The following is a 57671-nucleotide window of genomic DNA, read 5'->3' on the forward strand; positions in this document are numbered from 1 at the left end:
CCAGCTCAGAAAAGCGGCGTTGAAAGCCGCCGCGTCCAGGTGCTCGAACACGCGCCGGAACGTCTCAGCCGTGGGTACGCCGTTGGGCAGGTCCAGGTGGCGGGCCAGCACGGCCTGTTTTTGCTGGCCGAAAACGGCCATTTCTTCCACGTCATCGGCCCCGCTGAGCACGGCCAACACACTGATAACTAAAATAGAAAGCAATGGATGACGAAAGTTGCCGCCCGGCCGCCGGTAGTCCGGCACCTGGGCTAAATGAGTGAGCAGCGACATGCGGGCAAAGGCCCAAATTTACGCCCAATGCTAAATGTGTTTAGTCTGCATCCGCAGTGGTGTATTCGCCTACCAACTTTAAGTCATCGATGGCAATATGACAAGTAGCCTCTCCAGCAATGGTTAGAACAATTTGTCCGCTTTCAATAAGTGCCAAGCCCTAATTAAACGAACAATGAAGCCGGTGTAATCACTTGGTTACGAGAACAAAAGCTAATAGCTATTAGCTAAAAGATAGTGGCTTGGCACTTAGTAACCTTAGTTAAGCTCTGCTCCAGGTCATTCGACTTCATAGTATCAAAACCAAAATTGAGAAGGTCGCTTGGGAAGGACACCGTTTAACTGTGGCTAGACCTTGGTTTTGAATCGAAAAGAATTAAGTTATGCCCCCGCATACAGCGCCTCCAACGCCCCGCGCAGCACCGGGTACTCAAACGCGAAGCCCTGCGCTAGCACCTTGGCCGCGCTCACGTTCTGCGAGGCCAGCACGATGTCGCTCATCTCGCCCATGGCCAGCTTCAGGCCAAATGCCGGCACCTTGGGCAAAATCAGGGGTCGGTGCAGCACTTCGGCCAGCACTTCGGTGAAGGCCTGGTTGGTGGCGGGGTGGGGGGCCACGGCGTTATAGGTGCCCTGCCAGGCCGGGTTTTCCAACATGGCGATGAACAAGCGGCACAAGTCATCGAGGTGAATCCAGGACATATACTGCTTGCCGCTGCCCAAGGCCGCGCCCGCGCCCAGCTTCACGGGCCGGGCAATCTGGGGCAGGGCCCCGCCCGCCGTGCTCAGTACCACGCCAATGCGCGGAATGACCGTGCGGATGCCCAGCGCCGCGATGGGCGCGGCCGCCAGTTCCCACTGCTGCGATACGTCGGCCAGAAAGTCGTGGGTGGGCAGGGCCGGGGGCGTTTCTTCGGTCACCAGCCGGTCGCCGGCATCGCCGTAAATGCCCACCGCCGAGGCCGAAATAACGGCCCGCACGTGGTGGCCGGGCTTGGCTAGCTCGCGAGTGAGCAGGGCTAGACCGCCCAAGCGACTGGTCATAATGTCGCGCTTGCGCTCATTGGTCCACTTGCCATCGGCCACGCTGGCTCCGGCCAGGCTCACGATGTAGTCGGCGTAGGGCACGGCCGCTTCGTCAATCGTGCCCGTTCGCGGGTCCCAGCGGAAGCCCTGGAAATGGCTGCTCTTGGCAGGTTCCCGGCTCAGCAAAGCCACTTCGTAGCCGCTGTCAATTAGCATTTCAGCCAGTCGGGTACCAATAAGGCCGGTACCGCCCGTGATGAGAACCTTCATTTTTAACGCTTAATGGTTAACAGTCAGTGGTTTGTAGCTTTCAACAGGCCGCCAGTTAGTGGTATCAACCAGCAACGTTAACCATTAACCACTAATCACGGGCCGCTACTACTTCCCTATTTGCCGCAGAAACTCCCGCCGCAGGGCTTCGTCGGTGGCAAAGCGGCCGCTGTATTCACTCGTTAGGGTCGAGCTGCTGGTATCATTCACGCCGCGGCTCATGACGCACAGATGGTCGGCTTCGATGAGGACGGCCACGTTGTCAGTACCCAGGCTTTGCTTTAGCTCCTCGGTAATTTGGCGCGTGAGGCGCTCCTGCACCTGCGGGCGGCGGGCGTAGTGCTGCACTACCCGATTGAGCTTGCTCAAGCCCACCACGTGGCTGCCCGGTAGGTACGCCACGTGCGCCTTGCCAATAATGGGCACAAAGTGGTGCTCGCAGCACGAAAACAGCGTAATGTCTCGCTCCACCAGCAGCTGGTGGTAGTCGTAGCGGTTGTCAAACATCCGCACTTCCGGTCGGTTTTTCGGGTCGAGGCCCTTGAACCATTCCTGCACGTACATTTTGGCTACCCGGCGCGGGGTGCCCGCCAGGCTGTCGTCGGTCAGGTCGAGGCCAAGCTCGCGCATGATGGCCTCAAAATGGCCACTGATGGCTGTAATCTTGGCTTCGTCGTCGTGCGCAAAGGCATCGTCGCGAAGTGGGGTGCGCAGGCCCGCGGGCAGGTACGCGTCGGGTGCCGGGGCCGGCCCGGAAGGGTTATCCATGGTATTCTACAAAGTTACGGTCCGTCTCATAGAGCGTGACCGACAGGGCCAGGTCTGCCGCCAGGTGCTGGCGGAGGCGCTGCCAAATTACAACGGCGATGTTTTCGGCCGTGGGGTTGAGGGTCCGGAATTCTTCCGTATCCAGGTTGAGGTTTTGGTGGTCGTAACGGGTCAGCACTTCACGCTTGATGAGGTCGCTTAGGCGCTTGGTATCGTACACGTAGCCCGTCTCGGGGTCAACGGTGCCGGTCAGGCGTACGGTTAGGTTGTAGTTGTGCCCGTGGTAGTTGGGGTTGTTGCACTTGCCAAATACCCGTTGGTTCTGCTCGTCGCTCCAAGCAGAATTGTGAAGGCGGTGGGCAGCGTTGAAATGCTCGTTGCGGCAGATAGTGACTTGCATAGGCGCCTACAACCCCCACTAGGTAAGCTTTGTTGCGGACGCGTGGGAAGCAACGCTAAGATTTTCTTTAATCGGTCACTATGCTATAATTTGCAAAGCATAAGTATGATTTAATCAATAAAAAAACCAATATCTTAAAAAAACCAATGCTTTACGTGAGTTGCATCGAATAAAGGGCCTAAATTTGAAAAGCCGGATAACGGTACTATCGCCAACGACCTTTCGACCGACCATTTTTAAAGCTCTAACAAGCTACTATTTACCATGAAACGAAGCCTACTCATCCTACTCCTTGTATGCCTGGCTACGCTAGGCGGTTATGCCCAAAAATCCCCTGTGGATGAGGCAGATATGACTATTAATAATATTCCCCGCAAAGGTCAGCGCGTCAGCATGCAGCTTGATAACCGTCGGGTAGAAGCGGCCTGGCTCAAGCAGCTGAGCGAGAAGTTTGGCAGCAAGGTGAAGAACACTAAGGGCATCCTGACGATGGACGGCGTGATTATCGAAGAAATTGCACCTAACCCTATTCGGGTCATCAGCAAGGTAGACGCCTCGCCCACCGGCACTGCCGTGTGGTGGAGCATTGACCTGGGCAGTGCTTACCTGGGCAAAGACGCCACGCCCGTACAGTGGAAGTCGGCCGAGAAGTACCTGAAGGACTTCGCCCGCATGATGTATCGCGAAGACTTGGTGTCGCAGATTTCCGAAGCCGAGCGTGCGCTGATTGCTTCGCAGAACAACAATGCGGCTGTTATCGAGAAGCAGAACAGCATCAAGAAGGACATTGATAAGAACAAGCTCCGCAAAACTGAAATTCAGCAGCAGCTGGCCGGCAACGCCGCCGAACTGCAGCAGCTCAACAACCTTATCGACCTGAACCTGAAAGAGCAAGAATCTTCGCGGGGCGACATCGTCAACATGCGCATCTCCCTCGAATCAGTGAAGGAGCGAATGAACAAGATTGAATAATTAGCCCAACGGCACACTTTTCGTTGGTGGCCAAGAGCCCTGTCGGTATCGGCAGGGCTTTTTGTTTGGGCAATTGGCCCAACCCCACGGGCCGGAACTACGTTGAGAAAAGCAGCGGCACTCTTTCTGCCGCGTACCTCAATACCCTTCCCCATGGAAAAGACCGAAGTTCAAAACCAAGTCCACTTAGATAGCGCCATTCACCTCCTCGCCGGCGACCTCACGCAGGAAGCCGACCGTGCCGGCCTCGACAACCATTTTCAGCGCTGGATTGAAGACCTGAAAGCTGCCAGCAACCCCGCCTTTCACCAACTCGTGGTCGACATGCAGGCCCTAAAAGCGCACTTTGGCAGCGGCACGCTCGATGTAGACATTATCGCCCCCCTGTTGGCCCGCTTGGGTACCAACACCACCCAGGCCGCTAATTTCGCCGAAGGCAACACCGCACCGCGCGTAGCCAAGCTGGGCGAGGTGCTCAGCGCCGTAGCACAGCAGATGAAAGGCGGCACGGCCACGCCCGATGGCACTGTACCGCAGGATATGTCGTCGCACAACTAGGTTTTAGGAATGCATGGGCCGGATTCGCCCGGCCCCGTAACCAAAAAGAGCCAGTCCCACATGTGGGACCGGCTCTTTTGCTATGCACAGCAGCCTTTCGGCTGCGGCAATCCTTATGCTACGGTAGTCTTGGCCTTGTTCTTGGCTACCGGGTTCAGGCGACGCTCCTTGATACGGGAAGCTTTGCCCGACAGACCGCGGAGGTAGAACAGACGGGCACGACGTACTTTACCGCGACGCACAACCTCGATTTTCTCGATGTTAGGCGACAGCAGGGGGAAGATACGCTCAGTGCCGATTTGGTTAGAAATCTTGCGAACCGTGAAAGTTTCGCCGTTGGAGTTCGGATTACGACGCTGCAGTACCACGCCCTGGAACTGCTGGATACGCTCCTTGTTGCCCTCGCGGATTTTCACGTGCACGTTCACGGTGTCGCCAGCGGCGAACTGGGGGAAGCTGGCGCGGCGCTCATGCGATTCGGCCTGGATAAAGTCAAGTAGTACGCTCATGGCTGAGAAAATTGCGAAAGACGGCGCCGCCGTCGGGATTGTTATTTTACGAAACGGAGCGCAAAGATAGCGCTTTCCGGTGAGGTTAGCAAGTGGTTTTCAGAACAAGCTTCCGCTTGCGCCCTGATTTGCTGCGAATTCAGGGTCAGAACAAGCGGAAGCGTGTTTTACGAGAGTAAATCGGGCCGGCGGGCCAGTGTTCGGGCCAGGGCTTGGTCGTGTCGCCACTCTTCAATTTTGGGGGTATTGCCCGAGAGCAGGATTTCCGGCACGACCTGTCCGCGCCACTCTGCCGGGCGGGTGTACACGGGCGGGGCCAGCAAGTCGTCCTGAAAAGAGTCGGACAGCGCCGATTCTTCGTTGCCCAGTACGCCGGGGAGCAGCCGCACCACGGCATCAACCAGGATGGCGGCTCCCAACTCGCCACCGCTCAGCACGTAGTCGCCCACGCTGATTTCGTGGGTGATATAGGTCTGCCGAATTCGCTCATCAATGCCCTTGTAATGGCCGCAGAGCATGATGATGTTGCCCAACAGCGACAGCCGGTTGGCCAGCGGCTGGCGCAGGGTTTCGCCGTCCGGCGTAAGGTAGATAACGGCGTCGTAGGAGCGTTGGGCCTGCAGCTCGTCCATCCAGGCCGCGATAGGCTCCACGCGCAGCACCATGCCGGCCCCGCCCCCAAACACGTAGTCGTCAATCTGGCCGTGCTTGTTGATGGCATGCTGGCGCAGGTCGTGCACGTGGATTTCGGCCAGGCCTTTTTCCTGCGCCCGCTTCACGATGGAATGGGCAAAGGGGCTGACGAGCAACTCGGGCAGGCAAGTGAGGATGTCGATTCGCATGATGATGGGTAGCGGGGACTTTGCGAGTCCGCGCATGATTCATTTAAGCGCGGACTCGCAGAGCCCACGCTACTTATTCTTCGTCGGCCTCGTCCTGCTGGCGGGTGGTGGGCTTGAGGTAAATATCGAGCAGGCCTTCGGGCAGGTTGACGTAAATCTCCTTTTTCGCTTGGTCGGCGTGGCTCACCAGCTCGTTCACTACCGGAATCAGCACTTCCTGGCCTTGATAGCGCATGGCCAGCATGTCCTGCTGGGGTAGCTCGTAGAAGTTCTCCACGGTGCCCAGGGGGCCCAGGTTTTCATCGACCACGGTGAAGCCGATAACGTCGTGGAAGTAGAACTGGTCGTCGTCCAGCTCGGGCAGGGCGTCGAGGGGCAGGTGGAGCTGGGAGCCGCGCAGGGGCTCGGCGTCCTCAATGCGGTCGATGCCGCGCAGCTTCAGCAATACTTTGTTGCCGGCCTGGGGCTGCACTTTCTCTACTTCGTGGGCTACCAGCTTGGTGGGTGCACCGGCCAGGGTGAGGTACACCGTTTTGAGCTTTTGGTAGGCGGCAACGTCGTCCACGTCAAAGTGCGCCACTAGGTGGCCGCGCAGGCCGTGGGTTTTGATGAGGTAGCCGAGCTGATAGGTTTCGTCGATGGTCATGGCGGGGGAGAGGGGTTAACGAAAAAGAGTTTGGGGGTTGCCAGCCGGTCCGGCTCACAACTCCCAAACTCTTTCGGTTTTCAGAAACCTAAAAACTACTCGGCAGCAGCTTCGGTCGTCGCTTCTTCGGCCGGAGCCTCGGTAGCTTCCTCGGCGGCAGCAGGAGCGGGCGTGTTGGCAGCCAGCAAAGCGGCAGCTTTCTGACGCTGTGCTTCGGCACGAGCTTCTTTCACCTTGGTTTCGGCGGCCATAGCAGCGGTGCGAACCTCCGCTTTAGCATCTACCAAGCCAGTGCGCTTGCCTTCGATTTTGGCGTCCTTCTCGTCTTTCCAGGCGGTGAAGCGCTGGTCGGCTACGTCCTGGGTGATGGCACCCTTGTCGACACCCAATTGCAGGTGACGACGGTAGAGCACGCCGCGGTAGCTGAGCATGGCCCGAACGGTGTCGGTGGGCTGAGCACCGGTCATCATCCAGTAAAACGCACGGTCGGCGTCGTAGTTGATAGTGGCGGGGTTGGTGTTGGGGTTGTAGGTGCCGAGTTTCTCGATGAAACGGCCATCGCGGGGAGCGCGGGCGTCAGCTACTACGATGTCGTAAGTCGCGGCCTTCTTGCGGCCACGACGGGCGAGGCGGATTTTAACTGCCATAAACCGTTGGGGTTTGGTGCGACGGAACTCGTCCGTCTGATGAAATATCCAAAAATTTGGAGTGCAAAGGTAACGTTTAGTCAGGGAATTAGCTAGCCAGAAAACAAAAAAGCGCTGGCAATGCAGCCAGCGCTTTTTTGTCTTATCCAGGAGTTTGGTTTAAGCCGGTATGGATACCCGCTTGGCCACTTTCCTTTTCAGCTTAATTACGCCTACTTTGTCCAGCGTCCAGATGACCGAATAAGTAGGGTCGAGCTCCCACCACTTCACGCCGAAGTTGACGCGCATGGGCAGCTTGTGGTGGTTGTTCTGGAACAACTCGCCAAAGGCCAGGAAATCGAGGGCTAGCGTGTTGCGCGATTTGTCGTTGTTATCAAAGTTCTGGTAGCCGTATTTGTGGCCGCCCCAGTTCACGATAGCGCCGTGAATAGGACCCATCAGGAAGTGAATGGGCAGCAGCAGGTACTGCCACCACGCCGTGGCGAAGTTGATGTAGAATAGCACGTAAACCGTGCCCCAGCCCAAGCGGGAGTACACCGTGCCACCAAACTTGTCGAGCCACTTCCACTCCGGAATGTCGCCTTCGAAGCGTTTGGCTCCTTCGTGCACATCCTTCACCACGTCGTTGTAAATCACCTTGGTTTTCCACATCATGTCGAACGCATTGTTCGAGAAGTGCGGCGAGTGCGGGTCCAGCGCAGTATCGGAGTAAGCGTGGTGCATGCGGTGCAGCAGCGCGTAGGCCCGGGGCGAGAGGAAGCTGCTGCCCTGGCAGATGTAGGTGAAAGCGAAGAAGAACCGCTCCCAGAATTTATTCATCGTAAACATCTTGTGCGCCGCGTAGCGGTGCAGGTAAAATGTCTGCGTGAACAGGGACAAGTAGTAATGGGCAACGAAAAATATGAGAATGGCCATAGGAGCTGTAATGGGAAGCTGACCGCACAAGCAAAAAGCCTGGGCTAAGGTTCAGCAGCGATAACGCAAAATTACGGCCAGCACGTAGCGAGGCGGTATTTCGGTCTGAGAAGGCCAAAATCTTGCACGTAGCCCGGGCTTTTGGCCCGCGATAAAGCCAGTAGGCCGAAGTGGCAAACCGTGCACTAAAAGTCCGCGCTACTTACTGGTAGTAGGCCCGGGCGGCGTCCCAGTGCGGCGCGTCGGGCAGGGGAGCCACGAACGTCATCATCTCCTTTGTGACGGGGTGCTGCAATTGCAGCTGGCGGGCGTGCAGGGCAATGCTCACGTCGGGCAGCGGCGCGATGAAGCCGTATTTCACATCTCCCACAATTGGAGTGCCGAGGCCCGTGGCCAACTGGGTCCGAATCTGGTGCGGCCGGCCCGTGATGGGGTTCACCTGCAGCAGGTAGCGGTTGCCGGCCATGCCCAGCAGCTCGTAGTTGAGCTCGGAGCGCAGGCCTTGGGAGTGCTTTTCGGGGTAGGCTTTGGTAACGTTGCGCACGGTGTCTTTCACCAGCCAGTGCACCAAAGTGCCGCTTTCGGGCACGGGCGGCCGGCCGGTGAGGGCCCAATAGGTTTTGGTCATCAGCGAGTCGCGGAACATTTCGTTCAGGCGGCTCAGGGCTTTGCTGGTTTTGGCCAGCACCACGATGCCCGACACGGGGCGGTCGATGCGGTGGCACACGCCCACAAAGGCCTCGCCGGGCTTCTTATACTTGAAGCGCAGGTACTCGGCGGCTTTTTTGGAGAGGGGTTCGTCGCCGGTGGCATCGCCCTGCACGAGTAGGCCGGCGGGCTTATTAATGACGAGAAGATGGTTGTCCTCAAACAGAATTTCTCTGCCTTCGGACCAGATATTGGGACGATTCAAACGGCGGGCGGGATTTTGGGTAGTCGCAGGAGCGGGCCAGGGCCCCTCGGGGGCTACTGCACGTCGTCAGACCACACTCACTGGGCGCTCCGCTCTTGCTTTTTAGTAAGGCGAAGATACGAAGGGGCGCGGAAGTGGGAACGCCTGTCATCCTGAGCATTTTGCGAATCAAGCAAAGCTGAAGGACCTTATCACGGCCGAACGAGTCGTTGCAACGTGATAAGGTCCTTCGCAAGCTCAGGATGACAAACGTTGTTAGTAACCTTCCTCTTTGTTGGGGAATTCGCGGCTTTTTACATCAGCTACGTAGTGCTGCACGGCTTCGGTCATGATGTCGTGCAGCTCGGCGTAGCGGCGCAGGAAGCGCGGTTTGAACTCCTTGGTAATGCCGAGCAGGTCGTGTACCACCAGCACCTGACCGTCCACGTCGGGCCCGGCTCCAATGCCGATGACGGGAATGGTCAATTCCTCGGCTACCTGCTTGGCGAGAGAAGCGGGGATTTTTTCGAGTACCAGGCCGAAGCAGCCGATTTCCTGGAGCAGGCGGGCGTCTTCGAGGAGCTTCTGGGCTTCGGCTTCTTCCTTGGCGCGCACGCTGTAGGTGCCGAACTTGTAGATGGACTGCGGCGTGAGGCCGAGGTGGCCCATGACGGGGATGCCGGCCGTGAGAATGCGAATGATGCTGTCCTTCACCTCCGCGCCGCCTTCGAGCTTGACGCCGTGGCCGCCCGACTCCTTCATAATGCGAATGGCCGATTGCAGCGCCACCGACGAATTGCCCTGGTAGGAGCCAAACGGCATGTCCACCACCACGAAGGCCCGCTTCACGGCGCGCACCACGCTCTGAGCGTGGTATATCATCTGGTCGAGGGTGATGGGCAAGGTGGTTTCATGGCCGGCCATGACGTTGGAGGCCGAGTCGCCGACGAGTAATACGTCGATGCCGGCCCCGTCCAGAATCTGGGCCATCGAAAAATCGTAGGCCGTGAGCATGGAAATTTTTTCCCCCCGCTCCTTCATGGCCAGCATTTGGTGGGTGGTAACAAGTTTGACTTCCTTATGCTGAGACATGGTGGGTGTGCGGGAGCAGCGTTTGTAGGGTGAGGGGCCGTTTGGCGGGGCAAAGCTGGTAACAATTTCGTTATCCGGCACCGTTGCCCACCAAAAAGCCCCTGGCCGAAGCGCAGAGGCTGATGAGAACCAGGCCGACGGAGCCGGACGTTACTGGTTTTGCGGGGTGCGGTTGCGGTTGAGCTTGAGGTCTTGCAGCAGGCTGCTTTTGGCCGCGATGGTGAAGTTGTAGCCCTTGAGCGGCCCGATGGGCACCCATATGCCCGTGATTTGCCAGCAGTGCAGGTCGCGGGTGAAGGCCAGGTTGGGGTAAACCAGTGTCTGGCTGGCGATGTCGTAGTTCAGGTTGTAGCTGAAGCGCAGGTTTTCGGTAAGCTTCACCGAGCCCGTGCCGCTGATGGTATGGGCCGAGAACAGGCGCGGGCTGGGGTCGGTGCGCCGCAACGGAATGGGAATGGTGCTGTAAGTGGCCGAATAGCTCAGGTTCAGCTCCCACGGAATGTCAAAGTCTACGTAGTCGGCGTAGAAATTGGCGGTGCCCACGGTGCCCAGGGTAGGGTCGTTGCTGGGGGCCACGGCGCGCTTCACCACGCTTTTGCGCTGGCCGGTGGCGGGATTGAAGGCGTAGTTGGCCTGCAGGTTGGCGGTGGTGAGGCGGAGCAGGCGGCGTGGGTTGGCTTCAAACAGGTATTTGTCGATGGGCACGCCGCGGCTGTCGCGCTGATAGGGGTCAAAGTCAGCGTTACTATTCAGGGTCAGCTTCTTGGAGATGGCAGTACTGAAAGCCACGCGCAACGGCGACAGCTTGAAGGCGGGTCGAAGGAAGTCGTAGCCGAAGGAAAAGTCCAAGTTGCGGAACAAATCGACCTTTTTGAAGGGGTTCAGGCCGGTGGTGTCGTTGGGGTCGCGCACCTTCATCTCCAGCGCATTTTGCAGCGTGAACGACAGCTGGCTTTGCGCGCCTCCGCCGGGGGCAGTAGTCAGGAAGCCATTGTAGCGGTCAAACGTATTGAAGGGTAGCTTGGTGAGGTCCCCAAGGTTGGTAAACGAGCCGGGCAGCACCTTCTTGGGGTCTTCAAATACACTTGTGCGATTGGTCAAATTGGGAGCCACGTTGTAGTTCAGGCTGGGCGTCACCTTGTGGCGCAGGGCCTGAACCTTGCGCACGCCCTTGCGCACCACCGTGCCGTAGAATGCGGTGTTCAGGCTGAGGCCGCCTGAGTAACGGTTCACGCGGTTGAAACCATAGGTAGTATCAATGCGAATGGCCTGCGCCACGGGTTGGTAACTGTAGCTAAGCCGCTGGCTGTACCACACCTCGCCGTAGGTAACGGAGGGCGTAAGCTTGAAATACTTGGCCAGGGAATAAGAGCCCAGGCCGATGTTGAGCGTGTGCTCGGCACTGTTGCGGGAGTTTTTCAGCAAGTTGCCAAGGTTGGAAAAGCTGATGGGAATCTGGCTATTCTCGGTGGTGCCGCCTAGTAGGGGCAGGCCGTTGGTCAGGGTGCGGGGCGTCACGATGTTTGTCAGCTGGTTGCTGGCCGTGCCGGTGTAGCTCACCGTGAGCTGCTCATAAAACTCCTTCAGCTTGCCGCCGGGCTTGATGCCGAACCACTGGTAGGGGTACTGCCGGGCGATGCCCATGGTCAGGCTGGGCAGGGTGAAACTCATCGTGCCCTCGGTGCCCTGGCTTTGGGCCAGGCGCACGTCGTAGTTCACGGGCGAGTTGCGAATCTGCTTGGAGTAGCCCACGCTGGAGTTGTACTGCGTAGTGAGGTAGCGCCGGGCATCGAGGCTGTTGACCCGGTTGAAGCTGCTGGTGCCGGCCTGCACGCTGGCCGTGAAGCGCCCGCCGCCGGGCTTGGCCACGGGGTTGTGGCTCCAGGTAATCCAGAATGAATTGGCAGCGGGCGGCTTGATGTAGCCAATGCCCAGGCCCTGGTTGTCGCGCTGCACAAGGGGCTGCAGGGGCCGGTTCGAGAAGCGCAGGTTGAAATTGCCCTGGTAGGTGTAGCGCTTCAAATACGATATATCGGCCGTGGCCCCAAAGCCGCCGAACGTCTGGGCGTTGCCGGCGTAGATGTCGCCGGTGAGGCGCACGCCGATGTAGTCGTTCGGGGCGAAGTAGTAGCCGCCGTTGGTAAGGAAATAGCCGCGGTCGGCGGCCTGCCCGAAGGTTGGAATCAGCACGCCCGAGCCCCGGTTCTTATTCGGCGTGGGGAAGAAGCCAAACAGGAAGCCCAGTGGCGTGGGCACGTCGCCAATCACGAGGTTGAACGGCCCGGTCACGACTTTGTCGCCCGGAATCATCTTCATCTTCTTGGCCTGAATGTAGAAGTGCGGATGCTCCAGGTTGCAGGTGGTGTAGCGCCCCATCAGGCCGTTGATGTCGCCATTGGGCAGGCGCTTGATGGTAGCGGCGCTCACGAAGCCCTCGCCCTGCGTGGTCACGGCCTCGGTCACCTTGGCCTTCTTGCTCTTGAAATTGTAGGCGATGCTGCCGGCCGTGTACAGGCCGCCTTTATCCTTAAGCACGGGCCGGCCCATCAGCCGGTTTTTCACGCTGTCCAGCTTGCCCTCGGCCTGCATGGTGTTGGTGCCGTAGTTCACGGTGATGAGGGCCGCCTTGAGGTCGGTGTCGCCATACACCACGCTGGCCCCGTTGTAGAGCCGGGCCACCTTGTTCGTCACATCAAACTGGATGGAGTCCTTGGCGGTGTAGTTGATGGTGGTTTCAATCTGGCCCCTGCGCCGGGCGGCCAGCTGGAGCGAGTCGCCGGCGCGGCTCACGCCATTCACTAAATTGGTGGTGTCGGTGGGGGAAGTGCCGGAGCCGGGAGCCAGCGGGTCGCCGGGCACGGCTTTGTGCGATGCGCCGGGAATGCGCGACTGGCCGGTGTTGCGCACGCCGGGGGGCGGCGGCCCTTGCGGGTCGCGCGGGTCGGGCGAAATCATCCGCACGGGTGGGGTGGGGGCACTGCCGGCGCGGCGCTTAGGTGCAACCTGGCCCCAGGCCGAACCCGGGCCGATGAGCAGCAATAGCACGAGTAGAACTAGCTGACTGAGGCCGCCCCACGCCGGTGCCGCCCGGTGGCATCGGGCCTCAAAACAATGGCCAAAGCAAACAGACAAAGTAGTATAGCAGTTAAATCGTTTACTTTTGGGGCTAGTTACAGCTCATTACAAAGGTAGCAAGTCGCTACCGCCCCTTCAACGAACATCGTGCGGATTATTGTGACCTGGGCCAGCGCCGCCCTTTTGCTGCTGGGCGCCGGAAGTGGCGAATGGAAAGCCGAGGCCCAAACCCCGGCTGATTCCACGCGCATCGCCCCCGATTCGGCCCTGGCGGCCCCGGCCGTTACGGTTCCGGAATTGCCCTACCGCTACCGCCTGCGCACCGTGGTGCTCGATGCCGGCCACGGCGGCAAGGACCGGGGCTGCGCCGGGGCTTCGGCCCGCGAGGCCGACGTGGCCCTGGCCCTGATTTTGGCCCTGGGCAAGCAAATTCAGGAAAACCTGCCCGACGTGAAGGTGATTTACACCCGTAAAACCAACGTCTTTATCGAACTCGACGAGCGGGCCGCCATCGCCAATCGCAACCACGCCGACCTGTTCATCTCCATTCATTGCAACGCCGGCCCCAGCCAAAGCCACGGTACCGAAGTCTGGACCATGGGCCTGCACAAAACCGACGCCAACCTGGGCGTGGCCCAGCGCGAAAACGCGGTTATTCTGCAGGAAAAAGACTATCAGAAGCGCTACGATGGCTTCGACCCGCGCTCGCCCCAAAGCCACATTCTGTTCTCGCTGTTCCAGTCGGCCTACATCACCAATAGCCTGCGCTTCGCCCAGCGCGTGGACAGGCAGCTGCGCACCACCGTCAATCGCCCCAGCCGCGGCGTGAAACAAGCCGGCTTCCTGGTGCTTTGGAAGTCGACCATGCCGGCGGTGCTCATCGAGTCGGGCTTTCTCACCAACCCCGCCGAGGAGCGGTACCTCAACGAGAAAGCCAATCAATCGTATATGGCCGCAGCCATCTACCGGGCCTTCCGCGAATACAAGCGCGAGCTGGAAGGTGGCTAGCTTCGGCCGGTGTATAAGCAGTTGAGTGAGTAGCTTCGGCTGAAACCGTCATTTGCACTGTTTACTCAAACGCCTTGTTCACTCCTACACTCATCCACCCATTCACTTATCCATCTTCCCGTGTCTAAAGAAATAAAAGTCGGGCTGCTCGCCATTGTAGCCATTGCCGCGCTCGTTATCGGCTTCAACTTCTTGCGAGGTAGCAATTTGTTCTCCAGTGCCAGCACGTACTACGCAACTTATCCCAACGTAGAAGGCTTGAACGTGGGCGCGCCGGTAATTCTCAACGGCATTAAAGTGGGCCAGGTGAAAAACCTGGAGTTGCAGCCCGACAAAGGCAACGTGGTGCGGGTGGCCCTGGAAATGCAGGAAGGCGTCGTGCTGGGCGACTCTACGTTGGCCAGCCTCGGGGGTACGTTACTGGGGTCCAAGACCATCTCGCTGACCCTGGGCCGAAACGGCAAGATTTTTAAGGGCGGTGAGGAATTACGGACGCAGTCGGACACGGGCATCGCTGGCCTAGCCACGGCGCTACAGGCCCGCGCCCTGCCCGTGCTTTCCAGTCTCGACTCGACGTTGCGGCACGTGAATAGCATTATCAACAAAGATGCCCAAACCAACATCCAGGGTACTCTGCTTAGCGCCCGCAACAGCACCGAGGCCTTGCAGCGCCTCATTGAATCGAATCAGCGCAACATCAACCAGATTACCAGCAACCTGGTCCAGATGAGTTCGGCCCTAAACAAGACCACTACTAAGCTTGACCGCATCGCCGTAAACTTCTCGCAGCTGTCTGATTCGCTCAAGGATGCCCCTGTGGGCCCAGCCCTGCGCCGCCTCAACGCCACCATGGCCGAGGCCCAGAGCACCGTGGCCAGCCTGAACCGCGCTCTGAACGACAAAAACAGTTCGATGGGCAAGCTGCTCAACGACTCGACGCTCTACAACAACCTCACCGCCACCACGGCCAGCTCCAACGACCTGCTGGTAGACTTCAAGGCCAACCCCAAGCGCTACGTGCACTTTTCGGTGTTCGGCGGCGGCAAGACCGACAAAACCAAAACGGAAGTTGAGACCACTACCACTAAGCCCAACGGCACCAAAACCGACACTGAGGTAAAAACAACAGTAAAGTAGAAACGCGCCAAGGTGTGTTCGGCGCGTGGCACTAACAATTGAACGTGCCTGCGCAACGCAACCGGAGAACACGCTAAGGCGCGTTCCTACACCGTACCTTTGAAATCCGCCTCCGGGCGGATTTTTTTGTGCCTATTCTTCTAAAATCCCACCCCGTTTTTTATGAACGTCGAGTTCAACCGCAACGAAGACCAACTCAAGCAACTTAGCTTCAATCTCAGCCAGAAATTCAAGAAGGTAGCCCTCGGCGGGGGTGAAAAGCGCATTGCCGCCCACAAAGCCAAGGGCAAGCTCACCGCCCGCGAGCGGATAGCCTACCTGCTGGATAAGGGTGCGGCCCAGGTCGAAATCGGGGCTTTTGCGGGTGAAGGGATGTACAAGGAAGAGGGCGGTTGCCCCGGCGGCGGCGTGGTGGTGGTCATCGGCTACGTGGCCGGCCGGCAATGCGTGGTGGTGGCCAACGACGCCACCGTGAAGGCCGGCGCGTGGTTCCCCATTACCGCCAAAAAGAACCTGCGCGCCCAGGAAATCAGCATCGAAAACAAGCTGCCAATTATCTACCTCGTGGACTCGGCCGGCGTGTACCTGCCCATGCAGGATGAGATTTTTCCCGATAAGGAGCATTTCGGTCGCATTTTCCGCAACAACGCGGTGATGAGCAGCATGGGCATCGTCCAGATTTCGGCCATCATGGGCCCCTGCGTGGCTGGTGGCGCGTATTTGCCCATCATGAGCGACGAGGCCATGATTGTGAACGGCACCGGCTCGGTGTTCCTGGCCGGCTCCTACCTGGTGAAATCCGCCATCGGCGAAACCATCGACAACGAGGCGCTGGGCGGTGCGAGCATGCACTCCGAAATTTCGGGCGTGACGGACTACAAATTCGATACCGATGAGGAGTGCCTGACCCACATCCGCAATATCTTCGACAAGATGGGCGGGCACGCCACGGCCGGCTTCAGCCGCGCCACTCCCGCCAAGCCCAAGCTGGACGAGCAGGAGCTGTATGGCACGCTACCTTCAGACCGGGTGAAGCCCTACGATATGATGGAAATCATCAATCGCTTGGTCGATAACTCCGAGTTTGAGCCCTACAAAGACCTGTACGGCCAGACGCTTATCTGCGGGCTGGCCCGCATTGATGGCTGGGCGGTGGGCATCGTGGCCAACCAGCGCAAAATCGTGAAGAGCAAGAAAACCGGCATGCAGATGGGCGGCGTCATCTACTCCGACTCGGCCGACAAGGCCGCCCGCTTCATCATGAACTGCAACCAGAAGCGCATCCCGCTGGTGTTTCTGCACGACGTGTCGGGCTTCATGGTGGGTTCGGCCTCCGAGCAGGGCGGCATCATCAAGGACGGCGCCAAGATGGTGAACGCCATGGCCAATTCGGTGGTGCCCAAGTTCACGGTTATCGTGGGCAACAGCTACGGGGCCGGCAACTACGCCATGTGCGGCAAGGCCTACGACCCACGCCTCATTGTGGCCTGGCCCACCGCCCAACTGGCCGTGATGAGCGGGGCCGCCGCCGCCAATACCCTGCTGCAAATCCAGGTAGCCTCCCTCAAAGCCAAAGGCGAAGTCATCACCCCCGAAGCGGAGAAGGAGCTGCTCGACCGCATCAAAGCCCGCTACGAGGAGCAGTTATCGCCCTACTACGCCGCGGCACGCCTCTGGGTCGATGCCGTGATTGACCCGCTGGAAACCCGTAAGGTGCTCTCGGAAGGGATTTCGGCGGCCAACCATGCGCCGATTGAGAAGGCGTATAACGTGGGCGTTATTCAGGTGTAGTAAACACGCACGTCAGATTTGTTTTAAAGATGAAACGCAAAAACCCCATCATTACAGTTGCATTCGGGTTTCTTTCTGCCGGAGCATTTGGACAGGCAGTTACGCTTACGGATGCACAAATCGGTAATTCCGGACCATCCAAATTGATTTTCGCTACACTGAATAATGGACGGTGTGAAGTAGCAGTGCAGTTAGCCGAAAAAGACATTGCTAATAAACTGCCTTTTTTGTGCCTATTCGGCAGTATTGCTCCAACGGTGATGGTGCCTTCCGATTTTCAATTTGAGCAAAAATTTCAAGTTCATTATTATGAATATGGCTGCTCACCTGCTGAAAATGTGTGCATGGTTGCTTATAATAGTCAGGTATTTAAGTACTTGTCTGATAAGTACGGGAACAGGTGGATGAAGCTGATTCGAAAAGATGCAATTGGGCTTGAAGAATGGAAGAAAAATAGGTAATCTACTTTCTGCCCTTTGCTGGCGCGAGTTTAGGCAAAGCCGTAACTCGTGCCGGGCCATGAGGTGGAGTTTGTAACTCCACTGCCTCAGCGCGGCAAGTTGGCAGTCGCGCCGCCAGCGGTACCCGGCCATTGTTCTGTTGCGAGGCGCAGCCTCGCCCGAAGGGTTTGTCACGAGTTACGCTCCGCTAAACTTGCGCCAGCGAAGGGTTCCAAACTCGCGAACCGGAGCAGCTACGAGAGTCTGGAGACTCGTGCCATTGGTTGGCCGGCCGTTACGCGCTGCGCGCTAAACGACGGCCAGCGGTAGTCATGATGGCGCTTGAGCAGCACTGGCCAGTGCAAGCAAAGCCTAGTGGTAGTTTTGTGTGCCGGACAGATACTGCTAGTACCAACCTCAGAAATATAGCTCGTGTCAGAGCTAGAATAAAAACGGGTCGTAGATTACGCCAGCTACATTTAAAGCTTCTTTTATGGCTAAGAAAGCCGTTGCGCTCAAGTCGCAGCTCGTTCACATCAAAGCCCTTGGTGCCGGTAATTCGGCGCTTTCCAAGGCTCAAAGGGAATTTAACCGCCTCACCAAGCGCATTGCTCAGGCCGAAAAAGACGTGACGGCCTACCGCGCGGCGGCCACTCTCATGCGCCAGCGGGTGCAGAACGAGTACCGCCCCCTGCAAGCCCGCCACAATGCCGCCCGCGCCGACCTCGTGCGCCAGCTCGACCACGCCCACGACCACTACAAGCTCACGAAGGGTGAGCGCCATAAAATCGTGGATATGATTGGCAGCGCCTGCTACGACCTGCTCGAACGCGGCCACCCCGAGCTGCAACCCATCATGGATAAGCATGCGCCGCCGCTCACGGCCCAGGAGGAGGCCGAGGCCGACAGGGAGATTTCCGAAGCCATGAAGGCGCTGTTCAGTGAGCGGTTTGGCATCGATTTCGACCCGGCGGTCGACGTGAGCACCCAAGCCAAGTTTCAGGCCTACGTGGCTCAGCAGATGGCCCAGCAGCAGGACCGCCAAGCGCAGGAAGAAGCCCAGGCCACCGAGCGCCGCGCCAAGCGCAAGAAAAGTCCCAAACAGCAGGCCGCCGAAGACCAGAAGCAGGCCGAAGAGAAGAATATTACCAAATCGGTGCGCGCGCTCTACATGGATTTGGTGAAGGCCCTGCACCCCGACCGCGAACCCGACGAAGCCGAAAAACTCCGCAAAACCGAACTGCTGAAGCAGGTCACCACCGCCTACCAGGCCAACGAGCTGTTGACCCTGCTGCGCCTTCAGCTCGAATTGCAGCGCATTGACCAGAGCCACCTCGAAAACCTGGCCGAAGACCAGCTCCGCTACTACAACAAGCTGCTGAAGGAGCAGGCTCGCGAACTCGACGAAGCTCTTTACCAGGAACAGATGGATTGGTCGGGCTTCACGGGCAAGCCGTATTTCTTCACCTCTACGCCCGCCGCGATGGAGTACGACTATCAGAGTCAATTCCAACTGATTAACCTGAAAATAAGGTCGCTGGAAGCTGAGGTGCTGGCTTTCGGGCACGACCCGGCGGCCCTGAAAATGTTTCTGAAGACCTATCGGATTCCCAAGCCGGGGGTCGGGCCACTGTTCGGGTAGCGGTAGTAGCGTGGGTATCGGCCGGCATCGGCCGGCATTTGAGTCACTGTAGGCCAACGCTGGAATGGGATTGGCTGCGCCGACCTTGGTTCGTAGTACCGTCCTGCGCCTCTAAAGCTGTTTAGAAAGTCAATTTTTTTGAGCGTTTGTCATCCTGAGCGCAGCGAAGGACCTTATCACGGCTACAACACGCTTGAACGAGACCGTTCAGTTGTGATAAGGTCCTTCGCTGCGCTCAGGATGACAGACTTCTTGACTTTCTAGGGCAGCTATTCAGCCAAATGCGAAAGCCGCTTCACCAGCGGCTTTTTTCGTGCCCGAAAAATAACTTCTTCCTCCTGCTCACAAAGTCAAAAACTAGTCGTACGTTTGTGGTGTACTAGAACATTAGTACACTAAAACAACGAGCAAATGGTTCGCATCCGAAACCTGTATTTTGGGTACTCCAAGCGGGTGCCGCTCTTTCAAGACCTGAGCCTGACGCTGGAGCGCGGGCGCATCTACGGCCTGTTGGGCAAGAATGGCGCGGGCAAGTCTACGCTGCTCAAGAACATTGTGGGACTAGCGTTTCCGGTGGCGGGCAGTTGCGAGGTGCTGGGGCAGCCGGCGGCGCGGCGGCTGCCCTCGGTGCTGGCCGACTTATTTTTTCTGCCCGAGGAAGTGGACGTGCCCACCGTGACGGCGGCTCGGTTTGTGGAGCACACGGCAGGCTTCTACCCCAAGTTCGACCACGAGGCGCTGGCCCGCTACTTGAGCGAGTTTGAAGTACCGGCCCACGCGGTGCTTTCGGCGCTGTCGTTTGGGCAGCAGAAGAAATTCGTGATTGCCTTCGCGCTGGCCGCCAATACCAGCCTGCTGGTGATGGATGAGCCGACCAACGGCCTCGACATTCCGTCGAAGGTGCAGTTCCGCAAAATTGTGGCCTCGGCCCTCAGCGACGAGCGTTGTGTTATCATCTCGACCCACCAGGTGCGCGACCTCGAAAGCCTGATTGATACTGTGCTGGTGCTGCACGGCCAGCGCATCGTGCTGAACGCCGACCTCGGCGAGCTGGGCGAGCGCCTGCGCTTTGGCAGCGTGCCGGAAGCCGACGATACGGCGCTATATGCCGAGCGCACGGCGCTGGGGGCGCAGGTTATCCGGCCCAACCACGGCGGCGTGCCGGAGCGCGTCGATTTGGAATTATTGTTCAATGCCCTGGTGAGCGAAGCGCCCGCTCTGGCCCATTACCTCACCCAAAACCAGCCCGCTCATGAGTCAGTCCTTTAATTTCGTGCGTTTCGGGCGCTTGTTTCGGAAGCACACGGCCGAGCATTTGCGGGGCTACCTGCTGGCTACGGCGGTGCTGCTGGGCGGCATCGGGTTGGTGCTGGGCTACGTGGCGTATTTGAACACGCAGGCCATGAGCGCATCGGCGCAGGCCATTGTGTTCATTATGGGGCTGCTGAGTTCGGGGGCGTTTTTTACCAGCACGGTGCTGGCCCCGTTTGGACCGCCGCGGCAGGCCACGTCGGCACTGCTGCTGCCAGCTTCGCACTGGGAAAAATACCTGGTGGCCTGGCTCTACGCGTTGCCGATTTTCGTGGTCGTGTACACCGGCTGTTTTTACCTGATGGATGCGCTGGTGCTGCAGCTCGACGACTGGGCCGGTCCGAAGCCCGATTTGGTGCCGCTGTTTTCCGGTCAGGAGAAGCTGTACACGGGCCTAATGGCCTATGCGGTGCTGAACGCGGTGTTTTTGTGGGGCAGTATTTACTTCACCAAACAGCAATTTATCCGCACGGCATTTGGGGTACTGCTGGGGCTGGTGGTGGTGCTGGTGCTGAATTTTCAGGTGGTGCAAGCGCTGGTGGGCCGCAAGGTCGAGTCGGTACTGCCGTTTTCGGGGCTGGTGCTGCGCGAAGGCAAGGCCATTGAGTCGCTGGACCTGCCGCCGGGGCAGGGTGCCTGGCTCGTGCTGGTGCCCGTGGGCCTGATGCTCCTGGGTTGGGCCGGGGCCTACGCCCGCCTCACCGAAAAGCAGATTTAAACCGATTTACGCATGGATTTTAAAAACAACGAAGCCATCTACCTGCAAATTGCCGGGTACGTGAGCGAGCTGATTTTGCGCGGCAAGTGGCCGCCCGATTTCAAGATTCCGTCGGTGCGCGAACTGGCGGCCGACCTGCAAGTGAACCCCAACACGGTGATGCGGACCTACGAGCTGCTGCAAAGCCAGGAGGTGCTGTATAACAAGCGCGGCATCGGCTTTTTTGTGGCCCCGGCCGCCGCCGAGCAGGTGCTGGCCCAGCGCCGCGAGCGGTTCCTGACCCAGGAGCTGCCCGACGTATTTGCCACCATGCGGCTGCTCGGCATTGGCCTGCCCGAAGTGCAGCGCCGCTACGAAGAATTCAACCAGACCCAACCTATTTCTGCAAGCTAAATAGTATGAAAACCAGTAGTAAAATCTTCGTCGCCACGTTGCTGCTCTTGTTCGGCTCGCTCACGGCCTACAACATGGCCCTGCGCCACGAATTTCGTCAGGGCACCTACAAAGACCCGCTGCACAACTACACCACGCTGGCCCTGCGTGACTTTGAGGCCGTGACCGTGCCATCGGCCAGTGGGTTGGATGTGAAAATCGTGGCTGGCCCCTTTGCCGTGCGGGTGAATAAGAAAGCGGCCGATTTCGTGCGCGTGACCCAGCGCGGCCGGCAGCTGCTCGTCACGCTGAACTACCCCCAGGAGCCGCAGTACCTGGGCCGCCAGGACGCGGTAGTCATTTCCTGCCCGCGCCTCGCTAATCTCACCACCGAGGGCACTTACACCGTGGCCGGCCGGCCGCCGCTCGACCAGCTCCAAACCGGTGGCACGGTGCTGGTGCAGGGTTTCCGGCAGGATAGCCTGACGCTGCGCCAGCACCGGAGCAGCCAAATCCGGCTGGAGGGCAACACGCTGGGCTGGCTGCGGGCCGTGGCCGGCACCCGCCCCGGCAGCGGTCCGGAGCTGCAAATTGGCCCAGACAACCGCATTCAGGCCGCCGATTTGACCATCGGCCACCAGGGGCGGCTGGACCTGGCCACGGCCATCCCGCATCTGCGTCAGCAGTTTTCGGACAGCGCGACGGTGACGTTTTCCGGGGCGGCGGTGCGCGGGCTGAGCACCGCGAAATAGCATTGCCTGCCATGACCCGTCAGGCCCTGAAACGTTCGCTGCTGCTGGCGGGCCTGTTGCTGCTGGCCTGGGACTGGAACCGCCTGCGCGTGGTCATCAACCTGCCGGCCGTCCCCGAAGCCACGTCGGCACTCTACCAAAGCCGGCTCTGGGAAGTGGTGGGGGCCGTGCTGTTCGCCTACACGGCCGGGTACCGCGCGTTCGTCGACACGTACAACTTCCTGTTGTGGTTCGCCATCTGCGTGTTTGTGGGCGGGGTAGGTGGCCTGGTGGTTTGGCGGCGGCACCGTCCCGCCAGGCTTGGAACTTCGGTAGGGCAACCGTAAGCCCGTTTCAAAGGTGCGCCGCCCGCTCACTCGGCTGCCGCCGGAATAGCTGAGCACAGGCGGGTATCGCGCAGGAAATTCTGGGTGCCCGCCACATCATAATACCGCTCCTTCAGCACGGCTACTTGCAGCGGTCGGGGCAGGGCCGCGCCCCACTTGGCGAAGTCGATGAGGCCGGGCGTGGCGGCTAGGGCCTGGGCGATGTGAAAATCGATGTCATCGGCAAACAGGCGCAGCTGCGCGAACAGGGCCGGCAGCAGGGCCGGGGCCACGGCCAGCGTGAAGCTGCTTTCGCGCTCATCGGTACTGAACGCTACTTCGGCGGCTTCGAGCAGCAGGGCCAGGCCGCGGTTGACGCGGGTGCCGGCGAAGGTGTAGAGCTTTACCTCGCCGCCGCTTTTGGCCAGCACCGGGCGCTCGTGCGTGGGCACGGCGGGCAGGCCAAACCCGGCAAATGTGCGCCGCAGCACGCGCAGGGCCTCCTGGCTGGCGGCATCCAGCTCGGAGTGCTGGCTGTCGGAAGCGAGCAGGTGCAGCATTTTTTCGCGGATGCGCGGGTGCACCGTGCCGCCGCCGCCGAAGAAAAGGGGTTTCTTGCCATCGTTGGCCGGCACTACTTCGATGCGCTTGGCCGCGAAGTCCACTTCCTTTATTTTCCAGGTGCGGGCGGCCAGGAGCAGGTTTTCCTGCTCCTGCACCTGGGGCGAATAGGGAATTTCGCCCACGGTTTTGCCCGCGTAGAATACTTTGAGGGCCGGCTCGCTGCGAAACATACTGTAGAAGTCGCGGCCATTGACCACAAATTCGCCCTCAACCCCCACAATTAGCTCCGGCCCCAGGGCTTCGAGCCAGTCGCGGGCCAGCAGTTCGTTCAGCATTGCATTAATATCGGCGGGAATAATTTCGGCAAACACCGGGTTGGCCCGCAGCCGCCGAACCAGCTCGGCCCGGCCCACGCCCGATAGCTCCTTGGTGATGGCCAGCGCCTGGTGCAGCAGCAAATCGTGGGGCTGGCGGGCCTGCCGCAGCGGCTCCACGAAGCCTTCCTGGTAGAGCAGCCAGCAGGCCAGCGACTGCAACAGGCTCCACGGGTGGGTGGCGTAAAGCAGCAGCTGGCTGGGTTCGCCGTCGCGCCGCCCGCTGCGCCCCACCCGCTGAATGAGCGAGGTAATGGACTGGGCCGTATCGATTTGCACCACCTTATCGACCGAGCCAATGTCAATACCCAACTCTAGGGTTGAGGTGCAGGCGATGCAAAAGGGTAGGCGCTGGTTGTTTTTAGCAAAATACTCCACGTACTCGCGCACTTCCTTATCGACCGACGAATGGTGCGAAAAGTAGTTGGCGTGGCCCTGCACGCGGTCGGCAATCTGGCGCAGCTTCACGGCGATGAATTCGGCCAGGCCCCGACTGTTCGGAAAAATAAGGGCCTTGCTGGTGCTGGTTTGCTTGTAGAGGTCCTTGAGCAGGTCGAGCGGCAGGTCGCTGGCTCCTTTTTCGGGGGCGAAATAGCGGAACTGCGTCCGCATTTCCTGGGCAGTGCGGTCGAGCAGCACCTTCGTGCGTTCCGGCTCGCCGGTGAAGCGCTTGGCCTCGGCGTAGTCGCCGATGGTGGCCGACAGCCCCACCACCGCAAACCGCGCCCGGTTCACAGCCGCTAGCCGGGCCAGCAAGGCCTGCAAGTGCAGCCCCCGGTCGGTACCCAGAAAGGCGTGAATCTCATCAATTACCACGTATTGCAGCCCCGCGAACAAGGTTTTGACGTGGTAGGGCGCATTGGTGAACATGGCTTCCAGCGATTCCGGCGTGATGAGCACGATGCCGGCCGGCTGTCGCAACAGCCGTTGCTTCTGGCCCCGGCTGGCCTCGCCGTGCCACTTGGTCACGGGCACGTCGAGGTACTGGCACAGCTGCTCGATGCGCTGAAACTGGTCGTTAATCAGGGCAATGAGTGGCGACACGTAGAGTACGGCCACGCCCAGCCGCCCAAAATCAACCTTCGACAAAATGGGCAAAAAGGCCGCTTCCGTCTTGCCCGAAGCCGTGCGCGAGGCCAGGATAAAATTATCATCCGAACCTGTAATGTGCTCAATGGCCGCCGCCTGAATGGGCCGCAGCGCCTCCCAGCGCCGGTCGCGGATGTAGCGCCGGATAGGCTCAGAGAGCAGGTCGAAGGCCATGTGGGATGTAGCGCGGACTTTGCGAGTCCGCGAATAATGAGGTGGTAACCGATGTACTATTGCGAATGTCGTGCGCCACAGACTCACCTTACCGGCGGTTCGCGGCTACGTGCTGTGCGCTGAACTGCGGCCAGTTCGCGGCGTGGAATTAGCGGGTACTCGCGAACTAAAAATCCGCGTTACAGCACGTCAATCCCGTCCACCAAGGCATCCACGGCCGACTCGTTGGGGCGCTCGTCGTGGATTTGAATCTCGCCAAACAGCTTTTTCTTATTCAGGCCCGGATTCTGGCGCAGCAAACTCAGGATGTTGAGAAAGTCGCGGATAACCTCGCGCGGGGTCAGAAATTCGCTGGCCCCCGGCTTGTTAAACATTTCTTCCATGAAGGCGTGAATGTCGGCATCAGAAATGGCCAATTGGGAGCCGTAATTGAAATCAAAAATCTCCTTCAGCTTTTGCAGCAGCACGAATACCTCGTTGTGAGTGAGCGGTAGGAGGCGAATAACGGGCTGCGCGAAATCGCGTAAGTCACTGGTTTCAAATTTATTGGTTTCTAGGCGCGACTTCAGGGCCTGGTAGCTGAAGAGGCCGCGCCGCTCGTTTTCGAGCACCTCGCGGGTGCCGGCGAAATTGATAAAGAAGTTGCTGATTTTCCCCTGAAAACAGTCGTTGTAAATGGTCAGAATCTTTTCGTAATTCTTGTCCCGCATCGGCCCGGTCGAAATTTTATACAGGTTGATGGCTTCGTCGAGGTTAATCATGAAGCCGCTGTAGCCGATGCTCACGAATAGCCGGCAGAAGTTCTTGAGCATATCGTAGAAATTCAGGTCGTTGATGATTTCGCGCACGCCCAAGTCCTGCCGGGCCTCGGTTTTGGTGCGGTACTCGCCCTTGAGCCACTTCAGGGCGTGGCGGCGCAGCAGGTCATCGTCCGTGATGTAGCCCTCGTAGTACTTCATTACCACGGTGCCAAAGTCGAAACCGCCCACGTCGGTCAGCTCCTGAATGGTCTGCATAATGGCAGCCTGCACCTTGGGCAGGTGCTTCTTGTCGCGGATGTCGGTTAGGGCAATGCCGTGTTGCTCACTGGTTTTGGTGAGTACCTGCTCAATCCACTTCTCAAGCAGGGTGGCCAGCGCCCCGCCCTCGGGCTTGGTCTGGATGGCGATATTGTCCATTATGGCCGCGTAGAGGGCCACGGCCTTACCATCGTTGGCGTAGAGGCGATTATCGGGGGTAAAGTCGGCATTGGCCACCACGAATTTCTGCTTCAGGGCCACCGTATTCAGCAAATGCAGCATAAACGACTTGCCTGAGCCGAAGTCGCCAATCCAGAACTTGACCATGCTGTGGCCGTTTTTTACGTCGCTCAGCGCCTGCACGAAGGCCTCGATTTCGGGCGCGCGGCCCACCGTAATGTGCTGCACGCCCAACTTGGGCACTACGCCGCCCAGCAGCGAGTTGATAATGGCCGTGGCTTCCTTGGGTTTGATGTTATCCAACATATTCAGGCGGTAATTTTCTGGTAGTAAGGCGCGTAGATGGCGTAGCCGTCGGCGGTTTCCTCAATCAGCACGTCATCAAGCAGCTCGTAGCAGGCCTCATTCAGGCCGTCGATGAGCTGGTTGCGCAGAGCCGCCCGGCGCTTGGCAAAACCTTCGACTTCGGCTTGAGACAACGCTAGTTTCCGGGCCGCGAATAGTTGCAGCAGGTCTTGCTGCACGGCGTTCAGGCCCAGGCCGGGAGCGAAAGCGGGGCCAGCCGACGCGGCCGTTTCCGCCGAGGTTTTGGCAGCTTTGGTGGCTTTGGCAGTTGCGTTTTTTGGCGGGACAGCGACGATGGCCGAAGCTTGCAGGGCGGGCGCTTTGACCTTTTTTTTGGGCGTGGCCGGAGTTGTTGCCGACGGGGTGGCGGGCGCGGGCTCATCCTGCAAATACGCGTTCAGCAGCTCCACGGTGCCGGCGTGCTGCTGTCGGGCGGCTTGCACGGCTCCCATGTCCAGCTCAATCTTCTTGCGCTCAACGGCATACACGGTGGACACTTTTTCGAGAGCCGTTTTGCGGTCGTCGTTCAATTTTAGCAGGTTCACAATCATGGTGAAGCGCTGGGCGTGTTCGGTCTGCAGAAATAATACTTTATCGAGGCCTTTGGGCAGGGTCTTAGGCTTGATATGCACCCAGTTGGAGCCATCGTGCAGGTAGCGCAGGTACATCCGCAGGGCGGCTTCGCGGTCGGGGTGGGCGAGCAGCTTGGCGGCCTCAAAGCAGATGTTTTCGCGGGTGGGGTTGCGGGCGTTGGCCTTGAGCAGCTGCTCCACGGCCTTGATGAAGGCCGGTACTTTGGCGGGCAGCAGCTTCGTCAGCCGCTCAAAATAGGGCTTCCAGCGCTGGGGCGCTTGCTCGTTGAAAATTAGCTCGGCTTCGGGGCCGGGGGGCGGGACGTGGGGCAGCAGCGTGGGCAGCAGCGCGGCGATGCGTTGGCCTAGTTGCTGCTGGAAATAGGCTTCAAGCCGGGCTATCTGCCTCGGAAACAGCTTAGAGCCTTTGCGGGTATAGTCGTAGTGCAACCGCAGGGCGTTTTCGCAGAGCCGGAAAATTGCCAGGTAAATGTCGGTGCCCGCCTTGCCGCCCCGGTTGTGATTCTGGTACCAGTAGCCTTCCTGGTAGGCAATGTGTTTGGCTTCGTCCTCCAGCGCTTTGGCTTCCTTGGCCAGGGTGGTGCCGGTGCGCTTCAGCTGTTGGTCGAGGGCGGGCAGCACGGCCAGGTAAAGCAGCAGTGTGGCTTGCAGCGCCGGCTCAATGGCGAGAAAGGTGTTGTTGGTGGGCAGGTAAAACTTGTCGAGCCAGGTAACCTGCCGGGGCGTGAGGCCCAGCTTCTCGCCGTAGGTGGCCCCCAGGGTAGGCGGCTCCTGGTAGTAATAATTGTAGTTGTAAATCATCGTCCCCGACCCCGGATACGACTCGACGTAGACCGACGGCTTGGGCTTGGGCGGCGGCGGTGGGGCGGCGTTGGCTACGGCCAGCCGCTCAAACAGGCCGGTGATATCGATAACAGAATCGTCGTCGGGAACTGGGCGGGCGGGAGGCATGGCGGAAATAAGTTGAGGCAACGGGCAGCCGCAAAAGTCGGAAAGAATCGCCCGATTCGGAAACGCCGTCCGAAATCGGACGGCGGGCGACGTGGCCGAAACCCTGCGCCAGCTGTTGTCGCATTTCACCACCCGTTCCGACCACCCACCCCGAAGCCGCCCAGCATTGGGATGAAACAGGCGGCTGGCTTCGGCCTGTATGCGCTCAAAGCCCTGATGAATGGGCGCGGGAACGAGTTGCTGGAAGTGGCCAAAACGAACTTGTTCCGGTAGCCGCTGTGTTGGTTAAAATCGCCCGAAGTGGCCTGAAACCTGCTTTCGGGCGTAATTTGCCCAGCCGTGCCACCCTCCGCAATGACTAACAAAGAAATCAAAGCCCTTATCTCGCTGCTCGACGACCCGGAAATCGCGCCGCAAATCCAGGATAAAATTCAGAACCTGGGCGAGAGCATTATTCCCTTTCTGGAAGAGTCGTGGGAAGAAACCCTCGACGGGCAACAGCAGCAGCGGCTCGAGGATTTAATTCACCACCTGCAGTTTGAGGGGTTGCAGCAGCGCCTGCGCGTGTGGCGCGAAGCCGGCGCTACCGACCTGCTGGAGGGCATGTGGCTGCTGAATACCTACCAATACCCCGACGCCGACTACCAGGCCCTGAACCGCGCCATCGAGCAGCTCCGTTTTGAAACCTGGGCCGCCCTACGCCCCGAAATGCACCCCTCCGACCAGGTACAAACCCTGAACTACGTGATGTTCCGGCAGCACAAGTTCGCGGCCAATACCCAGCATTTCCACTCGCCGGCCAACTCTATGCTGCAGCGCGTGATTGAAACCAAGCGCGGCAACCCGCTCACGCTGTGCGTAATTTACCTGTTGGTGGCCCAGCGGCTGCATTTGCCGGTGTTTGGGGTGAATCTGCCCAACCTGTTCGTGCTCACCTTCCGCCCCGAGCTGCCGGGGGCCGAGCCGTTCTACGTCAATTGCTACAACCGGGGCCTGGTGCTCTCGCGCACCGATATCGAGCATTACGTGTCGCAGCTAAACATCACCTCGAACCCGATTTTCTTCGAGCCCTGCTCGAACCTGGACATTGTGCGGCGCGCCCTGCGCAACCTGCAAATGAGCTTTGAGCGCCTGCAGGAGCCCGTGAAAGCTGTGGAAGTAGCGGTGCTGCTCAGTATTCTGGAGTAGTAACTGTCATTGCGCTCTACTCGCAATGGCAGTTACCGTTTAATCAAACAGCCGGCGGCGCGCTTGTCGGCCACGCCAGCCGGGCGGCCGGCCAGTACGTTTTCGAGCACCTGTTTCAGGTAGGCCTGCTGCACGCTGCTGGCTACCTGTGGGTTGTCGTCGATAGCCCCGCGGTACCGGATGGCGAAGCCGCCTGAGCCGGGTTCGAGTACCACGGCCTCGGCCGTTTTGGTTACGCCGAGCAGGCCCGCCACTTGCTGGCTGGCATCGGTGAGAGTAGGCAGTTCGACTTCGCCGGGAGCGGCGGTACCGGGCGCATCGAGGTTGATGGGCACGTTGATGAACAAAAATTGTACGCCCCGGCCGCGGTAAGTGCTGCTGAGCGAGGCCAGCCGCTCTTGGTAGAGGCGCGAAAACGCACAGGCGGGGTTCAGAAACACCACCACCACGGCCTTGCTGCCGGCGTAGCTTTTCAGGGTCACATCAGCATTAGTGGCAGTTTTCAGGGTAAAATTGGTAATGGCGCCGCCCGTTTGCGCCCGGGCCACGCTGATGGTCAGGGTTACGGCCAGCAGGGCCACAGCAGTTAGAATAGAAATGCGACGGAGAGACATGGCGGTAAGGTAAGACAAAAGAACGCGGCCGAAACAGTCGCGATTACCTGGCCGGTTCGTGGCAATACGTGAGCACGTAGCCGGGGGCGGGTTGGGTATAGCAAATGGAGTGCCGCGTCTCGGCCCCGCTCAGTACCAACGTAGCGGGGATTTCGCCGGATTCCTGCGGGCTAAAAGAATGAAGCAGCAGCTGTTGCCGAAAGATGATGCCCCGCTGCGCGGCCAGCTTGTACAGCGACTCCTTGGCGCTCCAAAGCAGGGTGTAGTGGGCACTGCCGGCATCGGGGGCGGCGTGGGTGGCGGCCTGCGCGTCGGCCCACTCGGCGGGGGCCAGAAACTTGCTCGCCAGCCGCTGGGCCTTATCGCGGATAATTTCCACATCAACGCCCACCCGGCCGCCCTGGGCCAGCACCGCCGCCACCCACGCGCCGGAGTGTGAAAGGGAAACTACAGTATCGGGCGCTGCTCCCGCTAGCCAGGGCCGACCAGTAGCATCGTTCTGCACAACAGCGCGTGCCTGCGGCGGGGAAGGTGATTCCTGCAAAAGGCGATGAATCAGCCGGCGACCGGCCAGCCATTGGGCCTGGCGTGTGGCATTGGCAGTGGCGGGCAGCAGGAGTTGGTAAGCTTCGGGATTGGGCAGGCCGGCCCACAGGTCGGCGGGCGTTTCGGTGAGGTGCCAAAGGCCCAGCACGGCGGTAGGGGAGAGGGGCTGGATGGAGTGCAGGGGCATGGATGAAATTTGGTTCTGGGTGACAATCATCATCCTGAGCATTCTGCCACTAAAGCAGAGACGAAGGACCTTGTCACGTTCACTTCGCTTGGATTACTGCAAATTTCTCTTGCCTGACCGGGTTCTTCGCTGTACTCAGGATGACAGGCGCACCGCCAGCGTAACGCGCCGAACAAAGCTACCTTTGCCGCACTATTATGTCCGAAATATTCCGCCCGCTCGTTACCAAAATTGCCACCCTGGCCGGCCACCGCGATGCCGTGTATGCCCTCACGGGTGGCTCGGCCAGCATCGTGTACTCGGGCAGTGCCGATGGCATGGTAGTGGGCTGGGATGCCGCTGAGCCCGCCCACGACGGTGAGCTGCTGGCTCGCGTCGAAAACTCGGTGTATGCCCTGCGCCACCTGCCGGAGCTGGGTTTGTTGGTGCTGGGGCATAATTTTCAGGGGATTCAGGTCCTTAATTTGGCCAGCCGGCAGCTGGCGCATGCTACGGCCCTGCCACCGGTGGCTATTTTCGAAATTGTGTATTCGGCCAGCCGCCAGCGGTTGTACGTGGGCCTCGGCGATGGCACGCTGGCCGTGCTGACCGTGCCCGATTTCCGTCTGGAAAAACTCCTGCGCCTCGCCGATAAAAGCCTGCGCTGCTTGGCACTGCACGAAGGCCGCGCCGAATTGGCCGTGGGCAGCTCCGATACCCTGACCCGTATTCTGGACCTGGATTCATTGGAAACGAAGTTTACGCTGGCTGAAAGTACGAATTCCGTGTTCTCAGTGGCGTACTCGCCCGATGGCGCGCAGCTGCTCACGGCCGGCCGCGATGCCCAAATCCGCACGTGGGATGTGGCCGCTGGCTACGCCTTGGCCGGCGCGGTGCCGGCCCATATGTACACCATTCACCACTTGGCCTTCAGTCCCAATGGCCGCTACCTGGCCTCGTGCAGCCTGGATAAAAGCATCAAGCTTTGGGACGCGGCCACGCTCACGCTGCTGCGCGTGCTTGACCGGGCGCGCGCTGCCGGCCACGGCACTTCGGTGAACCGGTTGATTTGGCCGGGCAACGAAAACCGGCTAGTTTCGTGTAGCGACGACCGCAGCTTGGCGGTATGGCAATTGTCGGGGGGTGAGGAGCGGTAGATAATAGCCTCATTTAGTCGAAAAGCTTCATTCTAAAAAGATTTGAGTCGCCTTTATTATTTGCTCATTGCGAATTGTTAACCGTTATTTTAAATGAAACTGACTGCCCTCGACATTCGCCAGAAAACGTTTGAAAAATCCTTTCGCGGGGTTGATAAGGACGAGGTGCAGGCCTTTTTGACCACCATTTCGCAGCAGTGGGAGCGGCTGGGCGATGAAAATCGCGAGCTGCGCCTCAAGCTTGAGCACGCCCAGCAGGATGTGCAGAAGATGCGCGAAGTGGAAAGTAGCCTCTACCGCACCCTGAAAACCGCCGAGGACACCGGCAACAATATCACCGAGCAAGCCCAGCGCGACGCCGACCTGCGCATCCGCGAAGCCCAGTTTCAGGCCGAAAACATTCTCAGCGAAGCCCGCCAGCGTGCCCGCACCGTGGTGGATGAGTCGTATCAGCAAGCCGAAAAAACGGTAGCTGATATGCAGCGCGAAGTCAGCGGCATGGGCCAGGAGTGCCAGCGTCTGGAGCAGCAGCTCGACGGCCTTGTGCGCGACCTGCACCACTTGGCCTCCGATGCGCTGGACAAAGTAGAAAAAGCCCGCAATCGACCCAAAGGTGGCACGGCCGCCATCCTTTCGCGGGCGGCGAGCGTACAGGTAGAGCGGCCCAAAGAATTGGCCGCCGAACCCACGCCCGAACCCCCTTCCACCATGCAGGTAACTTCTTCTTCCACCGTTTCATCCGTCGCTGCCGTTGCTGCCGCCACGCCCATTGCTTTCGTGCCCGGGGCCCTCAGCCGCGCCGAAGCGTCCATTGAGCGCACCGCTGCCCAAACCACCGGCTACAACCCCAAGCCCGGCCAGCAGCCCGACCCCGGAGCCCCTGCCCAGGCGCCGTACCCCGACATTGAGCGCCCTGCCGCGCCCGCCGAAAACCCCGGTATTTCGCCCGCGCCCAACATCGAGCAGCCCGCTCCTTCGCAGGTGCCCCAGCCCGGTCCGCCCCACGTAGACCCTATGGCACCCGACATCCGCCCCATTACCCCTGACCGGCCCGAAATCATCCAGCCCTCGCCCGTGACGCATCCCGGCCAGCCGGGCATGGTGGCTGCGTCCGTGGAAACGGCAGTAGCGGAGAAGTCGTTTTTTGATGAAATCTAGACCATAGGTCTCTCGAATTTCCCCAAAAATTGTAGCTGAAATTCTAAAAAAGCTCGTCCATTGGACGAGCTTTTTTGTTTCTGCGTCGACATTTGTCATCTATTATCTATCACCAATTTACCGCATGGGCCAAATCGCACTCGAAGGACTGGAATTTTTCGCCTTCCACGGCTACTATGATGAAGAGCAGAAAATCGGCAACAAGTACGGCGTCGACCTCTACATCAAGACGGATTTATTGGCGGCCGGCGAATCGGATAAGCTGCAGCAAACCGTGAACTATGAAGTGCTTTACCGCTTGGTGGCCGAAGAAATGCGGGCCCCCGCCCGGCTCCTGGAGCACGTGGCTCACCGCGTGCTCGACCGCATCACGGCGGAGCTGCCGCACGTGCGCGAGGTGAAAATCAGCGTCAGTAAGTTCAACCCGCCCCTGGGCGGCATTTGCCACCGCGCCCGGGTTACCTTGGTGAAGAAGCGCGGGAAGCACGGCGATAATTCCTAGAAGTTTTCCGGAGGCAGAAAACCCATTGATTATCAGCGTAAATTATTTACGCTGATAATCAATGGGTTAACTCTGTGCTTATCAATAGTACGAATTATTTCGTACATCACTCTTGCAACTACGAATAAATTCGTAGCATCTTTGTCTTGTTCTACGAAATGGTTCGTAGATGCTTCGTATCTTTCGTTATGAGCAAGGCACCGCCCCCCAAACCTACGGATTCTGAACTGGAAATCCTGCACGTGCTCTGGCAGCACGGGCCCGCCACGGTGCGGGCCATCAACGAACACCTGAGTCTGCGCCGCCAAGCGGAGGTGGGCTACACCACCACGCTCAAAATTTTGCAGCTGATGCTGGAAAAAGCGCTGGTGCGCCGCGACGATGCCGACCGCAGCCACGTGTACCGCGCCGCGGTGCGCGAGCAGGAAACCCAAGGCTTACTCCTCGATAAGTTCATGAATGCCACCTTCGGCGGCTCGGCCCTGAAGCTGGTGATGCAGGCCCTGGGTAGCCGCCAGACCTCGGCCGATGAGCTGGCGCAAATCCGCCGTCTGCTCAACGACATTGAAATCCAAAACTCCACCGCTAATTCCGACGACGATGACCACGCTTGAGCAGTTCGTTTCGCCCGTCCTGGTACGGGCCTTGGGTTGGACACTGCTGCACTCGCTGTGGCAGGGAGCATTGGTGGCGGCCGTGTTGGCCGGGGCCCTGCTCTTGCTGCGCCGCCAGCGCGCCGAGGTGCGCTACGTGGCATCGGCCGGTGCGCTGGGCGCGGTGGTGGCCTTGGCTGGCATCACGTTCGGCTTGTATTTCACGGCCGGCGCGGATGCAGTCGCAGCGCTGCAAACAGGGGCGGTTGCGGTAGGCGTGACGCAAGTAGTGCCCGGCACGACGAAAACACTTACCGGTTCTACTACGACTTGGGCTGGTGCGGCCCGGCGGCAAACAAGCTCGGGCAAAGCAGCCAAAATGGCCAGAGTCGCGCCTGTATTGGCTGCGGTATCAGCAACGCAGGACGCTCACGCTGTACCGGCGGCGTTTGCGCGGGCGTTGCAAATCGGCCTGCGGTATTTTGACAATCATCTGCCGCTGCTGGTGGCGGCCTGGCTCCTGGGCCTGCTGGCCATGAGCCTGCGGATGCTGGGCGGCTTGCTCTACGTGCAGCGCTTGCGGCGCTATCGGGTGCAGCCGCTGTCGGCGGTTTGGCAGGAGCGGCTGGCGGTGCTGGCGGCCCGTAGTGGCCTGCGCCGGCCGGTGGCGCTGCTGGAGTCGGCGCTGGTGCGGGTGCCGCTGGTGGTGGGCCATATTCGGCCCGTGATTTTGCTGCCGCTGGGTACGGTGGCGGGGCTGTCGGCGGCTCATTTGGAAGCCATTCTGGCCCACGAGCTGGCCCATGTGCTGCGCCGCGACTACCTCGTGAACCTGCTGCAAACGGTGGCCGAGGCGTTATTTTTCTATCATCCGGCTGTGTGGTTCATGGCCAGCTGCGTGCGTACCGAGCGCGAAAACTGCTGCGACGACACGGCCACGGCTCTCGTGGGCGGCGACCCGCTGCGGCTGGCCCGCGCCCTCACGGCCTTGGCCGAATGGAGCCAGAGCGCCGTGGTACCCACCGCGCCCCGGCTGGCGCTGGCCGCCATGGGCCGGCGCGGTGCCCTGCTCAGCCGGGTGCGCCGCCTGGTGCAGCGCCGCCCGGCCGCGCCCACGCTGGCCGAAGGCATTATGGCCGGCGCGTTGGTATTGGGTGGCTTGGGGCTATTGGGCGGCAGCGTGGCCCTGGCCGGCTCCTTAGCCCAGCCTGCCGTGCCGGCTGCCAAACCCGCGGCATTCGATTGGCAGACGGGGCCGGCTAAAGCTGGTGGTGTGGCAGATACTAATAAGCGCGCAGCTACCACTGCCACTTCCACCACCTCGACAACCCCAGCGGCCTCATCCGCACCGGCTCAGCTTGTGGAGGAAAGCCGCGAAGATACCATCATGCAAAATGGTCCGGATGATGCCGCTCCGAGGCCGCCGCGCCGGCCTCGTCAGCTCCGCGAAAACCGTCGCGTTATCGTCAATGAGCGCGAGATGGCTCCGCCGATTTTTTCTGGCAACCCCGGCACGGTGGTGATTACCAAGGATAAAAAAGGCCGCCTGACCGACTTGGTAGTGAATGGCCAGCGGGTGGAAGCCGCCATGGGCAAATCGAAGAAAAACAAGGGTGATAAAAACCAACAGGTGGAAATCATTCAGGTGATGCCGCCGGGAAACCGGGAGTTTCGCAGCTACGCCTTCCGGGATGATGGCGAGGTGCAGCACCGGGTTGAACGGGAGGTAGAGCGCCAGATGGAGCGCCGCAAAGATGCCCGGTTCGATTTTCCGGGCTTTGACAAGCGGCAGTTCCAGATGGCACCCGAAGGCCGGTTGAACCGCACGTACCGGCTGCAGCGGCCCACCGGAAGCTCCGGCGGCGACGAGTGGCGCGGCCAACTCGATGCCTTGCGCGGAGCGGAGCGGGGCTTGCGCATTGCTGCGGCCGCCAAGGGCCTGAACACCGAACAACGCAAGGAAATCAACCAAGAGCTGGAAAAAATGCGCGTTCGCATCCGGCAGGCTGAAAGCGACTTATCATCGAGCCAAAGCCAGCTGCGACCGGGTGATGCCGATGGTCGCCAACGGGAACTCGACGGGCGAGTAGAAATGCAGGACCGGCAGCAGGAAGGCCGGGACCGGCAACAGGAGCTACAGGACCAGCAGCAGGCAATGCGTGACCGTCAGCAAGAATTGCAGGACCGCCGACAAGAGTTGCGGGACCGCCAGCAGGCAATGCGTGACCGCCAGCAGGAGCAGCGGGATTGGACGCGGGAGCGTGCCGACCGCGAACGGGCCGACCGCGACCAGCAACGAGCCGACCAGCACGAAGCCCTGGTAGCCGAACTGCGGAAAGACGGCCTGATTCAGGACAAAGACAACTTCCAACTTAAGCTCATGGGCAAGAGCATGACCGTGAACGGCAAGGAGCAGCCGGCCACGGTGCGGCAGAAGTACCTGAAGCTGTACGAGAGTAGCACCGGCCGCAAAATGAGCGCCACCGGAGCCATGAACATTACGCGCAACAACACCACGGGCTTCAATCACAATGATGCGCCGCGCCCACCCCGGCCACCGCGCGCGCCGATGGCCCCGATGATGGAACCGCCCATGCCACCCATGCCACCCATGCCACCCATGCCCGCACTGCCAGCGCCACCGGCCCCGCCGCGGGTGGATACCGAAACGCTGCGCGATGAGCTGCGTAAGGATGGCGTGCTTGGCCGCGACGAGAAGAGCCTGCAGTTTCAGCTCAACTCCGCGGGGCTGACGGTGAACGGCAAAAAACAGCCGGAGGAGCTGGCGGCCAAGTACCGCAAGTTCACGAACCACGACAATGGCAAGAACTTTAACATGACTATTTCGACCCAGGAATAGCCAGCTGATAGAAATGAAGGGCCGGTTTTCTGCTCAGAAAGCCGGCCCTTTTTTGAGTTAATAGGTGGATGATAACATAAAAAAAACATGGCGCGACAAGCAACTAAGCGGTCTTTGCACGCATCTGTAGGCCTCCCTGAAAAATATTATCAGTTAGCAGAAAACGTATGTTTCGTTATTTATTGAGTTGGTGGCTGCTGCTGGTTGTGTGCACCGCCTGGGGGCAAGCCCCGGCCGACTTGGCTAACCCGGCAAAGCCCGCGCCCAAGCGCCAGCTGCAAGCCGTGCGCATCGGCACGGCTCCCAAACTTGATGGCTTGCTCGATGAAGCAGTGTGGCAGACGGCCCCCATCGCCACCAAATTCTACGAGCGGGAGCCCACGCCGGGCCGGGAGGAAAAACACCCCACCGAAGTGCGCGTGCTCTACGACGACGACGCGATTTATGTGGGGGCCATCATGCACGATGTGGCCCAGGATTCCATTTTTCGAGAGCTCAGCGCCCGCGATAATATTGGCAACTCCGACTGGTTCGGGATATTCATCGACACCTATAACGACCAACTCAACGGCTACCAGTTCCTGCTGACGCCGGGCGGCGTGCAGATAGACGCCCGCCAGTCGCCGGCCAACGGCGACGACCGCGACTGGAACGCCGTGTGGGACTCGCGCACCGCCCTGCGCGGCACCGACTGGGTGGCCGAAATGCGCATTCCCTACTCGGCCATTCGCTTCAGCAAGACCACGGAGCAGGTGTGGGGCGTGAACTTTGGCCGGCAGCGGCGCAGCACCCGCCAAACGTTTTTCTGGAACGAGGTGAAGCCGCAGGTGGACGGCTTTGTGAACCAGTGGGGTACGCTCACGGGCATCCACGACATCAAGCCGCCGCTACGGCTCTCGCTCACGCCCTACGTATCGAGCTACGTGAACCACTACCCCTACAACGAGCAGGGCAAGAAGAACACCGCCACCAGCTTCAACGGCGGGGCCGACATAAAGTGGGGCATCAACGAAAGCTTCACGCTGGATGCCACGCTGGTGCCCGACTTTGGGCAGGTGCAGAGCGATAATCAGGTGCTCAACCTTTCGCCCTTTGAGGTGCAGTTCAACGAAAATAGGGGCTTCTTCACCGAAGGTACCGAGCTGTTCAACAAGGGCGGGCTGTTTTATTCGCGCCGGGTGGGGGCCACGCCGCTGGGCTTTGGTGCCGTGGAGGCGCAGCTGCGGCCGGGTACCCGCACCGCCGACGGCCGCCGCCAGGGCGGCGAGTACGTGGTGCAAAACCCCGGCGTGACGCGCCTGCTGAACGCCACCAAAATATCGGGCCGCACCAGCAAGGGCCTGGGCGTGGGCATCTTCAACGCGCTGAGCAACGACGTGTACGCTACCGTGCAGGACAGCACCAGTGGGGCCCGGCGTGATGTGCTCACCCAGCCTTTTGCTAATTACAGCATCGTGGTGCTTGACCAGAGCCTGAAGAACAACTCCTACGTGTCGCTCGTCAACACCAACGTGACGCGGGCCGGCAGCACCTACGACGCCAACGTGACCGGCGGCCTGTTTCGCTTCGCCAACAAGGCCAACCGCTATGCTCTCGACGGCCGGGTGGTGTACTCGCGCCGCCGGGGCACGGAGTTCAACTCGGCTACCGAAATTGACGACCAGAACGGCTACAAGTACTACCTGAGCCTGGGCAAAATCAGCGGTAACTTCACCTGGAACGTGGACCACGGCATCGAGTCGCGCACCTACAACCCGAACGATTTGGGCCTGCTTTTCGCCAACAACAGCATCTCGCAGTCCGTCAACGCCAGCTATAATATCTACAAGCCTTTCTGGAAGGTGAACAAGCTCAGTACCTACGGCGGCCTGAACTACAGCCTGTTGGAGCGGCCCCGCCGCTACCAGGACGCCGGGGTGTATATGGGCGCCAATACGATTTTCACCAAAAGCTTTCTTTTTGTTCGGCTCAACATTGATGCCTCCCCGCTCACCCGCGACTACTTCGACCCACGGCGCGAGCCCATTGGCAAGTACTACGTGCGCAAGCCCGCCACCTTCGGTTTCAACGGCAATTTCTCCTCCGATTACCGCAAGAAATTTGCCCTCGACGTTGGGTACGGGGCCCGTTTCTTTGCCAACGATGGCGACCGCACCGGTCGCGATGGGTTCGACCTGAACCTGGGCCCGCGCTACCGGGCCAGCAACCAGCTCAGCTTCGTGTACCAAATCGGGTACGGGCTGCGCCGCAATCAGATTGGCTACGCCGGCAGCCTCCGGGGCAATAACGCCCTGGATGCGCCGCTGCTGCTCGCCTTCGGCGGCCCCCAGGGCGACGTATTGCTGGGCCGCCGCGACGTGACGACTTTCACCAATACGGCCACGGCTACTTACACCTTCACCAACCGCATGTCGTTCAATATCCGGCTGCGGCACTACGTGAGCAACGTCCACTACCGCGACTTTTCGCGCCTGCACCCCAACGGCGTGGAAACGCAAGAGCCCGCCTATGAGCGCAACCGCGACAACACCTTCAACGCTTTCAACATCGACGCTGTGTACTCATGGTGGTTCGCGCCCGGCTCGCAGGTCAGCATTGTGTGGAAAAACGCCAGCGCCGCCTTCCTGGAGTCGAACGCCGCCACGCCGCTCTACTTCGATAACCTGAGCAACACCATCAACACCCCGCACAACAATAACGTGTCGGTGAAGGTGCTGTATTTCCTTGATTATCTGGCAATACGGCCCCGGCGGACGTAGTTGGGGGAGTAGTGGGCGTAACCGGCAGAAGAGGGCAGAAAAAGAACGTCATGCCGAGCGCAGCCGAGGCATCTCGCGTGGAGTAGTAACTCAATCGATTGGATTACTACTCCACGCGAGAAGCCTCGGCTGCGCTCGGCATGACGTTTCTTGTTAATGTCCGTTCGGCTCTACTTCGCCAGCGTCATTTGCTCGGCCATTTTCACCGCCGCGTACAAATTCACAATTCCGCCCGTGCGCGAGAGCGTGGCGAAATCCACCATCGCCTTCGTGCCGGGCTTGAGCACCTGCGTGTGGTAGGGTACGGCCGATTTCAGGATAATCTGCTTGAGCTGCACGGCCGTGAGCTGCGGGAAATACGCCTTGAGCACCGCCGCTACGCCCGCCACCACCGGCGTGGCCATGCTGGTGCCGCTGTAGGTGGCGTAGGTGTCGCGCGGTGTGGACGAATAAATGGCCACGCCCGGCGCGAACACGTCCACCGTCTGGCGGCCGTAGTTCGAGAAGCCCGCGGCCAGGTCCTGGGTGTTGAAGCGGCTGCTGGCCCCGACAGTAATCAGGTTTGGGATTTCCTTGCCGTTGAGATAGTTGGGCGAGGGAAAGTGCATGGTTTCGTCGGTGTTGTCGCTGCTGTTGCCGGCGGCGTGCACCAGCAGCACACCCTTTTGGGCCGCGTACTGCATGGCCGCGTCCACCACCTGTTTCTCCGGCGAAAAGTCCTTGCCAAAGCTCATGCTGATGATTTGGGCGCCGTTGTCCACCGCGTAGCGAATGGAGTTGGCCACGTCCTTGTCGCGCTCGTCGCCGCTGGGCGTGGAGCGCACGCCCATGATGCGCACGGCGGCGGCCACGCCGTCGGCCCCCAGCCCATTGCCGCGCACCCCGCCGATGATGCCCGCGCAGTGGGTGCCGTGGCTGGCGTCGGGGCCCTGAATATCGCCGTTGCCGTACTTGCTTTCGGTGAGGTCGGCCACGTTGTCGCCCACAATGGCACGCGGGTTGTAATCCGGGTTCAGGCTTTTTTCCACCCGTTCGCGGGAGCGATTCAGGGCTTCGGCGAGGGACTTGGTGGCTTCCTCGTCGCTGGCGTAGCCGGCTCGGTGCAGAAACGCATACAGCGCCTTGGCTTCGGGCAGGTCGGCGCGGCCGGCCGCGGTGTGCAGCAGGCCCGAGTCGAGGCGCGTCACGTTCAGGGCCTGCTTCAGGCGGGCAAACAACGCGGCGTTGGCAGTGGACGCGTCGGTAATGCGGGCGAGGCGCTCATCCTCGGTCTTTTTGTCCTTCTCGTAGGAAGCTTTGGCCCGCTCGTATAGGTCAAACTTGGCTTTGTCGGTATTCGACAGCGACTTGCGCTGCTTGCCTTCAAACTGCGTTCGGTAGTGCCCGTAGATGCGGGTTTGCTCCAGGGTTTCTACGCCCACGTTGCGGCCGTCTTTGCCGCCCAGAAAGCTCCAGCCGCGCACGTCGTCCACGTAGCCGTTCTGGTCGTCGTCGAGGCCGTTGCCGGCCACTTCGCTCGCCTTGCGCCACAAAATGGGCTTCAAGTCCACGTGGGTCGAGTCGATACCCGAGTCGATGACGGCCACCACCACCGGCGTGGCCGGGCGGTTGGCCAGCAGCTCCCGGTAGGCGCGGTCGGCGCTGATGCCGGGCACGCCATCGGCCTGCTGGTCGAGGTGCTGCCAGCGGCGAATTTGCGCCGGCGTGGTTTGGGCGCGGGCGGTGAAGGAGGCGAAGGAAAGCAGGCCTAGCAGGGCCAGGCGGGAGAAAGGCAGGATAGGGGAGGGCATGCTATAAATTGAAAGAGGAAATTCGAAGCTAAAGATAAAGGCCACCAGTGACTGGCGGCCGGCCGGCCTCAGTGAATGCTGCTCAGCGACAAATACGCGCCCTCTTCCAGCAGCGCAAGCCGCCAGTAGGCCAGATAGCGCAACAGGGGATACCCGTCGGGCCACTGCTCAAAATGGTCCTCCGGGGTTCCCACCAAATCATCAGCCAGGGCGTACACGGCCTCCTCCAAGTCGCCGGTCAGGGCCGAACGTTGGGGCTTACAATCCGGAAACAGGGACTCGTAGCCGGCGTAGATGACCGTTGCGAGGCCTTCAGTATCAGCCGCCGCCTTGAGCTGCTCGCCCGAGTCGAAGTCGATATGGGGCGGAATCAGCGCGGTATCATAGGAGCCCGCGTCCCACGGGAAAGCCGGGTTTTCGTGAAAGCAAATGCGTAGTCGACTCATTGGATAATGCCGAAATAGTCCCACTTGATGCTCATGGGAGTGATTAATAAAATCTGATTTCTGCTCAATCAGCGGATATTGCGCTGCAATTTCACGAACCAAATCACGCCCCGGTCTTTGTCGTTTCGTTCCTGCCGGGGGTATTGAAGACCCAAAAAGAGCGGTGGCGTTTTTGGGATTTTGGTAAAAACGAAAGTATGCACTGCCGCCAATAGTTAGCCCTTTGACAACTCGCAGGTTGGTTTCTACTCGCCGGTTAATTAGCCTAAAGCTTAGAAAAGGCTTTTTTTATCTCAAAATATTTATTTGGTATGATGTCAAAGGTCTGGTTCCACCTCCCGACATCAGGAGCTGCACCGGCGCGCTCAATCCGTGCCCGCAACCCCTTCGGCTTTTTAACTTACGCCTTCGCCCCTAGCAATTCTGCCGCTGCGGCTACCGGCGTGAGCTGCCCGGCGGCCACTGCCGCCCGCACCGCCGGCAGCCGCTCGCGCACGGCTGCATCGGCATAAAACCGGCTTTCCAGCGCCTGCGCAATGCTTTGGTGCAGCCATTGCAGCTGCTGCTCCTGCCGTCGCCGCTCAAAATACCCATTCTGCCGGGTGGCTTCGGCGTAGGTTTCCACCACCGCCCACAGCTCGGCGATGCCCATGCCGCTCACGGCCGAGGTGAGCAGTACCGGCTGCACCTGGCCCGAAGGCGCGGGCGGAAACAAGTGCAGCGCGTTCTGGTAGTCGAGGCGGGCGCGGCGGGCGGCCAGCTCGTTGCCGTGGTCGGCCTTGGTGATGCACAGGGCATCGGCCATTTCCATAATGCCGCGCTTGAGGCCCTGAAGCTCGTCGCCGGCCCCGGCCAGCATCAGCAGCAGGAAGAAATCGACCATGCCGTGCACCGTGGTTTCAGACTGCCCCACGCCCACGGTTTCCACAAAAATCACGTCGTGGCCCGCCGCCTCACACAGTAATAATGCCTCCCGGGTGGCCCGCGCTACCCCGCCCAGGCTGCCGGCTGAGGGCGAGGGCCGGATAAACGCCGCTGGCTGGGCCGCCAGCCAGGGCATCCGCGTTTTATCGCCCAGAATGCTGCCGCCGCCGCGCTGGCTGCTGGGGTCCACGGCCAGCACGGCCAGCGTTAGCCCCTTGGTTTCGACCAAATACCGCCCCAACGCCTCGATAAATGTGCTTTTGCCCACGCCGGGCACGCCCGTGATGCCCACCCGCAGGCTACGGCCGGTGTGGGGCAGCACGGCCTGCACCACCGCCTGGGCCAAGGTTTGGTCGGCGGGCAAGGTGCTTTCAACCAGCGTGATGGCGCGGCCCAGCACCGTGCGGGAGCCCGCCAGGATACCGGCGGCGTACTCAGAAACGGAAAGGCGTTTTGGGGGCAATGGTTTGATGGGTAAGGGTTAGCGTGCAGCCGGAATGAGTGATGGGCGCATTGACTACCTGCTGTTACGCAATGAGCCGCTCAAGATGCTGGAAAGAAGCTTTTGCCACTTCAGAAAAGGTCGTTTCGAGGTAACGAGCCACTTCGGTGCGTAACATCAGCAAATACGTTGGGCTGAACGGCACCAGCGCCTGACCTTTGCCGAACGCTCAATCGGACTGCAAGCTAAACCCGCCACCTATTTTCTGTATGAAACCCATCCGCTACTCCCTGCTGCTGGCCGCCGGCCTGGCCCTGCCCACCGCCGCCCTCGCCCAAAACGAGCTCAGCAACTTCACCGCTACCGGCCGCGGCGGCGTCGTCAACACCTTCGCGCAGGACTACCAGACCATCGGCATCAACCCCGCCAACCTGGGCCGGGCCGGGCAAGCCACCGTGGCCTTCACCCTTGGCGAAGTGGGGGCCGGGCTGGCCTCGCAGTCCCTGAGCAAAACCTTGTTCAAGCACTTGCTTTACGACAGCGACCAGCCCATCGGCCAGGCGCAGCGCGACGAGCTGGTACGCGGCCTCTCCGGCAATAACGCCCTGAACCTGAACGTAGACGTGACTACCCTGGGCCTGGCCGTGAGCCTGCCCAACGGCTTGGGCGGCATCGCCTTCAGCAACCGGCTGCGTACCGGCGTCCACCTGGGCCTGAACAGCAACGCGGCCGACATCATCGTGAACGGGCAAAACGCCGCCATCGTCCGCCAGTATTACCCCACGCCCAACACCACCGGCCAAACCACCCCCACCAACCCCAACGCCCCCATGATTTCGACGGTGCTCGACGGTACGTCCATCCAATTGGCGGCTACCAGCGAGTACAATGTTGCGTACGGCGTGCAGGTGCTCGATAAGCCCGGATTCAAGGCTTCGGTGGGCGTGGGCTATCGGTACATTCAAGGCCTGGGCATCGCCGATATTCGGGCCGAAAGCGGTAATCTCTACGCTTTCACGGCCCTGTCGCCGGTGTTCGATGTGAATTATGGCAGCGTGGTCAATAACCCCAATTTCAACAGCGTCAAGGATTCGGGGTTTTTCAACTCAGTGGGCAAGGGCAACGGCTTCGACTTCGGGCTGGCATTTGAAGTAGGCAAAAGCCTGCGCCTGGGCGCGTCCGTTACCGATATCGGCAACATGACCTGGACGGGTAACGTGTTAACTGCCAACGACCAGCGCTTGCAGCAAACCGCTTCGCAAGGCGTGACTACCTACAACGTCATTAAGGAAATCGCCAACCAGTTCGATACCGATAAGCAAACCCTGTTTACCTACGAAGCCGCCAAGGAACGCCGTGCCGCCCTGCCCGGCAAACTCCGCCTAGGGGCGGGCATGCGCCTGAGCAGCCTTTTCGAAGCCGGCATTGACTTCACCGCACCCCTCAACAAAGTAGCCGGCAACCTGACCGCGCCCTTCATCGGCTTGGGGGTCGATTTCAAGCCCTTCCGCTGGTTGCGGCTGAGCAGCGGCGTGAGCGGCGGCGCGGGCTACGGCACCAGCCTGCCGCTGGGCCTCACCCTGGTCAGCTCGGTGTGGGAAGCCGGCATCAGCTCGCGCGATGTCACGGGCTATTTCAACGAAAAGGCCCCCTACTATTCCGCCGCGCTGGGTTTCCTGCGGTTCAAGATTGGCGGGAATAACTAGAGCAGGAAAAGGCCGGGAGATACAATCAAGAAGTAGAACAAGAAGTAGAATAAGAAGAACGGTCATGCTAAGCGCGGCCGAAGCATGACCGTTTATTTCTGTTGTTACGGTTGCAACCCCTATTTCGGAACCACCACAAACGCTGGCAGGCCCAGCTTACTCCGGCGGCCGCCCAGCTTCAATCCTTCGTCCACGTATTTACAGTCCTTGCCCAGCATATTGGGTTGCTCGATGATGCCGAGGTTGGGGTTGTCCTCGCGGGCCACGTAAATGCGGCCATCCGGCCCCAACTGCAACGCCCCGATTTTGCGGTTGGCTGACTTGCCAACCAGGGCCGCGGCCTTGGTTTTGAGGTCGAATTGCCAGATTTGGGTAGTGCCGCCGCCCACGCCGTTGCAGGAACCGTAGAGCTTGGTGCCATCGGGCGAAAACTCCACGCCGTAGGCCTCGGGGTAGGGGCCGAAGCCGCGGGCATTGCTCACCTTGCCCGTGCTACGGTCAAAGTCGTACAACTCAAACTTGTTGGTTTCGCGCCAAAGGGCGGCGGCTAAGTGACGGCCGTCGGGCGAGAACTTGAGGGCCCCGATGGCATTGCGGCCGGGGCCGGCGTTCATGCTGCCCACGTTGCTCATCAGGGGCTTGGCCGCCACGCCGTCGGCCGTGACGAGGTAGCTGACGAAGGCGTTGGAGTTCCAGCGGTGGGCCACCACCCAGGTATCACGGCCGTTGGCGTGGCGCACGGCCGCCAGCTTCTCGGCCACCGGCTGAATGAGCAGCAGGTTCACGCGGGGCAAATCGCCGAGGCCGTCGGCGCGCGTCATGTCCACGATGGAGTAGCGCAGGCCATTGGGCGTGCCCTGCGGGGCCACGGTGAAGATGTAGAAGATGTTGCCCGAGCCGGGGTCTGGCACGATGAGGGCCGATTGGGTGCTGCTGCCCATGCCCATGAGCTTGTGGCCGTTGGGCATCGGTTGGTGCTGACGGTTCCACACAGTTTCGCCGTTGGTGTAAAACAGCAGTTCGCCGTTGGCGGTGGTGGCCACGGCGCAGCCTTCGTAGGTGCTCATCTTGCCGTCGTTCAGGGGTTTGGGCACGTTGCCGTCGGCGAATGTCAGGCCGGCCTGCTGGCCAAAGTACCAGATGTCGGTGGGGCGCTGGGCGCGGGCCGTGAAGGTGAGCAGCAGCGGCAGCAGGGCAATAAAAAGGCGTTTCATGGGCGAAATAAGCAATTGGTAACGGCCGGTAAACGAAAAAATCGTGCCGAGTGGTGTGCGAAGGGGCAACCGCGCCGCTTGTTGGATGAATTGAGCGGGAAGTTACCGCAGAGGTTCGCAGAGACCAGCGCAGAGGAACGCAGAGCTACCGGCTGCCGCCTGCCCGCTGCACCGGCCAGGCTAGCAGCAGCGGCAGCAGCAGCCATTGCCACGAGCGGGGCAAATGTCTTGCTGGGTACGGGTGGCGAGCTGCTCACGCGCCGCGATGCGTTGCCAGCCCCTTTTAAGCATGGCATCATCGTACGGGTTTTCGCCTTGCCGCAATACATCCTGACCCACGTAGCAGGTGCGGAAATCCATGGGCCGGTCGGGGCCGGGTCGAAACTCGCGCAGCACGCGGCTGAGGTTGAACAGGGCGATGAGCGCCAGAAAAAGCAGGAGGAAACGCGGCACGGCGGCAAGTTAGGCAGCGCTGCCCTGCGCTACCGGCCTGCCACCATCGGCTCGGCCATTTCCGCGGCTTCGTGGTGCTTTTCAAAGTGCGCATAACCCAGTACCAGGCCCCGCCAGAAGGCTTGATGGGGACTATTGTGCCGCTTCGCCAGCTCCGCTTCCGTGAGGGGAAACGGGAAAATATGCACCGGAATCAGGGCCTGCCCCGCCGCCCGGGCCGTGGCGGCCAGCAGGTATACTTCCTCAATGCCCGCATCGGTAATGGGCAGGCAGCCGATGGTGACCGCGCCGCCGTGAATGAAGATGTCGCCGCCGGGGTTGGGCTCGCCCAAGGCGCGGTCGGTGGCATTGGGGTAGTTGAGTCCCAGCGAGAGGTGGAAGTTGCTCTTGGGGTTGAACCGGTTGATTTCGTAGAAGCCCTCCGGCACCTGGAAGTCGCCGGCGCGGCGCTTGGGCCCCAGCGAGCCCGAAGCCGCTGCCAGCGGGTAGGCGTGGAGCAGCTCGAACGGGCCGCCGCCTCGGTTGCGGGCCCACACCTCCAGCTCGCGGTTGGTTTTGATGAGGCGGAACATCATTTCCAGCCGCTTAGGGTCGAGGTAACGGGTGCGCAGGCGGCTGGCTACTACTGGCCCGGTGGCCGCCTGCGCCGCCCGCACCCGCGGAAACCGTAGCTGCTGCCGCCAGAAAGCCCCGCCGCTGGAATCGGCGGGCGCGGTGCAGGACTGGGCCAGCAGTTGGCAAACGGGCAATAGCAACAGCACGCAGCACGACAAACGACGCAGCATAAACAACAACCGGAATGAGATGGACTGGCGCTACAACGGCCTTCAGGTGTTTCTATTTTGCTGGGTGTGAATTCTTCCCGAATTGGAAAGCCCTGCCTGCATTCATAACCTTGCCGTTAGGCCCATTGCCGCCCGCACCCGCTACCTTCGCAGCCCCCGCCGCCGCCGTCTCGACGGGCCTTTTTGTCCATGTGTTTCCTGTCAAAAATTCGCCAATTTATCTCAGCAGGCCCCTTGTTGGTGTTGCTAGGCTGCACCGGCAGCCCCAGCACCAAGCCTGCGCCCGAGGCCCCCGGCGTGCTGCCCGGCCCTATTGCCGGTACTAGCCAAACGCTGCTTCCCAACGGCTGGAAACTCAGCCCCGCCGGCACGGCCACGCCGCTCGGCGACCTGCCGCTCAGCCTGCAGCTCAGCCCCGATGGCCGCCTGGCCGCCGTGACCAACGCCGGCTGGGGCCAGAACTCCGTGCAGCTGCTCGATGCCGCCACCGGCCAGGTGCTCGATACCCGCGTGGTGTCGGCGGCCTGGGCGGGCCTGGCCTTCGCGCCCGATGGCCGCACGCTCTACGCCTCCGGCGGCCAGCACAACCGCATCCATTGCTTCAAAATTGATGGGCAAAAGCTGCTTCCTGACAGCGCTTTTGTATTAGGTGAGAAATGGCCTAAGCGGAAAATCGGCGTGGCCGGCCTCGCCGTCGATGGGCCCCGCCAGCAGCTTTACGCCGTGACGCGGGAGGACAATTCGCTCTACACCTTCGACCTGAAAACGCGCCGCATCCTGCGCACCCTCAAGCTGCCCGCCGAAGCCTACGGGGCCCTGCTCAGCCCCGACGGTACCCGGCTTTATATCAGCCTTTGGGGCGGCCACGCGGTGGCGGTGTACGACACCGAGCAGCACCAGCTACTGCCGAGCATCGCCGTGGAGAGCCACCCCAACGACCTGGTGCTGACCCGCGACGGCCGCCGCCTGTTCGTGGCCAATGCCAACAGCAACTCGGTTTCGGTAATCGACACGCGCCTGAGCCGGGTGACGGAAACGCTGAATACGGCCCTGTTTCCGGCCTCGCCCACCGGCAGCACGCCCGATGGCCTCGCCCTCACTGCCGATGATTCCCAGCTGTTCATCGCCAACGCGGACAACAACTGCCTGGCCGTGTTTGATGTGCGCGAGCCGGCCGCCAGCCGGCCCCTGGGCTTCGTGCCCACCGGCTGGTACCCTACGGCGGTGCGCGTGGCCGGCAACCAGCTCCTCATCACCAACGGCAAAGGCAGCACCTCGAAACCCAACCCCAACGGCCCCAACCCGGTGCGCGACGAGGGCGAAAAAGGCGCGGGCTACATCGGTGGGCTGCTACTGGGCTCGCTCTCGCGCCTGCCCCTGCCCGATGCGGCGGCCCTGGCCACGTTCTCGGCCCAGGTGTACGCCAACACGCCCTTCAGCAAAGCCCGCGAGGCCGCGCCCGACGTGCCCGCCGGCAACCCCGTGCCCCAGCGCGTGGGCCAGCCCTCGCCCATCAAGCACGTCTTCTACATCATCAAAGAAAACCGCACCTACGACCAGGTGCTGGGCGATGTGCCGGCCGGCAACGGCGACGCCAGCCTTTGCCTCTTCCCCGAAAAGGTGACGCCCAACCACCACGCCCTCACCCGGGAGTTTGTGCTGCTTGATAATTTTTACGTCGACGCCGAGGTGAGCGCCGACGGCCACAACTGGAGCACGGCCGCCTACGCCAATGATTTCGTGGAGAAAAGCTGGCCCAGCTACTACAGCGCCCGCGGCGGCGAGTACGATTTTGAAGGCCGCCGCGGCGAAGTGGCCGAGCCCCAGGGCGGCTTTCTGTGGGACTACTGCCAGCGGGCCGGCCGCAGCTACCGCAGCTACGGCGAGTTTGTGTACAAGGGCAAAGCCAGCGTGCCAGCCATCGAGGGCCATTTTTGCGAAGACTATTCCGGCTTCGATATGAGGGTGAAGGACGTGGACCGCGAGAAAGTCTGGGAGCGGGACTTTGACCGTTTGGTGGCCGCCAGGCAGGTGCCTGCCCTCAGCATCATCCGCCTGCCCAACGACCACACGATGGGGGCCCGCAAAGGCGCGCTCAGCCCGCTCTCCTACGCGGCCGACAACGACCTCGCCCTGGGCCGCTTGATTGAGCACCTTTCCCAAAGCCCGGTCTGGAAAGAATCGGTGGTGATGATAATTGAGGACGATGCCCAGAACGGCCCCGACCACATCGATGCTCACCGCTCCACGGCCTACCTCATCGGGCCCTACGTGCGCCGCCACGCCGTGGTGCACACCGCCTACACCACGTCCGGAATGCTGCGTACGCTGGAGCTCATCCTCGGCCTGCCGCCCATGAGCCAGTACGATGCCGCCGCCCTGCCGCTCTGGGCCTGCTTCACGCCCCGGCCCAACTTCGCGCCTTACAAGGTCCGGCCCGCCACCACGCCCCAGGACGTGCGCAACACCGCTTTCAACGCTCCCGCCCGCCGCTCCCTGAAATTTGACCTGAGCCGCGAAGATGCCGCGCCGGATTTGGCTTTCAATGAGAATATCTGGCAGGCCGTGCGCGGCGAGCACAGCCGCATGCCCGCGCCGCGCCGCAGTGCCGCTGTGCGCGAGGCCAAAGTGGAGCACGAGGAGGAGGAAGGGGAGGACGACTGAACGAAAACTCCCCTCCTTACCAAAGGAGGGGATGCTGACGCAAAGCGTCAGCTGGGGTGGTGGCACCGCAGGGTAGGCGTTGAACGGTGGCCGAACGATTCAAAGCCTTGGTTGTTCGCTCATCGTTCAACGCCCGCCCTCCGGTGGCACCACCCCCGTCCGGGCCTGCGGCTCGAACATTCCCTCCTTGGTAAGGAGGGGAGCCTTTCGTTTTACATTCTCATGATACATGCAGCTCAAGCCCCTCTTTACCTTTCTTAGCAGCCTCGCCAAACACAACGAACGGCCTTGGTTCCAGGAGCGCAAAGCCACCTACGACCAGCTGCGGGCGCCTTTTGAAGAGGACGCCGAATTCTGGGCCCGTGGCCTGGCGCAGCTCGACCCGGCCCTGGCCAGCGCCGAAGGCCGCAAAAGCCTCTTTCGCATCTACCGCGACGTGCGCTTCAGCAAGAACAAGGACCCGTACAAGACGCATTTTTCGGCCTACTTCACCGCCGGCCCCAGCAAGGACATTGACTCGCCGGGCTACTACCTGCAGCTCGGGCCCAACGGCCAGACCATGGTTGCGGGTGGCCTCTACATGCCCGACAAAACCCAGCTGGCCGCCATCCGTCAGGAAATTGACTACAACGCCGCCGAGCTGAAGGCCATTCTGGCCGCGCCCGATTTTCAGCGCTACTTCGGTGGAGTAGGCGGCGACAAGCTCAAAAAGGCTCCCGCCGCCTACTCCACCGACCACCCTGAAATCGAGCTACTGCGGCACAAGGGTTTCGTGGCCGTATACCATATCGCTGATGCCGACGTGCTGGCGCATCCCGATTTTCGGGCCCATGTGCTGGAGGTGTTTGCCGCTATGGTGCCGCTCTGCCAATTTCTGCGCCGGGCCGTGGAGGTGTAGCGCGTTCACCTCACCCCTGACCCCCTCTCCAAAAAAGAGGGGGCACCGGTTCGTGAGGATGATTGTTCAGATGAAATCGTTAGGAGAAAAGCCGATGCCCCCTCTTTTTTGGAGAGGGGGTCAGGGGGTGAGGTCAGCCACGCCTTACCACTTCAGTAGTTCTTGCTCATGGCCGGCGCGGAAGAGGGCACTCTGCTTCTGGCCGTTCGCCTCGATGTTTACAATGTTCATCTGGTCGCCGAAGGCTTCCAGGAGCATGGCCTGGCGCAGCTTCACGGCGCTCATCGGGCTCGGCAACGTCACTTTGCAGTAGAACCAGTAGCCGTCGTTTTCGGCCTGCATTCCCAGCACCTGCAGCGGGAGCGGGGCCCCGGCCGGCGTGCTCACCTGCAAAGTGCGCTGCATGTAGGCAGTGGCTAGCACCAGCGGGCGCGGCGCGGCATCGGTCAGGTTTACGTGGGTGGGCTGGCCTTGCGAGAGGGCTTTTTCGAAGTCGTCGGTAAAGACTTTTACCGAGATTTCGAGCTGCTTTTTGGCGGCGTTGTAGCGCAGCTCCGTGATGGTAGAATGGTAGGCGTGCAGTGCCGGCCCCGCCCCAGCCAGCGGAAACAGCAGCAGCACAGCAGCTAAGGCAACAAGCAGACGCATAATTGGGGATATTAGGATTCGGATAAATTAGCAATAAACAGAACGTCATGCTGAGCGAAGTCGAAGCATCTCTACCGCGCAACTAATCTCATTTAGTGTGGCGGTAGGGATGCTTCGACTTCGCTCAGCATGACGTTCTGTTGGTAGTTCGAAGAACCGGTTTCAGTCTAATTAAACAGCTTCATTATCTGCTTGAATACCAAAACATAAGCCATCAGGGCCAGAATCAGGAACGTGCCCACGCGCTGGGCTCCTTCCAGAAACTTGTCCGATGGCTTGCGGCGCAGAATCATTTCGTAGAGCAGGAAAACCACGTGGCCGCCGTCGAGGGCCGGGATGGGCAGCAGGTTCATAAAGGCCAGCACCATGCTCAGCGAGCCGGTGAGCGTCCAGAACCGCACCCAGTCCCACTGGCCGCCGTACTGCTGCGCGATTTCGACTGGTCCGCCCATGCTGGCCCCGAACGAGGCCTGACCCTTGAAAATTTTGCCGAATGCTCGGGCCTGCGCCCCAATCACCCCAAAAGCCGCTTCTGCCCCGCGCGGGATAGATTGCACGGCCCCGAAAGTGCGGGTGCTGAACTTCAGGTCGGGCTTCTGCTCGAAGCCGATGTGGCCTTCGCCGTCCACTTTCACCGGGAGGGTCAGGGTTTGGTCCTTGCGCAGGATGGTCAGCGGCGTTTCCTTGTTGGCGTTGACTTTCAGGGCTTTCTGCAGCTCGTCGAAATACATAATTGGCGTGCCGGCCACGGCCGTTACCCGGTCGCCCACCTGCAGGCCGGCTTTGGAAGCGGGGGCGCCCGCAATCACGCGGCCCACCGAGAAGGGAGCCCGGGGCAGCACAAACAGGCTGTCGCCCTGCTTGCCCAGCTTGTCCATGATGTTGTTCGGAACGTTCAGGTCCAGCAGCTGGCCGTTGCGCTCCACGGTGTAGAAGCTGTTGTTGCCGAGAATGACCTCGGGGCGGCGCACGTCATCGAATTCCTCGAAGGGCCGGCCGTTGATTTTCACGATTTTATCACCCGTCCGGAAGCCGATTTCCCGGCCCAGGCCGTTGGGCAGCACGCCGAAGCGGGCCTCCGAAGCGGGCAGGTAGCTTTCGCCAAACTTGAAGGTGAGGGCCGCGAAAATGATGATGCCCGTGATGACGTTCATGATAATGCCGCCGAGCATCACCAGGAGCCGTTGCCAGGCGGGCTTGCCCCGGAACTCGTCGGCCTTCGGCGGGCCAGCCAGGGCCGAGGCGTCCTGCGTCTCGTCAATCATGCCGTGAATCTGCACGTAGCCGCCCAGCGGAAACCAGCCGATGCCGTACTCCGTTTCGCCCACTTTTTTCTTGAACAGGGCGAAATTCATCACCCCGGGCATGGGAAACAGGAAGTCGAAAAAGATGTAGAACTTATCGACCCGAATTTTAAAGAGCTTGGCGAAGGCAAAATGGCCGAATTCGTGTAAGCCAACGAGGATAGAAAGGGCCAGCACCAGCTGGCCAATCATGGTGAGAATTTCCAAGGGAAGTTTATTTGTCTGTCATCCTAAGCGCGGCGAAGTACCTTATCACGCCAGCGCTTTGGGGTTAGTGTTTCTGATGAAGGCAGCCGTGATAAGATGCTTTCTTCGTCAGCAGGACAATTATTATTAGAGAAGTGTTGCAGCTACCCGGCGTGTTTCGGCATCGGTAGCCACCAAATCGGCCAATAACGGCTCCGCAAGGTACGATACCCGTGCCAGGCACTCCGACACGAGGTCCGACATCTGCCGAAAGCCGACCTGGTCCCGCAGGAAAGCGGCTACGGCCACCTCGTTGGCCGCGTTGAGCACGCACGGCGCGTTGCCGCCCCGGCGCATGGCCCCAAAGGCCAGCTCCAGGTTGGGGAACGCCACGCGGTCGGGCGCTTCGAAGGTGAGCGTTGGGTAATCGAGAAACGAGAAGCGTGGGAAGGTGTTGGCCAGTCGCTGCGGGTAGCCCAGGGCGTACTGAATGGGCAGCTTCATGTCGGGCAGGCCGAGTTGGGCTTTCAGCGAGCCGTCCTCGAACTGCACCAGCGAGTGCACGATGCTTTGGGGGTGCACCACCACGTCAATCTGCTCATTGGTGAGCCCGAACAGCCACTTGGCCTCAATCACCTCCAAGCCCTTATTCATGAGCGAGGCCGAGTCGATGGTGATTTTCGCGCCCATGTCCCAGTTGGGGTGCTTCAGGGCCTGGGCCTTGGTCACGGCCTCCATCTGCTGGGCCGAGCGACCCCGAAAAGGCCCGCCGGATGCCGTGAGAATGATTTTCTCGATGGGATTCTGCGCCTCGCCCACCAAGCACTGAAAGATGGCCGAATGCTCGGAATCGACGGGCAGCAGGCGCACGTTGTGCTGCTGCACCAGGCCCGTAATCAGCTCGCCGGCAACTACCAGGGTTTCTTTGTTGGCCAGCGCAATGTCTTTGCCGGCCCGGATGGCGGCCACCGTGGGCAGCAGCCCGGCGTAGCCCATCAGGGCCGTGAGCACAATGTCGATTTCGGGCCGGGTCACGACTTCGGCCAGGGCGGCCGCGCCGGCCAGGACTTCGGTTTCGGGCTGGTCGGCCAGGGCCGCTTTCAGAGGCTGGTAAAAGCTGTCGTCGCCGATAACCACCACGGCCGGCCGAAACTCGCGGGCCTGCTGCGCCAATAGCTCCCATTGCCGCTGCGCGCTCAGCACCGCCACGCGGAACCGGCCCGGCTGCTGCCGCACCACTTCCAGCGCCTGCGTACCAATGGAGCCCGTGGCCCCCAGCAAGGCCAGCGTTTTCACCTCATTATTTTCAACCATAATGCTACTAAACACGGAAACGCCGCAAAAGTACGGTGCCTCGGCGCTCATGGGCCTACACCCACTTTAAAGTAGTAGCTACAAACTGGTTAATGATGCCCACAATTGCCTCGGCTTCCTGCGCCACGGTGGCTGCCGGTGGGGGCAGTCCGTTTGGCCAGCGCGGTGAGGTGAGCCGCGTCGTTGGTTGGAATCAGGCAATTTGGGTAGCATGAGATTGTGGGATTATGCAGAAAAGCCCTGCTGTGATTGCCCAAACGAGGCCTTTTCGCAGGCTGCGTCGCCGCCTATCTTTGGCTTGTGCTTTCTCCTGTTACTACTTACGACGTTGCCATCATCGGTGCGGGCCCGGCCGGTACGGCCTGTGCGTTGGCCCTGCGCCAGAGCGGCCTGCGTGTGGCGCTGCTGGATAAAGCCCAGTTCCCGCGCGACAAAGTGTGCGGCGATGCCATTCCCGGCCACGCCCTGAAGGCTCTGCGCCAGCTCGACCCCGCCTTTGCCGATGGCCTCTGGCAGCTTCAGCCGCTCGATGCCGTGCAGCAGTCGCGCCTCGTGGCCCCCAACGGCGACAGCCTCTGGATGCGCTGGAAGCTGCCCAGCTTCAACAGCCCCCGCACGGATTTCGACGCGGCGTTGCTGGCTCTGGTACGTGCTCATTCGCCGGCCGAAATCCGGGAAAATACGGGCCTGAAAACCCTGTGCATCGAAGCCGACCACGTCCGGCTAATCACCACTGACGGCACCGAAATAACCTGTCGGCTGGTCATTGGCTGCGACGGGGCCAACTCCGTGGTGCGCCGCCAGCTGCTGCCCGCGCCGCTCGACCGTGCCCACCACTGCGCCGGTGTGCGGGCCTACTTCAGCAACATCAAAGGAGCCCAGGCTGGCCTCACCGAGTACTTTTTTACCAAAGACTACCTGCAAGGCTACCTCTGGATTTTCCCCGTCGGCCAGGGCGTGTACAACGTGGGCCTGGGCATGCTCTCCGAAACGGTAGCCAAACACAAAGTCGATTTGAAGCAGGTGCTGCCCGAGCTGCTGGCCACGCATCCGGCGCTGGCCGGCCGCTTCGATGGGGCGCAGCAGCACGGCCGCATCCAGGGTTTTGGCCTGCCGCTGGGCGGCGGGCGCACGGTGCCGATGAGTGGCCCCCGCTTCCTGCTCTGTGGCGACGCCGCTTCGCTCATCGACCCTATCCAGGGCCACGGCATCGACACGGCCATGCAGAGTGGCATTCTGGCGGCTGCCCAAGCCGTGGCCTGCTTCGCGAAGCAGGATTTTAGCGCCGATTTCATCAAGCAGTACGACGCGCAGGTGGCCCAAAAAATCAGTCGGAAGCTGACCAAAAGCTACCGCCTCATGCGCTTCCTCAGCAACAAGCCGTGGCTGGTGAACGCCGGCGTGCGCCTGGCGCGGGTGCCGGGCCTGAAGCCCTGGGTGCAGAAGGCAATAGGGTAGGGGCGGCCCAAAGCAATATAAAAACGGTCATTCCCGACCCACCGCGGGTCTTGGAGTTGCGGCAAACCGCGGTCGGTTGCGCCGCGGCGGGCTGCCCGCTGTCCTATCCCGACTACCGCAACCCGATTCACTTTGTAAATATATTTTTATTTATATTATTTAATAATAATAGCTTAAATTCAGATTGGGTTTGGTTCTGAAGCGGCCAAAGCCGGCCGCTTCAGGCTGCGCTACTCTGCTTTAATCATTGCCTGGCACTTAGCAAAAATGGCCGCTGGCCGTCCTTCCATACCTTCCACCACTTGCTATTATTACGATGAGACAGCTACTCCTTGCCCTGTTTTTATTCCTTGGCTTCACTACCTACGCGCAGCCCACCACCTGGAACTATGTGTTTCCCCTCACTGATTTGAACGGGATAATGGACGTGGCCACCGGCCCCGATGGCAACACCTACGCCACGGGCCGCTTCACGGGCTCGCTGCAGCTAGGCAGTACCTTGCTCACCAGCGCCCAGCCGGGGCCCTGTCTCTACATTGCCAAGCTCAGCCCCAGCGGCCAGCTGCTGCGCCTCACCAAGCTGGAAGGCGCCACCGACGTGCTGCCCCGCAGCATTGCTGTGGACCAAACCGGCAATACCTACGTCACGGGCAGTTTTTCGGGTACGCTCACCTACAACCGCGGCCAGCAAACGACTTCCTTATTGGCGACGCCGGCCAACGGCACGGTCTTCCTCCTAAAGTGCAGCTCCACGGGTTCCGTGAGCTGGGTGCGGCAGGCCGATGGCAGCGCCAGCGGTGCTTACCGCCACTGCCAGGGCACGGCCGTGGCCGTGGACAAGGCCGGCAACAGCTACATCAGCGGCGAGGCCAGCGGGGCTAACATCCGGTTTGGCGCGCTGGCACTGGGGGCGCACTCCCGCGATGGCTTTTTGGCCAGCTACGACCGGCAGGGCCAGCTGCGCTGGGCCCGGGTGCTCACCCACCTGAGCACTGCTTTCGGCACGAGCAAAGCCGGCGGTGTGGCCGTGGACGAGGCGGGCAACGCCTACCTCAGCGGCCACAGCTACAGCGGCTGGGCCCTGGACGGCATTGTGCTGCCTCTGCCAGTTGATACCGACTACCTCGCCCGCTTCGACACCCGGCAGGGGCAGCTGCGCTGGGCCCGCTCTACGCCCGGCAATGGCGGGGGCCAGGTCATTGCCACGGATAAGAAAGGGGACGTGTACATCGGCGGCACGTTTGCGGGCACGGCGGCCCTGGGTCGCTTCACGCTCACCAGCGCGGGCGATGCCGACGGCTACGTGGCCCGCTACGGCCCGGATGGCACCGCAGAGTGGGCTATGGCCCTGGGCGGGGTCAATTATGACGTGGTCAGCAGCCTGGCCGTGGACCAGAAGACGCGCAAAGTATTTGTCACGGGTATGATGAACTACACGTCGCAGGCCACCAACCAGTCGTTTTTGGTCACCCTCGGGGCCAGCGGCCAGCTTCAGCGCACCGAGCTGGTGGGTGGTCCGGGCACCAGCTCCTGCGGCCAGCTGGCCATCGATGCCCAGGCTAATGTGTACTCATTTGGGGTGTTCACGGGGAATTGCAGCTTCGGCCCGGTAGCCCTCAGCACCACGGCTACCCAGGGCTACTTTGGGCGTTTCGGCCGCAGCCTGCCCGGCCCCACCAACGCCGTCACCAGCCACCTCGATGCCCTCGTTGCGGCCGAAATCAGCGTCTTTCCTGTTCCGGCCCAGCAGCAGTTCACGGTTCGCCTCGCGGGCCCGGACCAAGCCCGGCAAGCCGTGCTCTACGACCACCAGGGCCACATCGTAGCCGAGCGCACCATCGAACCAACCAGCGTTTTGACTGAAGTAGGGTTTGATACCACCGCCCTGCCCGACGGCCTGTACGTGCTGCGCCTGGTTTCGTCCCAGGCCACCACCACGCGCCTCGTGACGGTGCAGCACTGAGCAAGGACCACCTTTCGTCTTCTATGCGTCTTATCAGCCCGCTGCTCATTGGCCTCGTGGTTTTTATTCACGAGAATATTCGAGGGTGAGAGTGGGTCGAGGACGGTCAGAACCAGAGCAGTACAATCAGCGTCAGAACCGCTAACAGGCCGCTCACGCTGGCGGTATTCACCACCACTTCGGGCGGGCGGCTGGGCCACAGCCCTACCGCCGCCACCGCCCCAAGTAGCAAGGGCAGCAGCGCAAACGTGCCGTAAACAGTGCCGCCGTAGGGCTGAAACGG

51 protein-coding genes (1 of these 51 running past the window's edge) are annotated in these 57671 nt (G+C 60.7%); 24 read left to right on the top strand and 27 right to left on the bottom strand.

Translation table 11 applies throughout. The features are described 5' to 3' along the window. From IEW17_RS10960 to IEW17_RS10975, 4 genes are all read right to left on the bottom strand, one after another. The coding region (locus tag IEW17_RS10960; protein ID WP_188562086.1) for a transposase family protein at nt 1-273 on the bottom strand (273 nt) is incomplete at its 3' end. A gap of 381 nt (nt 274-654) precedes the next feature. Then, the gene (locus IEW17_RS10965; RefSeq protein WP_188562087.1) at nt 655-1569 is read right to left on the bottom strand and encodes a TIGR01777 family oxidoreductase; all 915 of its coding nucleotides are present in this window, start codon (nt 1567-1569) and stop codon (nt 655-657) included. Between the two features lie 108 nt (nt 1570-1677). After that, nucleotides 1678-2337, bottom strand: a complete 660-nt coding sequence (folE, locus tag IEW17_RS10970; RefSeq protein WP_188562088.1) for a GTP cyclohydrolase I FolE — start codon at nt 2335-2337, stop codon at nt 1678-1680. Next, nucleotides 2330-2737 carry a 6-pyruvoyl trahydropterin synthase family protein gene (locus IEW17_RS10975; protein ID WP_188562089.1) on the bottom strand — a complete coding sequence of 136 codons (408 nt, stop codon included), beginning with the start codon at nt 2735-2737 and terminating at the stop codon, nt 2330-2332. The genes folE and IEW17_RS10975 overlap by 8 nt, the downstream gene beginning before the upstream one ends. 264 nt (nt 2738-3001) lie before the next feature. On the opposite strand from IEW17_RS10975, the gene IEW17_RS10980 reads away from it, so the two are divergent. Both IEW17_RS10980 and IEW17_RS10985 read left to right on the top strand, forming a co-directional pair. Continuing rightward, nucleotides 3002-3709, top strand: a complete 708-nt coding sequence (locus tag IEW17_RS10980; protein WP_188562090.1) for a hypothetical protein — start codon at nt 3002-3004, stop codon at nt 3707-3709. Nucleotides 3710-3862: 153 nt separating this feature from the next. Further along, complete coding sequence (locus IEW17_RS10985) at nt 3863-4267, top strand: hypothetical protein (protein ID WP_188562091.1); 405 nt, start codon at nt 3863-3865, stop codon at nt 4265-4267. Between the two features lie 113 nt (nt 4268-4380). On the opposite strand, the gene rplS is transcribed toward IEW17_RS10985, so the two are convergent. The 8 genes from rplS to IEW17_RS11025 all read right to left on the bottom strand — a co-directional run bounded on the left by rplS (nt 4381) and on the right by IEW17_RS11025 (nt 12855). Beyond that, nucleotides 4381-4776: a 50S ribosomal protein L19 gene (gene rplS / locus IEW17_RS10990; protein WP_188562092.1), complete on the bottom strand. Its 396-nt coding sequence runs from the start codon at nt 4774-4776 to the stop codon at nt 4381-4383. A 167-nt stretch (nt 4777-4943) separates the two neighbouring features. Further along, on the bottom strand, nt 4944-5618 hold the full coding sequence (trmD, locus tag IEW17_RS10995; RefSeq protein WP_188562093.1) for a tRNA (guanosine(37)-N1)-methyltransferase TrmD: 675 nt from the start codon (nt 5616-5618) through the stop codon (nt 4944-4946). 73 nt (nt 5619-5691) lie between these two features. Beyond that, nucleotides 5692-6264: a ribosome maturation factor RimM gene (gene rimM / locus IEW17_RS11000; RefSeq protein WP_188562094.1), complete on the bottom strand. Its 573-nt coding sequence runs from the start codon at nt 6262-6264 to the stop codon at nt 5692-5694. A 95-nt stretch (nt 6265-6359) separates the two neighbouring features. Next, a complete protein-coding gene (locus IEW17_RS11005; RefSeq protein WP_188562095.1) occupies nt 6360-6911 on the bottom strand; it encodes a 30S ribosomal protein S16 in 552 nt (183 codons plus the stop codon). A gap of 159 nt (nt 6912-7070) precedes the next feature. Further along, nucleotides 7071-7826 carry an acyl-CoA desaturase gene (locus IEW17_RS11010; RefSeq protein WP_188562096.1) on the bottom strand — a complete coding sequence of 252 codons (756 nt, stop codon included), beginning with the start codon at nt 7824-7826 and terminating at the stop codon, nt 7071-7073. Between the two features lie 202 nt (nt 7827-8028). Beyond that, nucleotides 8029-8739 carry an RluA family pseudouridine synthase gene (locus tag IEW17_RS11015; RefSeq protein WP_188562097.1) on the bottom strand — a complete coding sequence of 237 codons (711 nt, stop codon included), beginning with the start codon at nt 8737-8739 and terminating at the stop codon, nt 8029-8031. Nucleotides 8740-8994: 255 nt separating this feature from the next. Continuing rightward, a complete protein-coding gene (gene panB / locus IEW17_RS11020) occupies nt 8995-9810 on the bottom strand; it encodes a 3-methyl-2-oxobutanoate hydroxymethyltransferase (protein ID WP_188562098.1) in 816 nt (271 codons plus the stop codon). Nucleotides 9811-9960: 150 nt separating this feature from the next. Next, on the bottom strand, nt 9961-12855 hold the full coding sequence (locus tag IEW17_RS11025) for a putative LPS assembly protein LptD (RefSeq protein WP_188562099.1): 2895 nt from the start codon (nt 12853-12855) through the stop codon (nt 9961-9963). A gap of 177 nt (nt 12856-13032) precedes the next feature. Here IEW17_RS11025 and IEW17_RS11030 point away from each other — a divergent pair, with 177 nt between their 5' ends. From IEW17_RS11030 to IEW17_RS11075, 10 genes are all read left to right on the top strand, one after another. Continuing rightward, a complete protein-coding gene (locus IEW17_RS11030; RefSeq protein WP_308420613.1) occupies nt 13033-13893 on the top strand; it encodes an N-acetylmuramoyl-L-alanine amidase family protein in 861 nt (286 codons plus the stop codon). 120 nt (nt 13894-14013) lie between these two features. Beyond that, complete coding sequence (locus IEW17_RS11035; protein ID WP_188562100.1) at nt 14014-15030, top strand: MlaD family protein; 1017 nt, start codon at nt 14014-14016, stop codon at nt 15028-15030. A 162-nt stretch (nt 15031-15192) separates the two neighbouring features. Then, complete coding sequence (locus IEW17_RS11040) at nt 15193-16821, top strand: acyl-CoA carboxylase subunit beta (protein WP_188562101.1); 1629 nt, start codon at nt 15193-15195, stop codon at nt 16819-16821. 29 nt (nt 16822-16850) lie between these two features. After that, nucleotides 16851-17282, top strand: coding sequence for an FEKKY domain-containing protein (locus IEW17_RS11045; RefSeq protein ID WP_188562102.1), 432 nt, complete (start codon nt 16851-16853; stop codon nt 17280-17282). A gap of 472 nt (nt 17283-17754) precedes the next feature. Next, nucleotides 17755-18903 (top strand): hypothetical protein, encoded by a 1149-nt coding sequence (locus IEW17_RS11050; protein WP_188562103.1) that lies wholly within the window; start codon nt 17755-17757, stop codon nt 18901-18903. A gap of 411 nt (nt 18904-19314) precedes the next feature. Further along, complete coding sequence (locus IEW17_RS11055; protein ID WP_188562104.1) at nt 19315-20172, top strand: ABC transporter ATP-binding protein; 858 nt, start codon at nt 19315-19317, stop codon at nt 20170-20172. Further along, nucleotides 20156-20932 carry a hypothetical protein gene (locus tag IEW17_RS11060; protein WP_188562105.1) on the top strand — a complete coding sequence of 259 codons (777 nt, stop codon included), beginning with the start codon at nt 20156-20158 and terminating at the stop codon, nt 20930-20932. Before IEW17_RS11055 ends, IEW17_RS11060 begins: the two co-directional genes overlap by 17 nt. Nucleotides 20933-20944: 12 nt before the next feature. Further along, nucleotides 20945-21325 carry a GntR family transcriptional regulator gene (locus IEW17_RS11065; RefSeq protein WP_188562106.1) on the top strand — a complete coding sequence of 127 codons (381 nt, stop codon included), beginning with the start codon at nt 20945-20947 and terminating at the stop codon, nt 21323-21325. 5 nt (nt 21326-21330) lie between these two features. Further along, entirely contained in the window at nt 21331-22056 is a 726-nt protein-coding gene (locus IEW17_RS11070) for a hypothetical protein (protein ID WP_188562107.1), read from the top strand. 11 nt (nt 22057-22067) lie between these two features. Then, nucleotides 22068-22382, top strand: a complete 315-nt coding sequence (locus tag IEW17_RS11075) for a hypothetical protein (protein WP_188562108.1) — start codon at nt 22068-22070, stop codon at nt 22380-22382. 26 nt (nt 22383-22408) lie between these two features. Here IEW17_RS11075 and IEW17_RS11080 read toward each other — a convergent pair whose 3' ends face one another. The 3 genes from IEW17_RS11080 to IEW17_RS11090 all read right to left on the bottom strand — a co-directional run bounded on the left by IEW17_RS11080 (nt 22409) and on the right by IEW17_RS11090 (nt 27650). Beyond that, the gene (locus IEW17_RS11080) at nt 22409-24562 is read right to left on the bottom strand and encodes a DEAD/DEAH box helicase (RefSeq protein ID WP_188562109.1); all 2154 of its coding nucleotides are present in this window, start codon (nt 24560-24562) and stop codon (nt 22409-22411) included. Between the two features lie 179 nt (nt 24563-24741). Next, nucleotides 24742-26067, bottom strand: coding sequence for an ATP-binding protein (locus IEW17_RS11085; protein WP_188562110.1), 1326 nt, complete (start codon nt 26065-26067; stop codon nt 24742-24744). Between the two features lie 2 nt (nt 26068-26069). After that, complete coding sequence (locus IEW17_RS11090; protein WP_188562111.1) at nt 26070-27650, bottom strand: tellurite resistance TerB C-terminal domain-containing protein; 1581 nt, start codon at nt 27648-27650, stop codon at nt 26070-26072. Nucleotides 27651-28004: 354 nt separating this feature from the next. On the opposite strand from IEW17_RS11090, the gene IEW17_RS11095 reads away from it, so the two are divergent. Continuing rightward, nucleotides 28005-28838: a transglutaminase-like domain-containing protein gene (locus IEW17_RS11095; RefSeq protein WP_188562112.1), complete on the top strand. Its 834-nt coding sequence runs from the start codon at nt 28005-28007 to the stop codon at nt 28836-28838. 32 nt (nt 28839-28870) lie between these two features. On the opposite strand, the gene IEW17_RS11100 is transcribed toward IEW17_RS11095, so the two are convergent. Beyond that, on the bottom strand, nt 28871-29452 hold the full coding sequence (locus IEW17_RS11100; RefSeq protein WP_188562113.1) for a redoxin domain-containing protein: 582 nt from the start codon (nt 29450-29452) through the stop codon (nt 28871-28873). A gap of 43 nt (nt 29453-29495) precedes the next feature. Further along, nucleotides 29496-30185: a 4'-phosphopantetheinyl transferase family protein gene (locus tag IEW17_RS11105; RefSeq protein ID WP_188562114.1), complete on the bottom strand. Its 690-nt coding sequence runs from the start codon at nt 30183-30185 to the stop codon at nt 29496-29498. Nucleotides 30186-30382: 197 nt separating this feature from the next. Here IEW17_RS11105 and IEW17_RS11110 point away from each other — a divergent pair, with 197 nt between their 5' ends. From IEW17_RS11110 to IEW17_RS11135, 6 genes are all read left to right on the top strand, one after another. After that, nucleotides 30383-31321 (top strand): WD40 repeat domain-containing protein, encoded by a 939-nt coding sequence (locus IEW17_RS11110; protein ID WP_188562115.1) that lies wholly within the window; start codon nt 30383-30385, stop codon nt 31319-31321. A 93-nt stretch (nt 31322-31414) separates the two neighbouring features. Further along, a complete protein-coding gene (locus IEW17_RS11115) occupies nt 31415-32479 on the top strand; it encodes a DivIVA domain-containing protein (RefSeq protein ID WP_188562116.1) in 1065 nt (354 codons plus the stop codon). 124 nt (nt 32480-32603) lie between these two features. Then, nucleotides 32604-32981 (top strand): dihydroneopterin aldolase, encoded by a 378-nt coding sequence (gene folB / locus IEW17_RS11120; RefSeq protein ID WP_188562117.1) that lies wholly within the window; start codon nt 32604-32606, stop codon nt 32979-32981. A 188-nt stretch (nt 32982-33169) separates the two neighbouring features. Then, nucleotides 33170-33595: a BlaI/MecI/CopY family transcriptional regulator gene (locus tag IEW17_RS11125; RefSeq protein WP_188562118.1), complete on the top strand. Its 426-nt coding sequence runs from the start codon at nt 33170-33172 to the stop codon at nt 33593-33595. Then, nucleotides 33582-36434: a M56 family metallopeptidase gene (locus tag IEW17_RS11130; protein ID WP_188562119.1), complete on the top strand. Its 2853-nt coding sequence runs from the start codon at nt 33582-33584 to the stop codon at nt 36432-36434. Before IEW17_RS11125 ends, IEW17_RS11130 begins: the two co-directional genes overlap by 14 nt. A gap of 167 nt (nt 36435-36601) precedes the next feature. Continuing rightward, nucleotides 36602-39193 (top strand): DUF5916 domain-containing protein, encoded by a 2592-nt coding sequence (locus IEW17_RS11135; RefSeq protein WP_188562120.1) that lies wholly within the window; start codon nt 36602-36604, stop codon nt 39191-39193. A gap of 170 nt (nt 39194-39363) precedes the next feature. On the opposite strand, the gene IEW17_RS11140 is transcribed toward IEW17_RS11135, so the two are convergent. From IEW17_RS11140 to meaB, 3 genes are all read right to left on the bottom strand, one after another. Further along, nucleotides 39364-40983 carry a S8 family peptidase gene (locus IEW17_RS11140; RefSeq protein WP_188562121.1) on the bottom strand — a complete coding sequence of 540 codons (1620 nt, stop codon included), beginning with the start codon at nt 40981-40983 and terminating at the stop codon, nt 39364-39366. 68 nt (nt 40984-41051) lie between these two features. After that, nucleotides 41052-41429 (bottom strand): hypothetical protein, encoded by a 378-nt coding sequence (locus tag IEW17_RS11145; RefSeq protein WP_188562122.1) that lies wholly within the window; start codon nt 41427-41429, stop codon nt 41052-41054. A gap of 400 nt (nt 41430-41829) precedes the next feature. Continuing rightward, nucleotides 41830-42816: a methylmalonyl Co-A mutase-associated GTPase MeaB gene (gene meaB, locus IEW17_RS11150; protein ID WP_188562123.1), complete on the bottom strand. Its 987-nt coding sequence runs from the start codon at nt 42814-42816 to the stop codon at nt 41830-41832. Between the two features lie 248 nt (nt 42817-43064). On the opposite strand from meaB, the gene IEW17_RS11155 reads away from it, so the two are divergent. Then, on the top strand, nt 43065-44501 hold the full coding sequence (locus IEW17_RS11155) for a DUF5723 family protein (protein ID WP_188562124.1): 1437 nt from the start codon (nt 43065-43067) through the stop codon (nt 44499-44501). Nucleotides 44502-44620: 119 nt separating this feature from the next. On the opposite strand, the gene IEW17_RS11160 is transcribed toward IEW17_RS11155, so the two are convergent. The 3 genes from IEW17_RS11160 to IEW17_RS11170 all read right to left on the bottom strand — a co-directional run bounded on the left by IEW17_RS11160 (nt 44621) and on the right by IEW17_RS11170 (nt 46953). After that, nucleotides 44621-45715 carry a WD40 repeat domain-containing protein gene (locus IEW17_RS11160; protein WP_188562125.1) on the bottom strand — a complete coding sequence of 365 codons (1095 nt, stop codon included), beginning with the start codon at nt 45713-45715 and terminating at the stop codon, nt 44621-44623. Between the two features lie 180 nt (nt 45716-45895). Continuing rightward, nucleotides 45896-46168 carry a hypothetical protein gene (locus tag IEW17_RS11165; protein WP_188562126.1) on the bottom strand — a complete coding sequence of 91 codons (273 nt, stop codon included), beginning with the start codon at nt 46166-46168 and terminating at the stop codon, nt 45896-45898. Between the two features lie 29 nt (nt 46169-46197). Next, complete coding sequence (locus IEW17_RS11170) at nt 46198-46953, bottom strand: L,D-transpeptidase family protein (protein WP_229748952.1); 756 nt, start codon at nt 46951-46953, stop codon at nt 46198-46200. Between the two features lie 240 nt (nt 46954-47193). Here IEW17_RS11170 and IEW17_RS11175 point away from each other — a divergent pair, with 240 nt between their 5' ends. Next, on the top strand, nt 47194-49617 hold the full coding sequence (locus IEW17_RS11175; RefSeq protein WP_229748959.1) for a bifunctional YncE family protein/alkaline phosphatase family protein: 2424 nt from the start codon (nt 47194-47196) through the stop codon (nt 49615-49617). 229 nt (nt 49618-49846) lie between these two features. Then, entirely contained in the window at nt 49847-50515 is a 669-nt protein-coding gene (locus tag IEW17_RS11180; protein WP_188562128.1) for a DUF2461 domain-containing protein, read from the top strand. Between the two features lie 144 nt (nt 50516-50659). Here IEW17_RS11180 and IEW17_RS11185 read toward each other — a convergent pair whose 3' ends face one another. From IEW17_RS11185 to IEW17_RS11195, 3 genes are all read right to left on the bottom strand, one after another. Continuing rightward, nucleotides 50660-51163, bottom strand: coding sequence for a DUF6702 family protein (locus tag IEW17_RS11185; RefSeq protein ID WP_188562129.1), 504 nt, complete (start codon nt 51161-51163; stop codon nt 50660-50662). 167 nt (nt 51164-51330) lie between these two features. After that, nucleotides 51331-52674: an RIP metalloprotease RseP gene (gene rseP / locus IEW17_RS11190; protein ID WP_229748953.1), complete on the bottom strand. Its 1344-nt coding sequence runs from the start codon at nt 52672-52674 to the stop codon at nt 51331-51333. Nucleotides 52675-52800: 126 nt separating this feature from the next. Next, nucleotides 52801-53967, bottom strand: coding sequence for a 1-deoxy-D-xylulose-5-phosphate reductoisomerase (locus IEW17_RS11195; RefSeq protein ID WP_188562130.1), 1167 nt, complete (start codon nt 53965-53967; stop codon nt 52801-52803). Between the two features lie 300 nt (nt 53968-54267). Here IEW17_RS11195 and IEW17_RS11200 point away from each other — a divergent pair, with 300 nt between their 5' ends. Further along, complete coding sequence (locus IEW17_RS11200) at nt 54268-55425, top strand: geranylgeranyl reductase family protein (RefSeq protein WP_188562131.1); 1158 nt, start codon at nt 54268-54270, stop codon at nt 55423-55425. Between the two features lie 316 nt (nt 55426-55741). Further along, nucleotides 55742-57388 (top strand): T9SS type A sorting domain-containing protein, encoded by a 1647-nt coding sequence (locus IEW17_RS11205; protein ID WP_188562132.1) that lies wholly within the window; start codon nt 55742-55744, stop codon nt 57386-57388. A gap of 106 nt (nt 57389-57494) precedes the next feature. Here the strand turns inward: IEW17_RS11205 and IEW17_RS11210 are convergent, their stop codons facing one another. Further along, nucleotides 57495-57671: the 3' end of a molecular chaperone DnaJ gene (locus tag IEW17_RS11210; RefSeq protein WP_188562133.1), read on the bottom strand. Its footprint extends 570 nt past the window's final position; only the last 177 of its 747 coding nucleotides appear in the window; its start codon lies beyond the right edge, outside the window; it ends in the stop codon at nt 57495-57497.

The organism is Hymenobacter frigidus, assembly GCF_014640435.1.
Lineage (GTDB): Bacteria > Bacteroidota > Bacteroidia > Cytophagales > Hymenobacteraceae > Hymenobacter > Hymenobacter frigidus.

Bases quoted from the DNA above. Each gene is read 5' to 3' on its own strand.
- IEW17_RS10965 (WP_188562087.1), bottom strand. From the start codon at position 1,569: ATGAAGGTTCTCATCACGGGCGGTACCGGCCTTATTGGTACCCGACTG.
- folE (WP_188562088.1), bottom strand. From the start codon at position 2,337: ATGGATAACCCTTCCGGGCCGGCCCCGGCACCCGACGCGTACCTGCCC.
- IEW17_RS10975 (WP_188562089.1), bottom strand. From the start codon at position 2,737: ATGCAAGTCACTATCTGCCGCAACGAGCATTTCAACGCTGCCCACCGC.
- IEW17_RS10980 (WP_188562090.1), top strand. From the start codon at position 3,002: ATGAAACGAAGCCTACTCATCCTACTCCTTGTATGCCTGGCTACGCTA.
- IEW17_RS10985 (WP_188562091.1), top strand. From the start codon at position 3,863: ATGGAAAAGACCGAAGTTCAAAACCAAGTCCACTTAGATAGCGCCATT.
- rplS (WP_188562092.1), bottom strand. From the start codon at position 4,776: ATGAGCGTACTACTTGACTTTATCCAGGCCGAATCGCATGAGCGCCGC.
- trmD (WP_188562093.1), bottom strand. From the start codon at position 5,618: ATGCGAATCGACATCCTCACTTGCCTGCCCGAGTTGCTCGTCAGCCCC.
- rimM (WP_188562094.1), bottom strand. From the start codon at position 6,264: ATGACCATCGACGAAACCTATCAGCTCGGCTACCTCATCAAAACCCAC.
- IEW17_RS11005 (WP_188562095.1), bottom strand. From the start codon at position 6,911: ATGGCAGTTAAAATCCGCCTCGCCCGTCGTGGCCGCAAGAAGGCCGCG.
- IEW17_RS11010 (WP_188562096.1), bottom strand. From the start codon at position 7,826: ATGGCCATTCTCATATTTTTCGTTGCCCATTACTACTTGTCCCTGTTC.
- panB (WP_188562098.1), bottom strand. From the start codon at position 9,810: ATGTCTCAGCATAAGGAAGTCAAACTTGTTACCACCCACCAAATGCTG.
- IEW17_RS11040 (WP_188562101.1), top strand. From the start codon at position 15,193: ATGAACGTCGAGTTCAACCGCAACGAAGACCAACTCAAGCAACTTAGC.
- IEW17_RS11045 (WP_188562102.1), top strand. From the start codon at position 16,851: ATGAAACGCAAAAACCCCATCATTACAGTTGCATTCGGGTTTCTTTCT.
- IEW17_RS11050 (WP_188562103.1), top strand. From the start codon at position 17,755: ATGGCTAAGAAAGCCGTTGCGCTCAAGTCGCAGCTCGTTCACATCAAA.
- IEW17_RS11055 (WP_188562104.1), top strand. From the start codon at position 19,315: ATGGTTCGCATCCGAAACCTGTATTTTGGGTACTCCAAGCGGGTGCCG.
- IEW17_RS11060 (WP_188562105.1), top strand. From the start codon at position 20,156: ATGAGTCAGTCCTTTAATTTCGTGCGTTTCGGGCGCTTGTTTCGGAAG.
- IEW17_RS11065 (WP_188562106.1), top strand. From the start codon at position 20,945: ATGGATTTTAAAAACAACGAAGCCATCTACCTGCAAATTGCCGGGTAC.
- IEW17_RS11070 (WP_188562107.1), top strand. From the start codon at position 21,331: ATGAAAACCAGTAGTAAAATCTTCGTCGCCACGTTGCTGCTCTTGTTC.
- IEW17_RS11075 (WP_188562108.1), top strand. From the start codon at position 22,068: ATGACCCGTCAGGCCCTGAAACGTTCGCTGCTGCTGGCGGGCCTGTTG.
- IEW17_RS11080 (WP_188562109.1), bottom strand. From the start codon at position 24,562: ATGGCCTTCGACCTGCTCTCTGAGCCTATCCGGCGCTACATCCGCGAC.
- IEW17_RS11085 (WP_188562110.1), bottom strand. From the start codon at position 26,067: ATGTTGGATAACATCAAACCCAAGGAAGCCACGGCCATTATCAACTCG.
- IEW17_RS11090 (WP_188562111.1), bottom strand. From the start codon at position 27,650: ATGCCTCCCGCCCGCCCAGTTCCCGACGACGATTCTGTTATCGATATC.
- IEW17_RS11095 (WP_188562112.1), top strand. From the start codon at position 28,005: ATGACTAACAAAGAAATCAAAGCCCTTATCTCGCTGCTCGACGACCCG.
- IEW17_RS11100 (WP_188562113.1), bottom strand. From the start codon at position 29,452: ATGTCTCTCCGTCGCATTTCTATTCTAACTGCTGTGGCCCTGCTGGCC.
- IEW17_RS11105 (WP_188562114.1), bottom strand. From the start codon at position 30,185: ATGCCCCTGCACTCCATCCAGCCCCTCTCCCCTACCGCCGTGCTGGGC.
- IEW17_RS11110 (WP_188562115.1), top strand. From the start codon at position 30,383: ATGTCCGAAATATTCCGCCCGCTCGTTACCAAAATTGCCACCCTGGCC.
- IEW17_RS11115 (WP_188562116.1), top strand. From the start codon at position 31,415: ATGAAACTGACTGCCCTCGACATTCGCCAGAAAACGTTTGAAAAATCC.
- folB (WP_188562117.1), top strand. From the start codon at position 32,604: ATGGGCCAAATCGCACTCGAAGGACTGGAATTTTTCGCCTTCCACGGC.
- IEW17_RS11125 (WP_188562118.1), top strand. From the start codon at position 33,170: ATGAGCAAGGCACCGCCCCCCAAACCTACGGATTCTGAACTGGAAATC.
- IEW17_RS11130 (WP_188562119.1), top strand. From the start codon at position 33,582: ATGACCACGCTTGAGCAGTTCGTTTCGCCCGTCCTGGTACGGGCCTTG.
- IEW17_RS11135 (WP_188562120.1), top strand. From the start codon at position 36,602: ATGTTTCGTTATTTATTGAGTTGGTGGCTGCTGCTGGTTGTGTGCACC.
- IEW17_RS11140 (WP_188562121.1), bottom strand. From the start codon at position 40,983: ATGCCCTCCCCTATCCTGCCTTTCTCCCGCCTGGCCCTGCTAGGCCTG.
- IEW17_RS11145 (WP_188562122.1), bottom strand. From the start codon at position 41,429: ATGAGTCGACTACGCATTTGCTTTCACGAAAACCCGGCTTTCCCGTGG.
- IEW17_RS11155 (WP_188562124.1), top strand. From the start codon at position 43,065: ATGAAACCCATCCGCTACTCCCTGCTGCTGGCCGCCGGCCTGGCCCTG.
- IEW17_RS11160 (WP_188562125.1), bottom strand. From the start codon at position 45,715: ATGAAACGCCTTTTTATTGCCCTGCTGCCGCTGCTGCTCACCTTCACG.
- IEW17_RS11170 (WP_229748952.1), bottom strand. From the start codon at position 46,953: ATGCTGCGTCGTTTGTCGTGCTGCGTGCTGTTGCTATTGCCCGTTTGC.
- IEW17_RS11180 (WP_188562128.1), top strand. From the start codon at position 49,847: ATGCAGCTCAAGCCCCTCTTTACCTTTCTTAGCAGCCTCGCCAAACAC.
- IEW17_RS11185 (WP_188562129.1), bottom strand. From the start codon at position 51,163: ATGCGTCTGCTTGTTGCCTTAGCTGCTGTGCTGCTGCTGTTTCCGCTG.
- IEW17_RS11195 (WP_188562130.1), bottom strand. From the start codon at position 53,967: ATGGTTGAAAATAATGAGGTGAAAACGCTGGCCTTGCTGGGGGCCACG.
- IEW17_RS11205 (WP_188562132.1), top strand. From the start codon at position 55,742: ATGAGACAGCTACTCCTTGCCCTGTTTTTATTCCTTGGCTTCACTACC.